The organism is Romboutsia sp., from assembly GCF_035470145.1.
Classification (GTDB): domain Bacteria; phylum Bacillota; class Clostridia; order Peptostreptococcales; family Peptostreptococcaceae; genus Romboutsia_D.
In genome coordinates this window covers 1-45,156 of the sequence record NZ_DATIRC010000311.1, presented here as the reverse complement: position 1 = coordinate 45,156, position 45,156 = coordinate 1, and the positions used below count along the sequence as shown (strand labels likewise).

At 28.2% G+C, this 45,156-nt stretch carries 44 protein-coding genes and 2 other annotated features; of the genes, 2 read left to right on the top strand and 42 right to left on the bottom strand.

The window, feature by feature from the left end; all coding sequences use genetic code 11:
• The 3 genes from VLM92_RS12805 to VLM92_RS12795 all read right to left on the bottom strand — a co-directional run.
• The coding region (locus VLM92_RS12805; RefSeq protein ID WP_325276723.1) for an OB-fold nucleic acid binding domain-containing protein at positions 1–927 on the bottom strand (927 nt) is incomplete at its 3' end.
• Between the two features lie 151 nt (positions 928–1,078).
• On the bottom strand, positions 1,079–2,704 hold the full coding sequence (locus VLM92_RS12800; protein ID WP_325276722.1) for a DAK2 domain-containing protein: 1,626 nt from the start codon (positions 2,702–2,704) through the stop codon (positions 1,079–1,081).
• A gap of 14 nt (positions 2,705–2,718) precedes the next feature.
• Positions 2,719–3,069: an Asp23/Gls24 family envelope stress response protein gene (locus tag VLM92_RS12795; protein ID WP_325276721.1), complete on the bottom strand. Its 351-nt coding sequence runs from the start codon at positions 3,067–3,069 to the stop codon at positions 2,719–2,721.
• Positions 3,070–3,541: 472 nt separating this feature from the next.
• Between VLM92_RS12795 and rpmB the strand changes: the two genes are divergently transcribed.
• Positions 3,542–3,730 (top strand): 50S ribosomal protein L28, encoded by a 189-nt coding sequence (gene rpmB, locus VLM92_RS12790; RefSeq protein WP_026900413.1) that lies wholly within the window; start codon positions 3,542–3,544, stop codon positions 3,728–3,730.
• Between the two features lie 251 nt (positions 3,731–3,981).
• Here the strand turns inward: rpmB and VLM92_RS12785 are convergent, their stop codons facing one another.
• From VLM92_RS12785 to dapF, 19 genes are all read right to left on the bottom strand, one after another.
• The gene (locus VLM92_RS12785) at positions 3,982–4,131 is read right to left on the bottom strand and encodes a 2-oxoglutarate translocator (RefSeq protein ID WP_325276720.1); all 150 of its coding nucleotides are present in this window, start codon (positions 4,129–4,131) and stop codon (positions 3,982–3,984) included.
• 239 nt (positions 4,132–4,370) lie between these two features.
• Positions 4,371–4,898 (bottom strand): flavodoxin domain-containing protein, encoded by a 528-nt coding sequence (locus tag VLM92_RS12780; protein ID WP_325276719.1) that lies wholly within the window; start codon positions 4,896–4,898, stop codon positions 4,371–4,373.
• Positions 4,899–5,057: 159 nt separating this feature from the next.
• Positions 5,058–5,699: a thiamine diphosphokinase gene (locus VLM92_RS12775; RefSeq protein ID WP_325276718.1), complete on the bottom strand. Its 642-nt coding sequence runs from the start codon at positions 5,697–5,699 to the stop codon at positions 5,058–5,060.
• 9 nt (positions 5,700–5,708) lie between these two features.
• Positions 5,709–6,365, bottom strand: a complete 657-nt coding sequence (gene rpe, locus VLM92_RS12770) for a ribulose-phosphate 3-epimerase (protein WP_325276717.1) — start codon at positions 6,363–6,365, stop codon at positions 5,709–5,711.
• A gap of 1 nt (position 6,366) precedes the next feature.
• Positions 6,367–7,248 carry a ribosome small subunit-dependent GTPase A gene (gene rsgA, locus VLM92_RS12765; RefSeq protein WP_325276716.1) on the bottom strand — a complete coding sequence of 294 codons (882 nt, stop codon included), beginning with the start codon at positions 7,246–7,248 and terminating at the stop codon, positions 6,367–6,369.
• A 190-nt stretch (positions 7,249–7,438) separates the two neighbouring features.
• Positions 7,439–9,184 carry a Stk1 family PASTA domain-containing Ser/Thr kinase gene (pknB, locus tag VLM92_RS12760; protein WP_325276715.1) on the bottom strand — a complete coding sequence of 582 codons (1,746 nt, stop codon included), beginning with the start codon at positions 9,182–9,184 and terminating at the stop codon, positions 7,439–7,441.
• Positions 9,185–9,196: 12 nt separating this feature from the next.
• Positions 9,197–9,946 (bottom strand): Stp1/IreP family PP2C-type Ser/Thr phosphatase, encoded by a 750-nt coding sequence (locus tag VLM92_RS12755; RefSeq protein WP_325276714.1) that lies wholly within the window; start codon positions 9,944–9,946, stop codon positions 9,197–9,199.
• A gap of 18 nt (positions 9,947–9,964) precedes the next feature.
• Positions 9,965–10,996: a 23S rRNA (adenine(2503)-C(2))-methyltransferase RlmN gene (gene rlmN, locus VLM92_RS12750; RefSeq protein ID WP_325276713.1), complete on the bottom strand. Its 1,032-nt coding sequence runs from the start codon at positions 10,994–10,996 to the stop codon at positions 9,965–9,967.
• A 7-nt stretch (positions 10,997–11,003) separates the two neighbouring features.
• Entirely contained in the window at positions 11,004–12,329 is a 1,326-nt protein-coding gene (rsmB, locus tag VLM92_RS12745; protein WP_325276712.1) for a 16S rRNA (cytosine(967)-C(5))-methyltransferase RsmB, read from the bottom strand.
• Between the two features lie 58 nt (positions 12,330–12,387).
• A complete protein-coding gene (locus VLM92_RS12740; protein WP_325276724.1) occupies positions 12,388–13,080 on the bottom strand; it encodes a zinc metallopeptidase in 693 nt (230 codons plus the stop codon).
• 135 nt (positions 13,081–13,215) lie between these two features.
• On the bottom strand, positions 13,216–13,968 hold the full coding sequence (locus tag VLM92_RS12735; protein WP_325276711.1) for a DUF116 domain-containing protein: 753 nt from the start codon (positions 13,966–13,968) through the stop codon (positions 13,216–13,218).
• A 9-nt stretch (positions 13,969–13,977) separates the two neighbouring features.
• Complete coding sequence (gene fmt, locus VLM92_RS12730) at positions 13,978–14,907, bottom strand: methionyl-tRNA formyltransferase (RefSeq protein WP_325276710.1); 930 nt, start codon at positions 14,905–14,907, stop codon at positions 13,978–13,980.
• A 14-nt stretch (positions 14,908–14,921) separates the two neighbouring features.
• Entirely contained in the window at positions 14,922–15,362 is a 441-nt protein-coding gene (gene def / locus VLM92_RS12725) for a peptide deformylase (RefSeq protein WP_325276709.1), read from the bottom strand.
• A 19-nt stretch (positions 15,363–15,381) separates the two neighbouring features.
• Positions 15,382–17,871, bottom strand: a complete 2,490-nt coding sequence (gene priA / locus VLM92_RS12720; protein WP_325276708.1) for a primosomal protein N' — start codon at positions 17,869–17,871, stop codon at positions 15,382–15,384.
• A gap of 96 nt (positions 17,872–17,967) precedes the next feature.
• On the bottom strand, positions 17,968–19,167 hold the full coding sequence (coaBC, locus tag VLM92_RS12715; RefSeq protein ID WP_325276707.1) for a bifunctional phosphopantothenoylcysteine decarboxylase/phosphopantothenate--cysteine ligase CoaBC: 1,200 nt from the start codon (positions 19,165–19,167) through the stop codon (positions 17,968–17,970).
• A gap of 6 nt (positions 19,168–19,173) precedes the next feature.
• Entirely contained in the window at positions 19,174–19,440 is a 267-nt protein-coding gene (gene rpoZ / locus VLM92_RS12710) for a DNA-directed RNA polymerase subunit omega (protein WP_325276706.1), read from the bottom strand.
• A gap of 1 nt (position 19,441) precedes the next feature.
• Positions 19,442–20,059, bottom strand: coding sequence for a guanylate kinase (gmk, locus tag VLM92_RS12705; protein WP_325276705.1), 618 nt, complete (start codon positions 20,057–20,059; stop codon positions 19,442–19,444).
• A gap of 66 nt (positions 20,060–20,125) precedes the next feature.
• Positions 20,126–21,007, bottom strand: coding sequence for a YicC/YloC family endoribonuclease (locus VLM92_RS12700; RefSeq protein WP_325276704.1), 882 nt, complete (start codon positions 21,005–21,007; stop codon positions 20,126–20,128).
• 1 nt (position 21,008) lies between these two features.
• Positions 21,009–21,839, bottom strand: coding sequence for a diaminopimelate epimerase (dapF, locus tag VLM92_RS12695; protein WP_325276703.1), 831 nt, complete (start codon positions 21,837–21,839; stop codon positions 21,009–21,011).
• Between the two features lie 381 nt (positions 21,840–22,220).
• Here dapF and VLM92_RS12690 point away from each other — a divergent pair, with 381 nt between their 5' ends.
• Positions 22,221–23,990 (top strand): Rqc2 family fibronectin-binding protein, encoded by a 1,770-nt coding sequence (locus VLM92_RS12690; RefSeq protein WP_325276702.1) that lies wholly within the window; start codon positions 22,221–22,223, stop codon positions 23,988–23,990.
• Positions 23,991–24,074: 84 nt separating this feature from the next.
• On the opposite strand, the gene VLM92_RS12685 is transcribed toward VLM92_RS12690, so the two are convergent.
• From VLM92_RS12685 to VLM92_RS12590, 20 genes are all read right to left on the bottom strand, one after another.
• Positions 24,075–25,628, bottom strand: coding sequence for an AbgT family transporter (locus tag VLM92_RS12685; RefSeq protein WP_325276701.1), 1,554 nt, complete (start codon positions 25,626–25,628; stop codon positions 24,075–24,077).
• A gap of 26 nt (positions 25,629–25,654) precedes the next feature.
• Positions 25,655–26,833 (bottom strand): amidohydrolase, encoded by a 1,179-nt coding sequence (locus tag VLM92_RS12680; protein WP_325276700.1) that lies wholly within the window; start codon positions 26,831–26,833, stop codon positions 25,655–25,657.
• A 370-nt stretch (positions 26,834–27,203) separates the two neighbouring features.
• On the bottom strand, positions 27,204–28,448 hold the full coding sequence (locus VLM92_RS12675) for a uracil-xanthine permease family protein (RefSeq protein WP_325276699.1): 1,245 nt from the start codon (positions 28,446–28,448) through the stop codon (positions 27,204–27,206).
• Positions 28,449–28,550: 102 nt separating this feature from the next.
• On the bottom strand, positions 28,551–29,084 hold the full coding sequence (gene pyrR, locus VLM92_RS12670; RefSeq protein WP_325276698.1) for a bifunctional pyr operon transcriptional regulator/uracil phosphoribosyltransferase PyrR: 534 nt from the start codon (positions 29,082–29,084) through the stop codon (positions 28,551–28,553).
• 247 nt (positions 29,085–29,331) lie between these two features.
• Positions 29,332–30,243 carry an RluA family pseudouridine synthase gene (locus VLM92_RS12665; RefSeq protein WP_325276697.1) on the bottom strand — a complete coding sequence of 304 codons (912 nt, stop codon included), beginning with the start codon at positions 30,241–30,243 and terminating at the stop codon, positions 29,332–29,334.
• Positions 30,244–30,251: 8 nt separating this feature from the next.
• Positions 30,252–30,695, bottom strand: a complete 444-nt coding sequence (gene lspA, locus VLM92_RS12660) for a signal peptidase II (RefSeq protein WP_325276696.1) — start codon at positions 30,693–30,695, stop codon at positions 30,252–30,254.
• Between the two features lie 74 nt (positions 30,696–30,769).
• Entirely contained in the window at positions 30,770–31,540 is a 771-nt protein-coding gene (locus VLM92_RS12655) for a polysaccharide deacetylase family protein (RefSeq protein WP_325276695.1), read from the bottom strand.
• A 23-nt stretch (positions 31,541–31,563) separates the two neighbouring features.
• Complete coding sequence (locus VLM92_RS12650; protein WP_325276694.1) at positions 31,564–32,064, bottom strand: TraR/DksA C4-type zinc finger protein; 501 nt, start codon at positions 32,062–32,064, stop codon at positions 31,564–31,566.
• A 6-nt stretch (positions 32,065–32,070) separates the two neighbouring features.
• Positions 32,071–32,454, bottom strand: coding sequence for a DUF5665 domain-containing protein (locus tag VLM92_RS12645; RefSeq protein ID WP_325276693.1), 384 nt, complete (start codon positions 32,452–32,454; stop codon positions 32,071–32,073).
• 133 nt (positions 32,455–32,587) lie between these two features.
• Positions 32,588–33,598, bottom strand: coding sequence for a tryptophan--tRNA ligase (gene trpS / locus VLM92_RS12640; protein WP_325276692.1), 1,011 nt, complete (start codon positions 33,596–33,598; stop codon positions 32,588–32,590).
• A gap of 11 nt (positions 33,599–33,609) precedes the next feature.
• Entirely contained in the window at positions 33,610–34,308 is a 699-nt protein-coding gene (locus tag VLM92_RS12635; protein WP_325276691.1) for a 5'-methylthioadenosine/adenosylhomocysteine nucleosidase, read from the bottom strand.
• Positions 34,309–34,362: 54 nt separating this feature from the next.
• Positions 34,363–34,590 (bottom strand) — a binding site (T-box leader).
• Between the two features lie 795 nt (positions 34,591–35,385).
• Positions 35,386–38,493 (bottom strand): isoleucine--tRNA ligase, encoded by a 3,108-nt coding sequence (gene ileS, locus VLM92_RS12630; protein ID WP_325276690.1) that lies wholly within the window; start codon positions 38,491–38,493, stop codon positions 35,386–35,388.
• A gap of 118 nt (positions 38,494–38,611) precedes the next feature.
• Positions 38,612–38,914: a binding site (T-box leader), on the bottom strand.
• 79 nt (positions 38,915–38,993) lie between these two features.
• On the bottom strand, positions 38,994–39,521 hold the full coding sequence (locus VLM92_RS12625; protein WP_325276689.1) for a DivIVA domain-containing protein: 528 nt from the start codon (positions 39,519–39,521) through the stop codon (positions 38,994–38,996).
• Positions 39,522–39,531: 10 nt separating this feature from the next.
• On the bottom strand, positions 39,532–40,317 hold the full coding sequence (locus VLM92_RS12620) for an RNA-binding protein (RefSeq protein WP_325276688.1): 786 nt from the start codon (positions 40,315–40,317) through the stop codon (positions 39,532–39,534).
• A 10-nt stretch (positions 40,318–40,327) separates the two neighbouring features.
• Positions 40,328–40,600 carry a YggT family protein gene (locus VLM92_RS12615; protein WP_325276687.1) on the bottom strand — a complete coding sequence of 91 codons (273 nt, stop codon included), beginning with the start codon at positions 40,598–40,600 and terminating at the stop codon, positions 40,328–40,330.
• A gap of 30 nt (positions 40,601–40,630) precedes the next feature.
• A complete protein-coding gene (locus VLM92_RS12610; RefSeq protein ID WP_325276686.1) occupies positions 40,631–41,092 on the bottom strand; it encodes a cell division protein SepF in 462 nt (153 codons plus the stop codon).
• Positions 41,093–41,125: 33 nt separating this feature from the next.
• On the bottom strand, positions 41,126–41,830 hold the full coding sequence (locus VLM92_RS12605; RefSeq protein ID WP_325276685.1) for a YggS family pyridoxal phosphate-dependent enzyme: 705 nt from the start codon (positions 41,828–41,830) through the stop codon (positions 41,126–41,128).
• Between the two features lie 8 nt (positions 41,831–41,838).
• The gene (locus VLM92_RS12600) at positions 41,839–42,933 is read right to left on the bottom strand and encodes an HlyD family efflux transporter periplasmic adaptor subunit (protein WP_325276684.1); all 1,095 of its coding nucleotides are present in this window, start codon (positions 42,931–42,933) and stop codon (positions 41,839–41,841) included.
• A 233-nt stretch (positions 42,934–43,166) separates the two neighbouring features.
• A complete protein-coding gene (locus tag VLM92_RS12595; RefSeq protein ID WP_325276683.1) occupies positions 43,167–44,636 on the bottom strand; it encodes an alanine/glycine:cation symporter family protein in 1,470 nt (489 codons plus the stop codon).
• A gap of 256 nt (positions 44,637–44,892) precedes the next feature.
• A partial coding sequence (locus VLM92_RS12590) for a sporulation stage IV protein A (RefSeq protein ID WP_325276682.1) occupies positions 44,893–45,156 on the bottom strand: 264 nt, incomplete at its 5' end.

Here is a 45,156-nt window from a genome sequence, read left to right as displayed (position 1 = left end):
ACCCTGATAACCATTTAAAACACAATCTGCAAGTGCTAAAAGAGCTACAACAGTTTTACCAGACCCAACGTCTCCCTGTACTAAACGATTCATAGCTTTTTCAGATTCCATATCCTTAATAATTTCATTTAATGCTCTATCTTGAGCTCCTGTTAGTTTGAATGGTAAAGACTTTAATATATCATTTAGTTTCTTATTTTCTTTAAACTTTATACCTTCTACTTCGCTTACTCCATTTTTAAACATAAATAAACCTAATTGTAGTATTAAAAATTCTTCAAATACAATTCTATATAAAGCAATTTTTAAAGCTTCCTTGCTACTTGGAGCATGAATATTTCTTATAGCATAATCAATACTGCATAGTTTATATTTTTCTATAATTCTTTGCGGAAGATACTCTTTTATTTTTAATGTTTTGTCATTAAGCACTGTCTTTATTATACTTATAATTTCTTTATTGGTTACTCCATATGTTAGAGGATATATCGGCATAACTTTACAAGTATTTTTAGGTGCATTGGTAAGGTGTTCAATTTCACAAGAAGTTAGCTCTATATTCTTAGATTCTTTTTTTACCTTACCAAAAACTAGTATCGTCTCGCCACATTTAAATGTATTTTTTACATATGCTTGATTAAAAAACACCAATCTTGCGTATCCCGTTTCATCTCTTACATCTACCTTAGTTATATTCATACCTTTTCTTGGTGTAGATGTGCTTACTCCTACTATTATAACTTTTATAGTAATTTTTTCATCATTTTCTAATTGTATTATTTTTTTTAAGTTATTCCTATCTTCAAATTGTCTGGGAAAATAATATAGCAAATCTTTTAATGTAAATATATCTAACTTATTAAGTTTTTCAGCCCTTTTAGGACCTATACCTTTTATATACTGTATGTCCTTTTTTAAATCTATCATTTTTATCACCTATTAAATAAAAGTCCTGTATAATTACCCCTAAAAAGTAGTAATATTATACAGGACTTTTAAAAATTTGCTTAAGTTTAATACTTAGATCTATAATCTATCCTAAATAAAACTAGGCTATCAACCCTTAATTATAAGTATATTATTCAACTGAAATTAAGTAATAATAAAGAGGCTGACCGCCATAGTATAATTCTACGTCTATATCTTCAAACTTTTCTTCTAGTTGATCACGAAGTTTGTTTGCATCATCTTCACTCACATCTTCTCCATAGAATAAAGTTATTATTGCGCTATCTTCATCTACTAATTTTTCAACAAGGTTTGAAGTTATTTCATCAATACAATCTCCTGCGCCTAATAATTGTCCCTCTGCTATTCCTATTATATTACCTTCATTAACTTCAATGTCATTCATAACTGTATCTCTAACAGCAAAAGTTACTTGACCTGATTTTACTAATCCTAAAGAACTCATCATAGCTTTTTCATTTTCTTCTATAGTTGCATCTCCATTAAAGTTTACTAATGCAGTAAATCCTTGTGGAGTATTCTTTGTAGGTATAACAATTATATTCTTTTCACTTAATTCTTTTGCTTGATTTGCAGCCATTATTATATTACTGTTATTAGGGAATATAAATATATTTTTAGCATTGATAGTTTCTATAGCTTTCATGAAATCTTCTGTACTTGGATTCATAGTTTGACCACCTTCTATTATGTGATCAACTCCAAAATCTTTAAATATTCGTGCAAGCCCATCACCCATAGAAGTTGCTATAAATCCAAATTCTTTTTCCTCAACTGAAGAAGCAGCTTCATCTTTAGCTTCTATTACTAAATTTTCATGTTGAACTTTCATGTTTTCTATCTTTATAGTTGCTAATTGTCCATATTTTAAAGCATCTTGTAATACTAGACCTGGATCATTAGTATGAACATGTACTTTTATTACACCCTCATCTCCTACCACAGCTAAACTATCTCCATACTTCATCATCATATTCCTTATTTGAGTATCATCTATAGTCTTGCTCTCTAATATAAATTCTGTACAGTAACTGAATTTTATATCATCTGTATTTATTTGGTTAGTTAATACGTCTACATTAGATACATCAACTGAGCTAGAGTGCTTTATTTGAATAGGATTACCTTTTAATGCCGCATACATTCCTTCATAAATCAAAACTAGACCTTTTCCTCCTGAATCGACTACTCCCGCTTCTTTTAATGCTTTTAAAAGTTGTGGAGTTCTATTTAAAGATTCGTTAGCTTCTTTTATTACCATTTCTAAGAATTTAACTATGTCATTTTCTTTCTTGTAAGAAAGTGTAGCATATTCTCCACTTTCTCTAACAACTGTAAGTATTGTACCTTCTATTGGCTTTATAACTGCCTTATAAGCTGTATCAGAGCCATTTTTAAGAGCTTTAGCTAAGTCTTCTGTAGATATCTTTTCTTTACCTTCTATAGACTTCGCAAACCCTCTTATTATTTGCGATAATATAACGCCTGAGTTTCCTCTTGCTCCCATTAAAGATCCTTTTGATAATGATTTTCCTATCTCTGTTATACTGTTATCTTGTACTTTAGATAATTCTTTCATCGCATAAGATATAGTAAGCGACATATTTGTGCCTGTATCTCCATCTGGAACTGGGAATACATTTAGCTTATCAACTAAATCTTTATGATTTTGAAGATTATTTGCACCTGATACAAACATCTCCCTTAATTGTTTTCCATCTATATACTGAATCATTTCTTTCCTCCTAATTACTTAACTCTAATGCCTTGTACATTAATATCTATCTTACTTACCTTTATAGTTGTTATATTCTCAACCGTATATTTTACTCTATCAATTATATTATTTGCAACTGTAGATATATTTGTTCCATACTGTAATATAACGTATAACTCTATAGCTATAGTGTTATCTTCAAGTTCTTCTACTAAAACACCTTTAAACGCATTCTCACCTTTTAGTAATTCTACTATACCCTTAGATTTATATGCTAACCCTACTAATCCGTAACTTTCCATAGCAGCTCTATATGCTATTTGTGATATAACTTGTTTATCTATCTCTATACTTCCATATTGATTATTTACTTTCGCACTCATGGTTGACCCCCTCAAGTTCATATTTTTATTATTTTTATTTTGCTCAAAAAAGGTTAAAACTTTCTACTTTTTATAATGCTGATAAATTATAGATTATCCTTTTATAGATAATCTACCTTGAAAATATCATTTCAACAAAATCATCTTTTAAAGTCTTAAAACTAGAATTTATTTTATTATATAAATTTATATATCCTATAATACTATAAATATGGTATAATTTAAACCTACCTAATTTATTTTAGTAAATATTTTGTAAAATTTGGATGGTTTGAAAAAAGAAACTATTATAATTTCTTTTTTTAATATTTACTTTATACAAAATTATATATATAATTTTATATGATAACAAGATATTCTTCAATATGTGTAAAGCAAATATATATTTCTATTGCACGTTTTTAATATTTATGTTAATATAAATATGTTTTTAGTCTTTAAATTAGTTATCATTTTAAGGAGGTGTACGTAAATGGCAAAGATATGTAGCGTATGTGGTAAAGGTAAGGTTTCTGGAAACCAAGTATCACACTCAAATAGACACAGCAGAAGAACGTGGTCAGCGAACTTAAGAAGCGTTAGAGCTATAATAGATGGTACTCCTAAGAGAGTAAAAGTTTGTACTAGATGTTTACGTTCTGGTAAAATAGAAAGAGCTTAATCGCTTTTTTAAAAGCCTACTTTTTAAGTAGGCTTTTGTTTTTATATTTTTTTATTTATCTCTACTACTTTTTCATAAAACGTAAAACTATATTAGAAAGCCATTTTGGTAGTTTTATTGTTATCATCTTCATAATATATTCCCCCTATAACTTTATTTTTAACTTTTATCTTATAATATATTTTTGTATAACTAAAAAAATTCCTTACTTATTAAAATTTAAATCAATCATTTATTTCTACTAAATTTAATTAATATAAGAAAAATAATACCCCACATCCAATAAGAACTAATGCTGTAAGTGCTGTCCATATCCAACTAGGCAGTATCATAGATAAAATCACAGCACTACCTGTTGCTAGGCATAAAATACCTAATAGTCCTTTAGAATTGTTTCTCATTAAAAACACCTCCCTGTGTGCTTTTATTATTCTACTCGTTACTTTCTATACTTTAAATTTATGCAAAATAAGATATATTTAGACCTGTCCTACTCTTTTTATTAAAAATTAGTTTCGTTTATATTAATTAAGTCATTTAACTAATTTCGGTTCAGACGATCTACAAGAAATCAGTTACTAAAACTTATCTATTAAAACTACAAAAAAAAGATGCATTATAGATACATCTTTTTTGTATATTACACATTCTCTACTAATATATCAATAGCTTTTTTATCACATAAATCTATTAATCGTTCGAATCCCTCTACTATTATCTTATCATCTTTAGTTAAATCTCTAATATTTTTTTTAGAAATATTATTTTTTAATCCTTTCATTAATAACTTGTCAATTAAATTTAGTTGTCTATAATCAAATGCTCCTCTAAAATTAAATACTGTTATATTTTTTATTATCTCTTTATCAAAATTTTTATTTACAATTCTATTATTTAAATCATTACTATCAGATTCCATACCTACTGTAAATACTATTATTTTTTTATTTTTAATTCTACCATAATTCTTAGTTAGAAATTTTAGGCCATTTATATTTCCAATATATAAACCTCCTCCATATATTATTATGTCGTAGTCATCTAAGTCTTTTGGTCTTATATCACTCACCTCATACAAATCAGCATCTAATCTAAGTGCTATCCATCCAGCATAACGTTTAGTACTTCCATATTTAGATTTGTATATAACAGCAATTTTTCTACTCATAAAATACCTCCTTAATCAAACTCTCCTTTTATACTTATATGACTAATACTATCATTTTCCTTTTTATATTTTAATGACATTATATATTTCAATATAAATTTTCTTTTCTTTATACAGTTCAGGTATTTTAAAAATAAAAAGATGGCTAATAGCCATCTTTTAAATATTCCTTATTATAAGTAGACTGCCATCATCTACTCTTACTTTACATTCTTTACTTAACATAACATTAGATATACCTAAAGGTAAATAAAATTTCATATCATAATTATTTAAAGGATATTCTAAATTTGTAAGTGTTACCCCTTTTGCATCTCCATTTATAGGTATAATAGAAATTGTATCCCCTTTATTTCCATGTATTATTTTTTCTTCATTTATAGCTATATATATTTGCTCTTTTTCAGATATAATTTTAGGAACTATATCCATTTTTCTTACATAGTAAAGCAAATTAACATTGGCAATAGTATGATCAATTCTACCTCCTAATGATCCTATAAAATGAATTTCTTTAGCATTTAACTTATCTGCTAAGTAAATACACAATTCTGTATCTGTCTCATTTTTCTTACTTGGGAATTCTTCAAATCTTACTCCACAATTTTTATAATAATTAATTATATCAAACTGCACAGAATCTAAATCGCCAATTATGTAATCTGGAACAATATCCATTTTATATGCATGATTCGCTCCTCCATCTGCACATATTATATAATCATATTCTTGTCTTATTAAGGCTTCTCTTATAACTTTATGCTCAGTTATTTGTCCATTTAATATAATACAAACCTTCATGTTTTTTTCCTATAAAGAAGAATTCTTTCTAAATAAATCTACTGCTTCTTGTATGTCATTACTATTAAATATTGCTGATCCTGCAACTATTATATTTGCACCTGCTTTAACAACTTTATCTACATTTTCTGGTTTTATACCACCATCAACTTGTATATCTACATTAAGATTTCGTTTTTCTATAATTCCTTTTAACTCTTCTATTTTAGGTATCATACTTTCTATAAATGATTGACCTCCAAAGCCTGGATTTACAGTCATTATAAGTACCATATCTACATCATGTAATACATTCTTTATACTTTCTATAGGTGTAGCAGGATTTAATGCTACTCCTGCCTTTATTCCATGAGATTTTATATTTTGTATAGTTCTGTGTAAGTGCCTGCAAGCTTCTTGGTGAACTACTATTAAATCACATCCTGCATCTACAAAATCCTTTATATATTGATCTGGATTTTCTATCATAAGATGTGCATCAAATACCATATTTACATTTTTTCTTAAAGACTTTACAATTGCAGGTCCTAGCGTTATATTAGGAACAAAGTGTCCATCCATTACGTCTATGTGTAAATATTCACATCCTGCATTTTCTACTTTCTTTACATCCTCTAATAATCTTGCAAAATCTGCTGATAGTATCGATGGTGCTAATTTAATCATTTTAATATCTCCTTTTCCCTTGTTTTATTTCATTTAATAGCTGTATATAACTTTCATATCTTTGTTTTGATACTTCTCCATTTTCTACAGCTTCCTTCACAGCACAACTAGGTTCGTTTTCATGTACACATCTTGACCCAAATCTGCAATTATCAAACTCATCAAATTCTATAAAGTATTCTTTAAGTTCAGTTTCTCCTATATCATCAAGTGTTAATGAACTAAATCCTGGCGTGTCTGCTACTAAACCTCCGCACTCTAACTTTAAAAGTTCTGCATGGCGAGTAGTGTGTTTACCCCTTTTTATTTTATCACTTACTTCGCCAGTTTGTAGCTTAAAATTTTTATCTATTTCATTTAATAAACTTGATTTTCCTACTCCTGATGGTCCAGCAAATACTACTATATTCCCTCTTAGCTCTTCTTTTATTTTATCTATATTTAATTTTGTTTTATTACTCACTGGAATCACTTTATATCCACTAAGCTCATATATATTTTTCAACTCATCTAATATATTATCAGCATCTAAATCTGCTTTAGTAAGTACTATAACTATTTCTAAATTTTCTTTTTCTGCTAGTACTATAAATCTATCTAATAGAGATAAATTAGGCTTAGGATTCTTTATAGCAAATACTATAAGCGCTTTATCTACATTTGCTATAGGAGGTCTCACAAGCTCTGTATCCCTCTTCTCAATCTCTTCAACAACACCCTTTTTAGTTACTTCATCAACTACACTTATACTAACTCTATCTCCAACTAGAGGTGTTATTTTTTGTTTCCTAAATATTCCTCTAGCTCTACACTCATAAAGTCCATTTTCTGTATCTACGTAGTAAAATCCCCCTATTCCTTTTATAATTTGTCCATTTAACATTTACTGCCTCCTCTAATTTTTAATAATATAAATATTGTATCCTATTTTTATATAATATCATAATAAGTTTATAATTAATCGTAATTTATTTTTATTATAGAAAAAATTAATTTCTCTTTTATTGACAACTATACACTCATATGTAAAAAAGTCCAACTGATTAAATTGGACTTTTATATTATTTTTAAACTTATGGAGTTGTTATTGGGGGTTTAGTAGTATCTTCTCCTGTTGGAGGTTTAGTAGTATCTCCTTCTGTTGGAGGGGTGATAGTACCATCTCCTGAACCTGTATCTACATTTCCTCCAGAACTATCATCTCCTCCAGGATCTGGCGTAGGGTTAGGAACTAGATTTTCATTTTCTTCTTTATCTTCTTCTTGCCGATGAGGTGGTGCAGCTTCTGCACCTTTACTTACCACCACGTTTATCCTATCTCCTTCTTCAATACTTCCTGTACCAGATTTAGGATTTTGTCTTAATACAACATCCTTTTTAAAAGAATCGCTAAATTCATAAGTTATAGTTCCTAATTCTAATTTATTTTCTTTTAATATATTTTCTGCCTCACCTAATGTAATACCAACTATATTAGGTACCTCTGCTTCTTTTGCACCTTTACTTAAAACTAAAGTTATAGTGTCTCCTTCTTTAACTTCAGTTCCTGCTACTGGAGTCTGAGATATTACATAATTTTTTTCTACATTTGAATTAAACTCTTCTCTTATAATTATTTTTAATCCTAGTCTTTCAAGTTCTCTTTGTGCATCATCTAAATAAAGATTTTGAACATTTGGCGTACTCACGGATACTATATCTTCTTTATTCCCACTATTCCCAAACTTAGATACTAAATATACTTCGGCACTAAGTACCATTATTAATATAATTGCCGCTATTATTAATAGTTTCTTTACGATAGGGCTATCTTCTTTTCCTTGTTTTTTCTTATCTTTCTTTCTATAATTTGTTTTTGTTTTAGGGTTTTCATCTTCATCTTCATAATCTTGCTCTATGTTAGTAATAATAGGAGCTTTTTTTATAGATTTATTTAATTGTTTTTCATCTATTTTCTGCGTTGCATAATTGTCATACTCTTTTATAAAATCTAGATCTATATTTTTCTCTATATATTCTATATCTTCTATTAACTCTTCTGCACTTTGATATCTATTAATACTTGATTTTTCAGTTAACTTTTTTATTATAGTCCTTACACTTTGAGGTATACTTACCTTCTCTTCAGGTGTAAATTCTATATCATCATTTATATGTTGAAGTGCTATAGATATAGGACTATCACCTCTAAAAGGTACCTTACCTATTAACATTTCATATAAAACTATTCCTAGAGAATAAAGGTCCGCATTATTTGTTACAAATTTCCCTTTTGCTTGTTCTGGCGAAAAATAATGTACAGAACCTATTATACTCCCTATATTAGTCATAGTTGAATTTGATACAGCTTTAGCTATACCAAAATCTGCAACTTTAACTATTCTTCCTTCATTAGATATAAGTATATTATGTGGTTTTATATCTCTATGTACAATTCCCTTTTTATGGGCTGCACTAAGAGCCATAGCTATCTGCTTTGTTATATCAAGAGCTGTATACTCATCTAAAGTTCCTTCATTTTTTATTATTTCTTTTAAGTTTTGTCCATCTATAAACTCCATAACTATATAGTGAACTTTTCCATCTTCTCCTACATCGTATACATTTACTATGTTAGGATTAGAAAGACTTGCTACCGCTTCTGCTTCTCTCTTGAATTTACCTAAAAATTCTTCATCATCTACAAACTCAGGCCTAAGAACTTTGACTGCTACAGTCCTATTTAATAACCTATCTTTGGCTTCATATACAAAAGCCATTCCTCCATCACCAATTTTTCTGATAATTTCATATCTATTTCCTAAAACAGCATCTCCCACTTTATCACCATCCTATTTATCCTCTATTAGTATAACTGAGATATTATCTTTTCCAGCTATATCATTAGCTATATTTATTAATTCTTGAGTTAACTCTATAATAGGTTCATCCTCAGTTATTATTTCTTTTATAATGCTATCTTCAACAAAACCGGTTAATCCATCACTTGCTAGAAGAATCCTATCCCCTCTATCAATCTTATGCTTAAATATATCTACTATAACTATTTCATCTGTACCCATTGCTCTAGTTATATGATTTCTTCTTGGATGTTTTTTTGCTTCTTCCTCTGTAATAACATTAGCTCTAACAAGTTCTTCCACTACAGAGTGATCTATTGTAAGTCTAGAAAATTTGTTTTTACTTAGTAAATAACACCTACTATCTCCAACATTCGCTACATATAAATTCTCCTTATATAATATAGCTGTTGTCAATGTAGTTCCCATTCCTTCACATTCACTATCATTAATTGATTTTTCATAAATAATACTATTCACATCATTATAAGCTTGCTTAATTATGTCATCCACGTAATCTATTTTTATATTGCTACTTTGCAATAAATTCTCTTTTAAAAAGCATATAATATTTTCCACAGCTAATTTACTTGCAACTTCTCCCTTTTTATGTCCACCCATTCCATCAGCTAAAGCAAATATTCCTATAGATCCAAAATCTGTATCTATAATTTCCCCCTTACAATAGTCTTCATTATTTTTTCTAACTTTTCCTATATCGGAGGCACAACTATAAATCATACGACTTCCCCCTTAAAGCTACTTATGTTTTCTTCTTAATTGTCCACAAGCTCCTCCAATATCAGAACCCATAGATATTCTAACCGTAGCTGGTATATTATTTTTTTCTAATATATCTCTAAACTTGTAAATATGAGATTTATCTGGTCTTTTAAAATCTCTTTCTTCTACATTATTTACAGGAATCAAATTAACATGGCACAATATTCCTTTTAACAATTTAATCAGTTGCTGCGCTTCTTTTTCTGAATCATTAACGCCTTTTATTAAAGAATATTCAAAAGTTACTCTTCTATTAGTTTTTCTGATATAGTATCTACATGCATTTAATATATCTTCTATTGAATATGCATTAGCTATTGGCATAATTTCTTTTCTTTTTTCATCATATGGAGAATGAAGTGATAAAGCTAAATTTATTGGTAATTCTAAATTAGCTAATTCCCTCATTTTAGGTGCTATACCACAAGTAGATAATGTTATATGTCTATACCCTATATTTAATCCATTTTTATCATTTACTATTTTTAAAAACTGCTTAGTATTTTCAAAGTTATCTAATGGTTCTCCACTTCCCATTAAAACTATATTTGATACTCTTTTACCTGTATCTTCTTGAATCTTTAATATTTGATCTAATATCTCCCAGGGTTCTAAGTTTCTTAATAATCCATCTATAGTGGATGCACAAAATTTACATCCCATTCTACAACCAACTTGATTTGATATGCAAACTGTGACTCTATCTTCATAATCCATCATTACAGTTTCTATTATATTTCCATCATTTAGTAAGAATAAATATTTTTTTGTTTTATCAACCTTAGATTCTAACTTTAATTCAGTTTCAATATTACCTATATAACAGACTTTTTCAAGTTTATCTCTTAAACTCTTTGGAATGTTATTCATATCATCAAAGCTTTTTGCTCCTTTGTAAATCCATGAAAAAACTTGACTTCCTCTAAAAGGTTTTTCATCTATGGTTTTCATAAACTCTTTCATTTCTTCTTCTGTAAAGTTTTTTAATGCTACTTTATTCTGATTCATATTATCACTACCTTACTCTTCTTAATTTTGATATAAAGAAACCATCCATACCATGAATATTTGGATATATCTTTAAATATCCTTTGTCTTGATTATCCAAATCTACATTTATTTCATCAATTGGTACTAATTCAAAATTATCATTTTCTTTAAGAAAATCATTTATTACACTAATATTTTCCACGTCTTGGATAGTACAAGTACTGTATACTAATATTCCTCCAACTTTAACGTACTTTGATGCATTATATAATATTTTAGATTGTATTGATGGTAAATCTTTAAGCTCTGCTTTAGCCTTATACTTTATTTCTGGCTTTCTTCTTATTATGCCCAAACCAGAACAAGGAACATCAGCTAATACATAATCAAATTTATCAATACTATTATTATCAATCTCTGATGCATCAAAACTTTCTACTTCTACATTTGTAAGGCCTAATCTGCTTACTGTAGAATTTATAAGTTTTAACTTATGTTCAAAAACATCTCTAGCTACTACTTTTCCTGTGTTATTCATAAGTGTTGCCAAGTGAGTACTTTTTCCTCCTGGAGCACTACATACATCTAGTACTAAAGATTTTTCCTTAGGACTTATTACTTTCCCTACTATCATAGAACTTATATCTTGTATAGTAAATAATCCTTCTTTAAATAAATCGTTGTTTTCTATATTTTTTAAGTTCTCAACTCTTATAGCTTCTTCTACAGTAGGAACCTTAAACGATTTTATACCGCCTTGCTCTAATTTATTAATCAGTTCATCTCTAGTTATTTTTAATGTATTAGTTCTTAAATAAATGCTCGGTTTTTCATTATTCGCTTCTAATAAATCTTCTGTAAACTCTTCTCCAAAGTTCTTAATCCAATCTTTTATCATCCAAGGGCTATAGGAATATTTTGTAGATAAGTACATTATTTTACTATCTATATTTATATCTAATACATCTTCCTTGTTTCTTATTACATTTCTAAGTATCGCATTTACAAACCCCGATGATCTTTTATCATATTTTTTAACTAAATTTACAGTTTCATTAACTGCTGCATATTCTGAAATACTATCTAAAAATGCAATTTGATAAATTCCCATCCTTAGCAATATTTTAACATAAGTTGATAATTTTTGCGTCTTTATCTTTGAAAGTTTATCTATAATATAGTCTAAATAATACTTATTTTCTACTACACCATATATTAATTCTGTAGCAAGACCTCTATCTTGATTAGTTATTTCTAAATTTTTAAAATGTTTGTTTATTGCTATATTAGAATAGTTATTATTATCTTCTATATCACAAAGTACTTTAAATGCTATTTCTCTTGCTTTCATTATTTTTCTCCTTGTCTTTTAAACAGAAAAAGCCCTAGAAATACTAGGACAATCTCCTTTAATCATTATCTCTATTTGCTATTGCTAATAGCCTTAGTAATTGTAGTACTGATGCAAGAGCTGCTGCTACATATGTTAATGCTGCTGCTGTAAGTACTCTTCTACTTTGCTTAGCTTCTTTCCCCTCAACAATTCCTAAGTTAGCAAGTTGAACTACTGCTCTATTTGATGCATTAAATTCTACTGGTAATGTTATTATTTGAAACAATACTGATGCTGAAAATAATAGTATACCAAGTTCTAAAAATGGTCCTCTCGTCATAAACCCTATTGCTATTAAAAACCATGATGCATTTGATGCAATGTTTACTACAGGAACTAAAGAACTTCTTAAATTAAGAGGTACATATCCTTTAGCATGTTGAATTGCATGACCACATTCATGTGCCGCTACTGCAATAGATGTTATAGATGTTCCGTAATAAATATCTTGTGATAATCTAACGACGTTGCTTCTAGGGTCATAATGGTCACTTAAACGACCTCTAACCATTTCTATTGATACATTATATAAACCATTCGAATCTAATATCCTTCTAGCTACTTGTTCTCCACTATATCCTCTACGTGTATTTACTCTTAAGTATCTACTTGTGGTAGATGTAACTTTAAATTGAGCATACATTGTAAATAATATTGCAGGCAGCAGTATTATAAGTGTAGGATCAAATCCATAATAACCAGGATACATCATGTAAAACACACTCCTATCTAAATTAACTTCTTTAACCTTTGACTCTATAGATATTACAAATAATTGAGTAAATATTTATTCTACACTGAACTATATTAACTGATTAATCATCATTTTAGTAAAGTATTTTTATTATCTATAATTTCTATTTTTATTTGACATAAAGAAGTTTATTGCTTCTTCTACTTCAAATACGTCTATACTTGTATCTACACAAGGTCCATTAGGTCTTTTATTAAATACTCCTAAAACTGGTATCTTTTTAACATCTTGAACTCCTGCTGTTAAATCTCTTTCACAAGCAACTGCTATGACCGCCTTAGGTTTATTATCTATTATAATCTTTCTAGCTAAGGTACCTCCTGTAGCTACAAAAATATTTACATTTATTTTTTCTTTTAGCTTAACTAAATCACCTATATTACATAAACCACATTTAGCACATGTTTCTATATTAGTAGTCACTTTTAATTTACAGCTATTCTTTTGAACACAATGTGGTATAAGTATAAGTATTTCTTCTGGTTTAATACTATATTTATTGCTATATATATTTTCATTATTTAACTTTACATATACTTTTCTTATTTCATTTTTTGATATTCCAATTAATTCTGCTACAAAAGTTATTGTAGGAAATAAGATACTAACTATTTTAAAATTTAGTTTCATGCCTAAAGTGTTAACTTCTTTATCCTTAATTACATTATTAGTAATCACTATTGAAAATATTATTGATATCGATATAATAACCACTATAATATCTATGAATATAGCAAATATATGAGTTAAGCTAGATATAAAAATATTAATAGCTGCTCCTCCAACTAAAAGCATTACCAAAAGCATACCTATAGTTTCCATATATTTTTTTGTATCTATCATATATTTCACCTAACCCAGTACTTTGCCAGATTCTATACTGTTTCCTTTTATATATTCTGATACTAACACTCTTTTCTTGCCTGGCATTTGTAATTCTTCTATTAAAAGAACATTGTCTTTAGTACTCACTCTCATACCTTCTTTATCTACTTTAAGTATTGTTCCACAAGTTTTATCACTAGTTTCACTTAATATCTTTGTCTTCCATACTTTCATAGTTTTATCATCATATGTTGTATAAGCACTTGGCCAAGGATTTACTCCTCTTACAAGATTGTGTATTTCTTTTGCGGTTTTATTCCAATCTATGTTTCCTAAAGCTTTATTCATCATTGGTGCATAACTAAATTCATCATGATTTTGTTTTTCTCTAGGTGCGCATCCTTTTTCTATCAAATCTAAAGTTTCCTTTAAAGTTTGAGCTCCTAATACCATCATTTTATCATGAAGCTCTCCAGCTGTTATTTCATCATCAAGATCAAATTCAGTCTTTAATATCATATCTCCAGTATCTAGACCTTCATCCATATACATAGTAGTTACACCAGTTTTACTTTCTCCATTTATTATAACCCAGTTTATTGGAGCTGCTCCTCTATACTTTGGTAATAATGAAACATGAACATTTATACATCCTAATTTAGGTATATCAAGTATTGATTTTGGAAGTATTTGACCAAATGCTACAACTACTATTACATCTGGATTAAGCTCTTTTAATGTTTCAACAAAACTTTCTTCTCTAGCCTTTACTGGTTGATATATTGGTATATTATATTTTAAAGCAAGTTCTTTTACAGGTGGCATTCCTAATTTTTTCCCTCTATTTTGAGGTTTATCAGGCTGAGTTACAACGCCTATTACTTCATATTTTTCATCTATTATTTTTTGTAAACATCCAGTTGCAATTTCTGGAGTTCCCATAAATACTATTTTCATTTGATCAACTCCTACTACTTCTCTATTTTATCTACAAATAATACTCCTTCTAAATGGTCTATTTCATGGCAGAACGCTCTAGCTAAAAGTTCTTCTCCCTCTATTTCAAATAATTGCCCTTTTCTATTATATGCTCTTACTTTTACTCTGTAAGGTCTTTTTACTGCTCCAGCTTCTCCTATAACACTTAAACATCCTTCGTCATCTATTTGTTCTCCAGATGTTTCTATTATTTCAGGGTTTATAAGCTCTATTATTCCATCTCCTATATCTATAACTACAACTCTTTTTAATATTCCAACTTGAGGTGCTGCAAGACCTACACCATCTGCATGATACATTGTATCTGCCATATCATCTAATAATTGTATTATCTTATCATCAATTTTTTCTACTTTCTTTGATTTCTTTCTTAATACTGGTTCTCCTATTTGAACTATTTCTCTTAATGCCATTTTAATTCTCCTCCTAATTTTACAATATGCTATTTGGGTTAATATCAATTGATATGTTAACTTCTTTATTAAACACGACATCTCTTTTTGTTATACATATATATTTTATTATACCCTTTAATAAATTAATTTCAATATCATCATCCTTAAATAATATCTGCCATCTATAATTTTGATTTATTTTAGATATTGAGCAAGGATTTGGACCTAATATAAAGTCAAAATTATTTATACCCCTATTTTGAAGTAAATAAATAATTGAATCATACATATTTTGAGCATTTTGTTTTACTAGTTTTTCATTTTCTCCACTTATAACTACACTTATCATATTATTAAATGGCGAATACCCAAAAGCTCTCCTTATTTTTATTTCATCTTGATAAAAACCTTCATAATCATAATTTATAGCTCTTCTTATTGCATAGTGATCAGTATCATAAGTTTGAAGTATTACCTTTCCTTCCTTATCAGATCTACCTGCACGTCCTGAAACTTGTGTAACCAATTGAAAGGTTGTTTCAAAACTTTTGAAATCTGGAAAGTTTAATATCATATCTGCAGATAAAATACCTACTAAAGTAACATTATCAAAATCTAATCCTTTACTAAGCATTTGAGTTCCTATTAATATATCCGCTTCTTTATTTTTAAATTTATTTAATATTTCTTCTAAAGAACCTTTTTTAGAAGTGGTATCTTTATCCATTCTAAGTACTCTAGCTTGTGTAAATATAGTTTTCAATTCTTCCTCAATTTTTTGTGTTCCAACTCCAAATGGTTTTACATAGTTACTGCTACATTCTGGACATTCTTTTGGAATTTCTTTTTCATATCCACAATAATGGCATCTTCCTATATTCTTTCCTTTATGATACGTTAGTGATATATCACAATTTTCACATTGAAAAACATATCCACATTTCCTACATGATACAAAACTTGCATATCCTCTTCTATTTAAAAATAGTATTACCTGATTTTTATTTTTAATTGCTTCATCTATTTCATTTTGTAATGTAATACTAAATATACTCTTATTTCCATTGTTTAATTCAGATTTCATATCTATAACTTCTATCTTTGGAAGTGGTTTATTATTTGCTCTACACTTTATTTCTATAAGTTCATACTCTCCGTTTTCGGCTTTATAATATTCATCTATAGATGGTGTTGCTGATCCTAGTACTAAGGATATATTATTTTTAACAGCCATATACTTAGCTACTTCTATAGCACTAAATTTAGGGCTTTTTTCTGATTTGTATGAAGTCTCATGGAATTCATCTATTATTACTACTCCTAAACTATTGAATGGTGCAAATAATGCAGATCTTGCTCCTATTAAAATTCTTATCTTACCTGCCTTTATAGCCTTATACACATCATGCTTTTGACCTTCTGATAATTGACTATGAAATACTCCTACTATGTCTCCAAATCTATTTTTAAATCTAGATATAGTCTGTGGTGTAAGTGCAATTTCAGGAACTAAAACTATACTATCTAAACCTTGATTTAAAGCATAGTCAATAACTTCCATATATACTTCTGTTTTTCCACTACCTGTTACTCCATGTAACATATATGGTTTTTTATACTCTTCAAACATCTGTGATGTTATTTTATTTATTGCATATTTCTGCTCCGAATTTAATCTTATATTTTTATATGTTGAACTATAAATATTTTCTGGATTTCTATAGTAATCTTTTAACTCTAATGTAATTAAGTTCTTATCATGCAATGATGTAATACTTTTTTTAGATACATTTAATAAATCCATTACATCATTTATTTCTACATTATGATTATTTTTTAAAAAATTTACTACTTCTCTTTGCTTACTTCCTAAATTTATTTTATTAGTTTTTATATATTCATCAACTTCATCATTATCTATAGTTAAAGCTACATAGCATATTTTCTTTTCATTTTTATGATCTTTATATTCCCAATGCAAACTAACAATATCTTTTTTAGCCATTCTATCTAGCAGACTATTAATATTTTGAATATGTTTTAATTTATCAATTTTAATTTTTCCTTTGTTGTTTATTATAAAGTCTAATATTTTTTGTTGAGGCTCATTTAATGTTGATAAAAATTCTTTAAATTCATATTCACTTAATTTATTTACTCTTTCATGTAATCTTACCACTTTGTAGTTGTTTAACTTATAACCCTTAGGATATATTAAATTTATACAGTCTATATACGTACATAAATATCTATTTTTCATCCAATTTACTAACTCTAAATCTTCAATCTTAAATATAGGATTTTCATCTAGTACATCAACAATTTCTTTTATTTTTATATTTTCATCTATTGTATCTATAATTTCAAATACAAAAGCCTCTGTTGGCTTATTTCCTCTTCCAAATGGAACTAATACCCTATGTCCTATATTTAATTCATTTGTTAAGAAATCTGGAACTTTGTATGTGAATAAGTTATCTGTATTTATAGTATTACTTCTTACCACTACTTTTGCATATTTTTCCATATCATAACCTCTATTTTTATACACGCTGATTAATGCTTTTATTTTGAATTATGTCCCATTTAATTTAAAAATAAAGCATCTATATTTAATAGATGCTTATCTTTTAAGTAGTGTTTTAACTTTATCTAAAATAACGTTAGCCACTTCTTCTTTTTTCATTTTAGGATACTCTGTTATATTACCTTCTTTATCTATAATCTTAACTATATTAGTGTCAACTCCAAAGCCTGCACCTTCTTTAGTTAAGTCATTTGCTACTATAAAGTCTAAATTTTTCTTTTTAACTTTACCTCTCGCATTTTCTATAAGGTCATTGGTTTCAGCTGCAAATCCAACTAATATTTTATTATTTTTAATTTTGCCTATTTCATATGCAATATCTTTATTTCTATCTAATTGTATCGATAAATCATCATCAGACTTCTTAATTTTTTTATCAGAATAATCTTTAGGCTTATAATCCGCTACTGCTGCACTTTTTATAACAACTTGATTTTCATCTAAGTTTTCTACAACTGCATCATACATGTCTTTAGCACTTTCTATTCTGATAAGTTTTTTAAGATTTTGTGGCGGTGTTAAGTTTGTAGGCCCAGATATTAAAGTTACATCAGCACCTCTATTTATAGCTTGCATAGCTATTGCATAGCCCATTTTCCCACTGGATCTATTGCTTATAAATCTTACTGGATCTATACTTTCCATTGTAGGACCAGCAGTAACTATTATACTTTTTCCTTTTAAATCTTGTTCTGTACTAAGTAGCTTAACAACTTCATCAACTATAGTTTCTGGAGTCGCTAATTTTCCTTTTCCTGTGTCTCCACAAGCAAGTCTACCACTTTCAGGATCAACAAAATTATATCCTAATTCCTTTAATATGCTTATATTTCTTTGAACTAGGGGATTTTCGTACATATTAGTATTCATAGCTGGAGCTATTAATACTTTACCTTTAGTAGCCATGACTGTTGTTGTAAGCATATCATCAGCTATACCATTAGCCATCTTACCTATAACATTAGCAGTTGCAGGTGCTATTAAAAACACATCCGCTCTTTTTGCTAAAGATATATGTTCTACATCCCATGTCTTAGGGTCTTCAAACATATCACAAACTACATAGTTTTGACTTAAAGATTGAAATGATAATGGCGTAACAAATTCAGTTGCTGATTTTGTCATTATAACATTAACATTTACCCCTAATTTTCTTAATCTACTTATAACATCTAAAGTTTTATATACAGCTATACCACCGCTTACACCAATTACAACAGTTCTATCTTTAAACATAGAAAATTACTCCTCTTCTATAGTTTTTTGTTGTTCTGCATGATGCTTAGCTTCTTCTATATCTATCTCCTCTTGAGTTAATAATCTATAAGTTATTTCTCCGTCAGCGACTTCTTGAGTGGCTAAACTAACTGGCTTAGTTTCTTTGTTTCTATTTGCAACATAGATTTCAGCACCGTCTATTATTTCTCTCGCTCTCTTTGCAACAGTTCCAACTAAGTAGTATCTGTTGTCTATCTTGTCTAGTACTTCATTGATTGATGGCTTTAACATATTATAATTCCTCCTTGAATTTCTCTATTATATTATTTTTATATCTAGTAACTTTATTTTTTTCAGATAATATTATGCTTTCTACTTCTTTAACAGATTTATTAATATTACTATTAACTACAAAGTAATCATAGTTTACTATCTGATTTATTTCTTCAAATGCACAACTAAATCTCTTTTCTATTTCTTCTTTAGTTTCAGTTCCTCTTCCAACTATTCTATTTTTAAGTTCCTCAAGAGATGGAGGTAATACAAATATAAATACGCCTTCAGGATATACTTCTTTTATTTGTCTTGCTCCTTGCATTTCTATCTCTAGTATAACATCTTGCCCATTTTCTAAGCACTCTATTATAGCTGCCTTAGGAGTTCCATAGAAATTATCATAGATTTGAGCATATTCTAAAAACTCACCCTTTTCTATCATATCTTGGAATTTTTCTTTTTCTAAAAAGAAATAATTAACTCCATCAACTTCACCATTTCTAGGTTTTCTAGTTGTAGCTGATACAGATAATTTTATTTGGTTATTTTGTTTTAATAGTTCTTTGCATATTGTACCTTTTCCAGCACCAGAGGGACCTGATACAACTAATAATAGCCCTTTTCTCTTAAGCATTATTATCTTCCTTTCTAATTTATACAAATGTTTGTCATTTTATTGAAATCTATGTGATATTTTTTACTATTCTATATTTTGGATTTGTTCTCTTATTTTTTCTAATTCAGATTTAACTTCAACTACTAAGTTAGTTATATTTAAATCTGATGATTTGGAACCTATAGTATTAGTTTCTCTATTCATTTCTTGAATTAAGAAGTCTATTTTTCTTCCTATTGATTCATTTTTTACAACTGTCTTTTTAAGTTGCTCTATATGACTTCTAAATCTAACTATTTCTTCTGTTATACTGCTCTTATCAGCATATATTGCTACCTCTTGAGCTAATCTATTTTCATCTACTAAACTTGGATTTTCTAATATTTCAGTTATTCTATTATTTAACTTTTCTTTATAGTCAATAACAACATTATATGAGTACTTTTCAATTTCTTCAATATAATTTTTAAGAAGGTCACATCTCATTATAACATCTTCTGCCAATTTTTTACCTTCTTCACTTCTCATTTCTCTTAACTTAATTAACGCTTCTTCTAAAGCTTTTTTTAACATTGACCATAATAAATCTTCATCTTCTTCTTTTTCTTCACTTTTTACTATATCAGGAAACTTAGCCACATTCATAACACTTATATCGTCTACTAAATCAAATTTGTCTCTTATTTGCTTTAATATACCTACATATTGACTAGCTAAAGCTTCATCAAACTTTAAGTTTACATCCTCATTGCCTAGCAAGTCAAGTTTTATGTATAAATCTACTCTTCCTCTTTTTACATAATCCTTTATTAAATTTCTTGCCTTGTCTTCTAAAAATGATATTTTTCTTGGTAGACGAACGTTTATATCTGCATACTTATGATTTATAGTTTTGCACTCTATTAAAAAATAATAGTTATCGTCTTTATATTCTCCTCTTCCAAAGCCAGTCATACTTATAGCCATATTATACCTCCAAATTTCCTTCACATATTTTTATAGCTGGTCCTGTCATATAAACAAAATCTTCTATATCTATTTTTACACATCCACCTTGCGATGTTACGTTTACACTTTTTTCTACTTTATTTAAATAATTAGATATTACTGCAGATGCAGTCATTCCCGTTCCACATCCTAGTGTATATCCACAGCCTCTTTCCCAAGTATGAACAGAAATATTATTATTATCTTCAACTTTCACAAAATTCACATTGGTCCCTTGTGAAAACATTTTGTTCTTTTCTATTTCTTTTCCATATTTATATACTTCATCTAAGTTTAACTCATCCACAAAAATCACAGCATGAGGAACACCCATTAGCATTGCGCTCATTTTAAATTCTTTATCTAATACATTTATCGATTTATTTATAAATATTTTGTCATTACATGCTACTGGAATGTCTTTACATGAGAAACTTCCTTTTCCCATGTTTACTTTTATAGAATCTATTTTGTCTTCAATAGTATTGACGTTTATCTTTTTTATACCATCTAAAGTATCTACATCAAATTCTTTTTTGTTAACTATATTATTGTCATAAACAAACTTAACAAAACATCTTAATCCATTTCCACACATTGCAGCCCTAGATCCATCAGAATTATAGTATACCATTTGTACATCTGCTATTTTTGAATTTTTAACTACTAAAAGTCCATCTGCACCTACAGAAAATCTTCTATGACATACATTTTGAGCTAATTGTGAGTATTCAGTTTCTATTTTACCATCAAATCTTCCATCTATAGCAATAAAGTCATTTCCTATACCATGCAATTTCCAAAATTTCATAATATCGCTCCTTTTAATTTTAAATTCCTAACTTAATATTATACAATATATTAGTTAGAAAAGGAAATCATATAACTAATATTTTTATAAATTTATATAAAAATATTTAATTTACTTAATTTGTATCATCACTTTCTTAAATAATCTATTTTATATGTTTGCCTAAAATAAGATTCTTTTCTAATCTTTAAGGATATAATATATCTACAAATTTATTATATTTTATATCTTTATTATATAAAATATAGCCTATTGAATAAATTCATTGGTAATTTTTTTTTGTAAATGCTTACTTAGATAAACCTACCTATTCACAATATATATATTATGTGTAATAATTAATTTATCGACATTTTTATGTCTAAGAAAGGAGCGATTATTGTGGCTTTAGATGGTTTAGTTATACACTCTATAGTAGATGAATTACATTCAAAACTTTTAGGTGGTAAAGTCGATAAAGTTTACCAGCCAGAAAATGATGAAGTCGTTTTACATATACGTAATAATAAAGAAAATTTCAAATTAATTTTAAGTGCTAGTGCTTCAAATCCAAGAGTTTACTTAGCAAATAATTATAAAAAAGAAAATCCTATTAATGCACCAATGTTTTGTATGTTATTTAGAAAACATATCCAAGGAGGAAATATAGTTAATATTTGTCAGGTTGGCTTTGAGAGAATGATAAAAATAAGTGTCGAATCTTTTGATGAATTAAAGGAAAAAACTACAAAGGATATTATTATAGAAATTATGGGAAGGCATAGTAATATAATTCTTACTCATTCATCTGATAATAAAATAATAGATTCTGCTAAGAGAATTCCCCCTAGTATAAGTAGAGTTCGTCAAATACTTCCAGGTCTTACTTATACTTTACCTCCTGAACAAGATAAAATAAATCCACTTGAAGATATATCTCTTCATAAATTTATAAGCACTTTAAATAATTTTGAGGGAAATGTATTTAAATCTATTTACGCTAAATTTTTAGGCATAAGTCCAATTATTGCCAAGGAAATTTGTTTTAGAGCTAATATTGATGAAAAAAGTAATATAAAAGATTGTACATCAAATGATTTAGAAATATTATATAATGCATTTTGTGATTTATTTAAAGATATTAAGACTAATAACTATTCACCATGTATAGTTATTGATGAAAATATAGACAAAGTTGTAGATTTTAGTTGTGTTAATTTAAGTCTATTTAATAATTTATCATTTATAAATGATGATAGTATGTCTAAAATACTAGAAGATTATTATAGAACTAAAGATATAAAAAATAGAATCCATCAGCGTTCTTCTGATCTTAGAAAAAGTATATCTATTAAGCTAGATAGACTTTATAATAAATTAAAAAAGCAGCAAAAAGAGCTTATTGAGTCTGAAAATGCAGATATATATAAAATTAAAGGTGAGTTACTTACATCATATATATATATGATTGAAAAAGGAATGGAAAGTATTGAAGTTGGCAACTTCTATGATCCTGATTATAAAAATGTAGCTATACCTTTAAATAAAAATCTTACTCCTTCTGAAAATGCTCAAAAATACTTCAAAAAGTATTCTAAGATGAAAACTGCGAAAATAGAATTAACTCATCAAATAGAAATAAGCAAAGAAGAAATAGATTACTTAGAAAATATTATTTTAAGTATAGAAAACTGCGAAAATCTTGCTGAACTTCTTGATATAAGGGAAGAATTAGGTAAAGTTGGATATTTAAAAGTTCAAAATAAAGGTAAAAAAGAAACTAAGCTTACCACAAAACCACATGAATTTATAAGTTCTGATGGATTTAAAATTCTTGTTGGCAAAAATAATAAACAAAATGATCATCTTACATTAAAAGTTGCAGATAATAACGATATATGGATGCATACTAAGAATATTCCTGGTTCTCATGTTATTATAAAATGTGAAGACAAAGATGCTTCTGATCAAGCATTATTTGAAGGGGCTATGCTTGCTGCTTACTTTAGCAAATCTAAAATGTCGGCTCAGGTTCCTGTTGATTATACTAAAAAGAAAAATATAAAAAAACCTAATGGTGCAAAACCTGGTATGGTAATTTATGACACTAACAATACTATTTATGTAACCCCATCAGAAGAATTAGTTGCTAAATTAAAAATAAAAGAATAATACTTTTATTAATTTTTTTATCAATAATAAAAATCGCTTAGTATGTAATCATACTAAGCGATTTTATTTTAAGATTTTTTTAAATTATATGGAGTATAATATTCCTCCACCTGGCCCTAGTGGTAATCCTAACGTCATAAATATTACTAATATTATTACCCAAACAATACAAAATGCAACTGAATAAGGTATCATATTTGCCATTATAGTACCCATTCCAATATTCTTATCATATCTCTTAGCAAAAGCTAAAAGTATCGGGAAGTAAGGGAATAATGGACTTATTGGATTTGTTATGGAATCTCCTATACGATAAGCAATTTGAGTAAGCGCTGGATCATATCCTAATAACATAAACATCGGTACAAATATAGGAGCCATAATAGCCCATTTTGCTGATGAACTCCCAACAAATAAATTTATAAATGCCGCTAAGAATACAAACCCTACTATTAACCCTTTCCCTGTTATGCCTGCATTTGCTAGTGTTTCTGCACCCTTTATAGATAATATAGTTCCTAAGTTACTTGAATTAAATAAATACAAGAACTGTGCTGCTGCAAATGCTAAAACTATATATGAACCCATATCACTCATTGAGCTACTCATAAGAGCTACTACATCTTTATCACCTTTTATTTTCTTAGTTACCTTACCATAAACAAATCCTGGAACTAAGAAAGCTATAAGTATAAGAGGAACTATTCCTTTCATTAAAGGTGCATTGCTTGCTAACAACGATCCATTCTCTGGATCTTTCATAAATGCATTATCTCCTACACATAAAGTTATAATTATAATTACTACTAAAACTAATGAATATAATGCATATTTTAGACCTTTTGATTCTAAATCACTTAAATTCACATCAGTACTATCATCTTTTAAACCTTTATATTTTCCAAATCTAGGTGCCACATACTTTTCTGTTATAAATGCACCTACAAGAGTTAAAACCACTGCAGACACCATTAAAAAATATAAGTTAACTGCTGGATTCCCAACATAATTAGGATCTATCATTTGAGCTGAAGGTATAGTAAATCCTGATAACAGCACATCTATCATACTTACCATAATATTCGCTGCAAATCCTCCTGCAACCCCTGCATATCCTGCAAACATACCTATAAGAGGATGTCTTCCTATTCCTAAAAATACTATAGCTGCTAATGGTGGTAATACTACAAACCCTGCATCTGCTGCTGCATTTGCAACTATACCCGAAAATATTATAGTTATTGTTACTAATTTTTTAGGTACTTTATTTATACTCTTTTTCATTAAAGCTTCCATAAATCCAGACTTTTCAGCTACCCCTGCACCAAGCATAGTAACTAATACTAATCCAAGAGGTGCAAAACCTTGGAAGTTTGTAACTATATTTCCAACAAATATTTGAATTTGAGATTTTTCTAATAAATTTATAGCATTTATTGTTTCATTAGTTGATGGATGTACAACTGATACTTCACTCTTTGCAATCACTGTAGATAATACAAATACAACTATACATAAAATCATAAATATAGTTACAGGGTCTGGTAATTTATTACCAACTCTTTCTATACCATTCAATACTTTATTTAATAAACCATTTTCATTATCATTTTTTTGTTTTATAGCTTGTTTCCCCAAAAACACCCCTCCTTAAACTTCTATACTTAATTATTTAAAAAGTCTATTGCTATTTGTGATAAGCCTTCACTTAGTACTTTTATATTTTTATCATTCCACTTAAAATATGGATTATGATGAAGAACTGGTTTACTTTCATCTTCTGCTATACCTACAAAGAAAAATGATGATGGTACTTCATTTGCAAAAAATGCAAAGTCTTCTCCTCCCATAGTGGCTTCTTTTAATTCCTTAACATTTTTATTTCCAACTATTTTTTGTAATGATACTTTAGCTAAATCTGTCATCTCATCATCATTAATAAGAGTAGGATATTTTTCTTCAAAGGTAAATTCATATGTTGCCCCTTGGCATGTTGTCATACCTTTTATAATATCTTCCATAACTTTAGGTACCCATTTTCTAGTTCCTTCATCAAAAGTACGTATAGTACCTTCTACTTCAACTTCATTAGGTATTACATTATGGCAATCTCCTCCTTGAATTTTGCCACATGTTACTACTACAGGATTTAAAGGACTTGTTTTTCTACTTACTATAGTTTGTATTGTATTTATTATTTGGCATGTTATAACTATAGGGTCTATAGACTCATGAGGAATAGCCCCATGACCACCTTTACCTATAACTTTAAATTTAAATATATCTGGCGCTGCCATCATAGCACCATGTTTTACATGTACTTCTCCTTCTTTTAATGACCCCCACAAATGACCCCCAAATACAGCATCAACTTTAGGATTTTGAAGAACACCTTCTTCTATCATAGGTTTTGCTCCACCATCTCTTTCTTCTGCTGGTTGAAACACAAATTTTACATTTCCATATAATTCATCTTTTAACTCACTTAATATCATCGCTGCACCTAAAAGCCCTGCTACATGACCATCATGACCACATGCATGCATCATCCCCACAACCTTTGATTTGTATTCTACATCGACTTTTTCTTCTAACTTAAGAGCATCCATATCTGCTCTTAGCATAACTGTTTTTCCTGGATGATTTCCTTTTAATAAACCCACTACACCTGTTTTAGCTACATTACTTTGAACCTCTATTCCTAACTTTTCTAACTCTTCGATTATTATCTTAGATGTCTTAAGCTCTGCAAAACCATCCTCTGGGTACATGTGTATTAAGTGTCTTATATACTTTGTTCTTTCATAATATTTATCAGATAATACACTTATCTTTTCTATCATTAAAAACCTCCCCCTTCTTTTATAAATATAATTAATAATTTTATTTTCAACATCAAATTAAAAATCCCCTTAGTTTATTAATTCGTTGAAAATCCCTATTTTTTGTATACTGTATATAAATTATATTTTAGGATAATTTTATATATATTTCTAAATAAAATCTACATAAAATTTAAATTTTTCATAAAATTAAAATATCATAGACTAATTAAATAAAACAAATCATCTATAGCATTTTATTTACTTCATTAACTTATATACACTATATTTATATAAGATTGTATAAGTTTATTTTATTTCAATATAAAACCCCTTTTTTAGATTTATTTTTATTATCTAAAAAAGGGGTTAATTTAATGTTTATATTTAATTATACAGTAGTAGTTTGTGCTGATATTACTTTTTTATCGTTATCAACTTTAAAGTCTTGATTATTTAAAATTCTGTTTAATATAATTCCTACTATTGCCGCTAAACTTAATCCTGTTATTGTTACACTTTGAGTTACAGGTATTCCTATTACTATTCCTTTATTGTTTAAGTATGTTGTTCCTAATCCTATTATCATTATAGTAGCTATTATAATTATGTTATTTTTATTTTGTATACATTCACTATCTTTTACAGTTTTAAATCCTACCAAAGTTATCATAGAGAATAATAATATACTTATTCCTCCCATTACAGCTACTGGTATACTTTGTAAGAAACCTCCAAACTTACCTATACATGCAAGACCTATCGCAAATACCGCTGTACGTCTTAATAATGACGGATCATAATTTTTAGTTATTGCAAGTACTGCTGTATTTTCTCCATAAGTAGTATTTGCTGGCCCTCCTAAAAATCCTGCTACTATAGTAGCTAATCCATCTCCAAGTAAAGTTTTATTTAATCCTGGGTTTTCTATGAAATTTTTGCCTACAACTGCTCCATTAGTAGTCATATCACCTATATGTTCCATAAACACAGCTATAACTACTGGTGCTATTATAACTATTGCTTCTAGACTGAACTTTGGTAGTGTGAACTTTGGTATTTCAAGTAAACTAGCTTGTGTTATTGTACTAACATCTACTAATCCCATTACTAAACATATTGTGTATCCTGAAAATACTGCTATTAATATACCTAATTGCTTTATAAATCCTTTACCAAATTTGTTTATATAAAGTGATATTGCTAAAGTTATCATTGCTATTAGCATATTTGATGATGCCATATTAAATGCTACTGGTAATAAGTTTAACCCTATAACCCCGATCATAGCTCCAGTTACTTGTGCAGGAAAATATATTTTTATTTTATCTACTCCTACTGCTTTAACTATAAATGACATGATTACATATAACAAACCTGCTACCATAATACCACCTTGGGCATAAGCCAAGTCACCATTAAAAGCTTCTTTAGTCATTAATATTACTGGGATAAATGCGAAACTTGATCCTAAGAATACTGGTACTTTTCCTTCTGTACAGAAGTGGAATATTAAAGTTCCAAGTCCAGCACAAAATATTGCAACTGATGGGTTAAATCCTGTTAGTATTGGAACTAATACTGTAGCTCCGAACATTGCTAGTAAGTGTTGTATTGACATTATTGTTTTCTTCATAAAAAAACCTCCCAAATTTTATTTAGGGAGAAATAATTCTCCCTTTTTCAGTATCTCTGTACTGAATTAAAAGGCACTATAAACTCTATATAGTATATGTTGCTATTCCTTTATTGTTACTGAATCTTCTTTGTCTGTTTCTGATAGTTTTACTGATATAATTTCGTGTTTTGATGTTGGAACATTTTTTCCTACATAATCTGCTCTTATCGGCAATTCTCTATGACCTCTATCAACTAAAACTGCAAGTTGTATTGCCTTTGGCCTTCCTATATCTATTATAGCATCTAATGCACTTCTTACTGTTCTTCCTGTATACAATACATCATCTACTAAAATAACTACCTTGTCATTTATATCAAAATCTATATTAGAACCATTAAGTACTGGATCTACATCTATTTCTTTTAAATCATCTCTGTATAAAGTTATATCAACTTCACCTGTATTAACTTTGCTACCTTCTATTTGTTCTATCTTCTTAGATATTCTATTTGCAATAGGTACTCCTCTAGTTTTTATACCTACTAAAACTATATCTTCTATACCTTTATTTTTTTCAATTATTTCATGACTTACCCTTGTTATAGCTCTTGCTATTGCTTTTTCATCCATTAACTGGGCCTTTTCTCTCATGTTTGACCTCCTAGTATATACTATTTAATATAAAAAGCTTCTTATCATAAGACAAGAAGCTTGTATGTACTAAACTTTAGATTAACTAATATTTAAATCATCTGTTTAAAATTTATTGTATTTTTTGATGATTTAAATTTAAGTCTCTATACTGCTTTCGCCTTATGATATCTCTGTATCACTTAAAGGTATTTTAATTTTTATTTGTTTATATCATTATATATCTTTACAACAAATTTTGCAAGACTTATTTAAGTTTATTAATTATATCTTTAAAATATTCAGGTAACTCCGAATCAAACTCTATGTATTCTTTTGTTGTAGGATGTATAAATCCTAATTTTTTAGCATGTAATGTTTGTCCATTTGTTTTAAATTTATTATTCTTAGGACCATAAACTGGATCTCCTAAAAGCGGGTGATTTATAGATAGTGCATGCACTCTTATTTGATGAGTTCTACCAGTTTCAAGTCTAGCCCTCATATGTGTAAAGTTTTCGTATCTTTTTACAACTTCAAAATGAGTAACCGCATTTCTTCCATCTTTTACTATTGCCATTTTCAATCTATCCTTAGGATTTCTTCCTATTGGCTTATCTACTGTTATTTTGTCTTCTTTCACCACACCATAACATATAAACTCATACTCTCGAGTTATAGAGTGATCTTTTAACTGCTTAGCTAAGCTGTTATGAGCATTGTTGTTTTTAGCTATCATTAACAATCCTGACGTATCTTTATCTATTCTGTGAACTATTCCCGGTCTTATAACACCATTTATAGAAGACAAATTATCTTTACAATGATATAATATTGCATTTACTAAAGTATTCTCATAATTCCCAGGTGCAGGATGTACTACCATATCCTGTTGTTTATTTACTATAAGTAGATCACTGTCTTCATAAACAATGTCTATCGGTATATCTTGAGGTATAACTTCTAATAATTTGGGGGCTGGTATTTCTATTACTATTTTATCGTCTTCTTTTACTAAATACTTTGCTTTTTCTTCTTTATTATTAACCTTTACTTTCTTATCTTTTATTATCTTTTGAATATAGCTTCTTGACATATCTCCAAGTTGAGATGATAAATATACATCTAATCTATCTCCTTCATCTTCTTCAAGAGCTAAAAATTCTCTTACTTCATCCATTATTTCACCTACTTTTCCTCTTCAAAAAATATTATATATATACATAGCATTATAGTTCCTACAACTACAAAAATATCTGCTACATTGAATACATATTGCCAAATAAATCTAAAATCAAAATAATCTACTACAAATCCAAGTTTTATTCTATCTATCAGATTTCCTATAGCACCAGATATTATAAGTATTATACCTGCTTTACCTAATAAATTTACCTTCTTTGTATGTAAATAGTATAAACCAAGTGTTGATGCTATCAATGCAACTATTATAAATATAATTTGGTTATTTTGCAACATTCCAAATGCTGCACCTCTATTTTCTACATATGTAAGATGAAATACATTTTCAATTATAGGTATGCTACCAATTTCTTTTAGAGAATTTAGTGCCCATAACTTAGAAATTTGATCTATTCCTATTAATAACGCTATTATTAATTCATATAACAATATATTTTCCTCCCAACTTATTATATATTACTATTATACAAAAAAAAGCTTCCTAATTGGAAGCCTGTTATTTCTTATTTTTGTGTGGGATGGTCTTTGTCTAAATGATCTATAAGTTGAGATACCGTTACAAAGTTATATCCCATTTCTTTTAGCTTAGGTATTACAACATCTAGAGCTTGTATAGTTTGTGACTTTGAATTTCTTAAATTATTATAATCATGTAGCAGTATTATATTTCCGTTTTGTACTTTTGAAGTTATAGTATTAACTATATAATAAACTCCTGGATTAGACCAATCTCTTGCATCTAAGTTTGACCATAAAACTATATTCATGTTTTTTTCTTTTATAATACTACACATGTCTTTACTTATTGCTCTATATGGAGGTCTAAATAATATAGGTTCTTCACCTATTACTTTTTTAATGGATTTTTGAGTTTTAGTTATTTCTTTATCTATTTCTTCATATCCTCTTTTAGATACATTTATATGCGTAAATGTGTGATTCCCTATTTCGTGACCTTCGTCATATTCTCTCTTTAATAGTTTAGGATTCCATCCTATTTTTTCTCCCACTACAAAAAATGTAGCTTTAACATTATATTTTTTTAATATATCCAAAACTTGTGGTGTAAAATCTTCATCTGGTCCATCATCAAATGTCAATGCTATTACTTTTTCATTATCATTTCCTTTTTTTATTATTATATCTTCATAGTCATTCATTATGTCTTTTTTAAAATTTATAGTTTCTTTGATATTTAAGTTTTCTTGTTTATATGAATATATTCCTATTAATAAAAGTAATGCCACAGCTATTGTATATATTACTTTTTTCATTATGGATACCTCTTTTCATATTATCAATCTAGATTTGATTCATCATTAGGCATTTTATTCATTTCATAAAGTTTTAATAATGTCTCATCATAAAAATTCTCACTTTCATTTATAAGGTTTTGGTTAAACTTTCTACTTGTTACAGGAACATCTGGTTGATGTTTTGCACAATAACTACATAAACTAGTTTCTGGAAGTATGTCCAATCTTTCTTCGTCTATTTGCTTATGACACTCTACACATATTCCATAAGTTCCATTTTCTATTTTATATAAAGCATTTTCTATATTTCTTAATCTTCCTTGTTCATGAATGGTTAAACTATTTTGCATATCTTGCATATATACTTCAGTTCCAATGTCTGCCAAATGATTATCATAGCTTGATAATTCACCTGATGTATATTTTTCACTAGTATGATCTGTTGTATTTCCAAACACAGTATTATCTTGCATCTCACCTATTAAGTCTATTAATTTTTTCTTTTCATTTAAAAGTTCTTGTTTATATTTATTTATATTCATATGCATCTACCTCTTTCTATAATTATCTACTATATCCATTAATCTTGCTATATGTTCTCCTATTACAGGCAAATCTACCCAACTACTTAATAAATAAAATAGTAATCCTGCTAAAACAGAAAGTCCTATAGCTTGACCAAACCCCTTACCAAGTCCTGCAACGAAATTTATTAAAAATAACCTTCTTTTACTGTCGGCTAACATCATATAGTCTCTAATTCTACTTCTTTCTATTATTAAAGTTAGTCTTTCTAAATATCTTCTTATTAGTCCTAAATCTTCTGTTGTTTTTTCACATAAATTCAGCTCATTCATAGCCTTATCAAGATCTCTCATATTTATAGGATTTTGTTCATGAAGGTTATTATCTTCTCTATACTTAATATACATCACATCCTTTTATAAAACACTTTTCATATAAATAGTATGTGAAGTTTTTCGTCTAAAAATACAAAAGGATTATATACAAATTTATTTACTAAATTTATATATAATCCTTTTCATTTTTCTTTAACTTTATACACTATCTTGGTAAAAACTTTCTTTCTATTAATCCTACTTTTTTGTATACTTTTCTTAAAGTTTTTCTAGCATGCCTTTCAGCTTTATCTGCACCCATAGCATATACATTTTCTAAATAATCTTTATTATTTAGAAGGTCATTGTATTTTTCTCTTATTGGTCTTAAAGTTTCTGCAACTACTTCTGCTACATCTTCTTTAAACACTCCATATCCTTTTCCTTCATACATAGCAACTAACTCTTCTATAGACTTATTGCTTAGTTGAGAATATATGTCTAATAAATTCTTTATTCCTGCTTGTTCATCATTGTAACTTACAACACCTAAAGAATCTGTTACACTTCTTTTTATTTTTCTTCTTATTGTATCTGCATCATCAGCTAGAAGAATAAATGCATTTTCATTAGAGTCAGACTTACTCATCTTTTTGGTAGGTTCTTGTAAGCTCATTACTCTTCCTACTTCTTTTGGTATATATGGTTCTGGTATCTTAAATGTTTCAGAATATCTATTATTAAATCTAGATGCTAAATCACGAGCTAACTCTAGATGCTGCTTTTGATCTTCTCCTACTGGTACTAAATCTGTTTGATATAAAAGTATATCAGCAGCCATTAATACTGGGTATGTGAATAATCCTGCATTTAAATTAGCTTCACTTTTTTGTGACTTATCTTTAAATTGAGTCATTCTACTTAATTCACCCATGTAAGTCATTGTATTTAATATCCACATAAGTTCTGTATGAGCACTTACATGAGATTGTATAAATATAGTATTTTTTTCTGGGTCTAACCCACAAGCTAAATATTGAGCAAGCAATTGCATAGTATTGGCTCTTAAATCCTTCGCTTCTTGAGGTATTGTTATAGCATGTAAATCAACTACACTATAAAAGCAATTATACTCATCTTGAAGCTTAGTCCAGTTTTGTATAGCTCCTAAGTAATTTCCTAAAGTCATTTTTCCAGATGGCTGAGCACCACTAAATATTATTTTTTTTTCACTCATTCATCTCACCCCTATATTGATTTCAACATATTAAGTACTATGTCTTTAGAGTTATGAGCTGCATCTTGTACAAACTCTTCATACACTACATCTGCAGTTCCATCAGCTTTATCAGACATGGCTCTTATTATTACAAACGGTACTTTATTTAAAGAACATACATGAGCAATAGCTGCTCCTTCCATTTCTCCACAGTACGCACCAAAATCATTTACTAATTCATCTTTTAATTCTTTAGAACTTATGAACATATCACCTGTAACTACTCTTCCTTTAACCACTTTGTGTGTTTTAGTTTCTTCCACAGAAGACTCGAATGCTGCTTTTACAAGCCTTTCATCTGCTATGAAAGTTGAATTATCCATTCTTGGTATTACACCTTTTTTGTGTCCAAATACAGTTGTATCAAAGTCGTATTGTATTGCATCTGTTGATATTACTATATCATATACATCTAAATCAGAATGTAGCGCTCCTGCAACACCTGTATTTACCACTGCATCTACATCAAATTCACTTATTAATATTTGTGCGCATAATGCTGAATTTACTTTTCCTATTCCGCATCTCACTAATACTATATCTTTTCCTTCTAATGTTCCTTTGTAGAATTTTAAGCTTGCTTTTTCTATAGTTTCTTTAACATCCATTAATTCAACTAATATATCTACTTCTTCGTCCATTGCACCTATTATACCTATTCTATTCATGAGTGCCTCCTATATTTTATATTTTTTGTATTAAAAAATCCGCCCTATATTAAACTATAGGACGGATATATTTTCCGCGGTACCACCTAATTTATATGTATTTTAAATACATATCCCTCAACATCTGCTATAACGTGCAGTCACGATATCGGCTAGTTTACAATTGTATTTCACCTTACTCCTCCAAGGTCCATTCACTAAATTCTTTATGTTAAGTTCTCAGCACCCTTAACTCTCTGTACTAAAGTTATTTTAGCTACTAATCCTTTTCTTAGGATTTTATTATTAATTTCTTATTTTATAATATGCTCTACACTAAAATTTGTCAACTATATAGTTATATAAATATTATAAACATATTAGTTTAAAAATACTCCTATATTTAAAATTATTAATTTACATATTCAAGTTCATGTATATATTCAGTACTATATCTCGTATTATTAACGTTAGCATAGATGTTGATAAATGTGTAAATACAATTACTGTTCATTTTACTAATTATAAATAATATTATACAAATCCACTCAAAAAAACCATGAAGTTATACAAAGGAATACTAAGTACACCCCTATAATTTAAATCTTCATGGCTTTTGATTTAATTTTCTAACTAAAGTTACTTAATTTTTGTTAATGAGCATATCCACGCTCATTAATGTGACTACCGCAACAATTTTTCCCCCACTTTTACAACATAACTTTATATAGATTATGTTGAAACCTTACATTACTTATTCCTAACATATAACATACCCCTATTTATGTATATATGCACTTTACTATCCCTATTTCATTATATATTTTAAAATGTAATATGTAAAGGTTTTCTTAACTTTGCAGAAAATTCAAATTTAATCTATTTCCATCTATCTTTTCTCAAAATTTAAATACATGATTCTAAATAAGTTTTAAATTATACATAGTTACTATTTTTAGCTTTTCTATTGATTTAGTATATAAAAAATCCACTTTAACTATATTAACAAAAACATTACTATTGATAAATTTAGAGATATGAATTTATAATATGTAAAAATCCCTATAATATTTTTGAGCATTATAGGGATTTTTTTAATTATTTTCTTATAACTTTTATTCCTGTCATATGGTCATTTAAGTTATGTTTTTCTAAACTTTCATCTTCAACTCTAGTTACTTTTAAAGCTAAAGTTTCCGTTTTTATATAATCTTTATAATTTTCTATAGCTTGTGCTATTTCATCATCTGAGCAGAAATCTATATCTATATTATCTAATACATCAAAGTTACTTGATTTTCTTATTTGTTGTATTTTAGATATAAATTCTCTTGCATATCCTTCTTCTATTAAACTATTAGTTAATGTAGTATCTAGTATAACGAATAAGTTATTTTCCATAGATACATTGAATCCTTCTTTCGCAGCTATATTAACTAATACATGTCCTTTATTAAATTCAAAGTTTTCTCCATCTATATCAATAGTTAAACTTTCTCCATTTTCTAATTGAGGTACAACTTCACTTGGATTTAATTTATTTAATGCTCCTGCAAAGAACTTCATCTTAGCCCCTAATACTGGTCCTAATTCTTTAAAGTTTGGCTTTAAGCTAAAGTTCATATATTCTCCTAGGTCTTTAGCAAATACTACTTCTTTAACGTTAAGCTCTTCTTTGATTAAGTCAACTACATCACTTATGTTATCTTCAAATTTACCATCTACTAATACTTTTTGTATTGGTTGACGTACTTTTATTCTAGTAGCTTCTCTTGATGCTCTACCTAAAGTAACTAAGTTTTTAACTAAGTCCATTTTTTCTTCTAACTCATTATCTATTACCTCTAAGTTAGCTTTTGGATAAGTACTTAAATGCACTGACATTTCTTCAGTTAAGTTTCTGTATATTTCCTCAGATATATATGGAGCAAATGGTGCTATTAATTGACATAACTGAGTTAATATTTCATAAGTTGTATTGTAAACTGATTTCTTATCTCCTGTTAATTCAGTTGCCCAGAATCTTCTTCTTGAACGTCTTATATACCAGTTAGATAAATCCTCATTTATAAAGTCTTGTATCATTCTTACCGTTTTATTTAATTCAAATATTGCTAAGTTTTCTTCAACTTCTTTCTTTAAGTTATTAAACTTAGATAATATCCATCTATCTAATTCTGGTCTATCTTTATAATCTACAAAGAATTGTGTTGGGTTTACTTTGTCCATATTTGCATATAATGTGAAGAAATTATATACGTTCTTCATAGTTCCTAGGAACTTACTTTGAACTTCTTTTAATCCATCTACGTCAAATCTAGTTGGAGTCCATGGCGGAGATACATATAGTAAGTACCATCTTAAAGCATCTGCTCCATATTGATCAAATAACTCAAATGGATTTACTGTATTCCCTCTTGATTTACTCATTTTCTTTCCTTCTTTATCTAATACAAGATCGTTAACTAAAACCTTTTTGTATGGAGCTTTACCCATAACAAATGTAGATATAGCAAGTAATGAGTAGAACCATCCTCTAGTTTGATCTATACCTTCACAGATATAATCTGCTGGGAATAATTCTTCAAAGTTTTCTTTATTTTCAAATGGGTAGTGATGTTGCGCAAATGGCATAGCTCCACTATCAAACCAACAGTCTATAACATCTGTTACTCTTGTCATTGACTCACCACAACATTCACACTTTAAATGTATATCATCAACATACGGTCTATGTAATTCTACAGTTTCTGGGTTTACATCTTCTATAGCTTTTTCAGCTAGTTCCGCTCTTGAACCTACAGAATCTTTGTGTCCACATTCACATTTCCATATGTTAAGTGGTGTTCCCCAATACCTACTTCTTGATACTGCCCAATCATTTAAGTTTTCTAGCCAGTTACCAAATCTACCTTCTCCTACGAAAGCTGGATACCATTCAACTGTTTTATTATTTGCTATTAATTGGTCTTTTAACTTAGTCATTTCTATATACCAACTTGGCTTAGCATAGTATACAAGTGGAGTTTGACATCTCCAGCAGTGTGGATAATTATGAGCTACTTTTTCTTTACTATATAATTTATTTTCAGCATGTAGCCATTTTATTATTTCAACATCTACGCCCTCTTCCATAACGAATTTACCTTCCCATGGAGTTGATGTAAATTTACCCGATTCGTCAACTGGTTGCAGTACTGGTAAACCATACTTTCTACCTAGGTTATAGTCATCTTCACCAAATGCTGGTGCAGTATGTACTATGCCTGTACCATCTTCAGTTGTTACATAATCTCCTAAAGTTATGAAGAATGCTTTTTCATCAGTTTCAACGAATGGCATTAGTTGTTCATACTGTATATGCTCTAAATCTTTACCCTTCATTTCTTCTAATACTTCATAATTTTCACCTAATACTTTATTAGCTAAAGGCTTAGATACATAGTAAACTTCATCATTTTGCTTAACTTTTAGGTAGTCTATTTCTGAACCTACCGTTAATGCAACATTTGAAGGTAATGTCCAAGGAGTAGTTGTCCATGCTAAGAAATATTCATCAGCATCTTTTCTTTTAAATTTAGCTATTACTGTATTGTTTTTTATTTCCTTATATCCTTGAGCAACTTCGTGTGAAGCAAGACCTGTTCCACATCTTGGGCAGTATGGAAGTATCTTGTGTCCTTCATATATATATCCTTCTTTATTAAACTTATTTAATATCCACCATACTGACTCTATATAATTATTATCTAAAGTTATGTACGGGTTATCTAGGTCTATTTCATAAGCCATTCTTTCAGTCATTTCTCTCCATTGCTTTTCAAAAGAGAAAACTGATTCTCTACATTTCTGATTAAATTTATCTATTCCATAAGCTTCTATTTGTTGCTTATCAGACAATCCTAATTCTTTTTCTACTTGTATTTCAACTGGCAATCCATGAGTATCCCATCCAGCTTTTCTTTTTACTTGATGTCCATTCATAGTTTGGTATCTACAGACAGAGTCCTTTAATGTTCTTGCTATAACATGGTGTATTCCAGGATTTCCATTTGCTGTTGGAGGACCTTCAAAGAATACAAAACTTGGATCATTTTCACCTTTTTCTAAAGTTTTCTTAAGTATATCTATATCATTCCAATACTTAGAAACTTCTGCTTCTGCTTGCTTAACAGAACTATCTACTAATGGCTTAAACTTTGCCATAATATCACCCTTTCATATAATTATATATTATAATTGTTATCTAACTTAACTTAGGCTATAACTAGATGTCTAAATAATGGATACTTAATTTTTTAAATTAAAAAACTCGCCCCCTAATAAAAGGGACGAGTATTAATCGCGTTACCACCCTAATTCTACATACAAAGATTTACTTGGTTATTTCGCCAACGAACATATTTCGCATGCTCTCAATATATTACGTTGCTCAAATTCTTATAAGTAAATGTATATAGCACTCTATAGTATAGTTTAACGGCACTAACCGGCTCAGCTTAATTGATTTTTATCTTTCAGCCTGCAGCTTAGGAGTGATTTTCCACTTTATAAATTTATTGGTTCTCAGCATACCCAACTCTCTGTGAAATTCTTTAAAGCTTACTGTCTCCATCATTGCTTTTGATTTTTTAGTTATAATATGAAATTTTATAACAAGTTGTTAGAATAGTCAATATTTTTTTGCACAATCTTTTTGTACAATCTTAATCTATTGTAACTGCAACTTCTTCTTTTTCTAAATTATACATTGTTGTAGTTTCAAATCCACTTATATTACTATCATCTACATTATAAAATATTTCATCTATACTTCTTATTTCATCTTCTAGTAATGATTTAAATTTATTTCTAAATATTTTAAACTCTTTAACCATTGTGTCATATTCTTTTCTTATTTCTATAACACGATTATTAGCTTGCTCTATAACTTGCCTTGACTTTAAATCAGCTTCTTCTACTATTATTTTAGCTTTTCTATTAGCTGCACTACATGTATCTTCAGCTGCACTTTGAGCTGTTATTAATGTAGCTTTTAAAGTTTCTTCTATATTTTCATACTTATTTATTTGGTCTTGGTATAATCTTACTTTTTCTTTAAGTTCTAGATTTTCTCTATATATTTGTTCAAAATCTTCTTTAACTATATCTAAAAATTCATCTACTTCTTCTTCTTTATATCCTCTTATAACTTTTTTAAATTCTTTATTTTCTATTTCAATTGGAGTTAGCATATATTTCCTCCTATACCATTAACTTAGCTTGAACTTTTATTCTGCCTTTTTTTGTAATATCTCCTACTTGAACTACCTTTGCTCTTCCTTTACCTCTAACAGAAATTAAAGATTCACTTTTTACTTCTTTAGATGGTGAAGTTATCTTTTCATAATTTACTTGTACTCTCTCTCCATTTATATATTTCATACTATCTTGTCTAGATATATTATATAAACCACTTATTATACAATCTAGTCTACCTGAAGATACAGTGAATGATATCTCTTTATAATTTGGAGGATTGTATTTAATTTCATTTTTACAAATTTCAAATAAATTCACATTATTTCTTGATACTTTATTTAAGTTCATTATTATAAAATCGCAAATATCATTGCTAACTATAATTTGGCAAAAATTATCATGTATAATAATATCTCCAATTTTTTCTCGTTTTATTCCTAGGTTCATAATCGCACCTAAATAATCCTTATGAGAAATACTCTTGAATTTAAAGTTACCTTCTATTTGTATAAATTTAAGGTTGTTTTCTATTTCTTCATACTCCATATAGTATGGGTATATAAATATAGTACTTCTTTCTGCATTGTCATAGCCACCATCAACAGTGTATTTTATATCACTATTTGAATTCAATATATCAATGGCATTCTTTATTTCAAAAGGATTTAAAAAATCAGTTTGCCTCACATCATAGTTTTTTATAGTGCTATTAGCTTTATCTATAACTCTAAACATTTTATTTTTTAAATCTATATCTTTTATATGATTAGTTAATCTTAGTTTGTCCATTTAACTCTCCTTAGTAGAACATCATTAATGCTACTCTCTTTAAAAACATTAATAATAATATCGCTATCATTGGAGAAAAATCTACTGGTCCACTACTATATTTATACATTATAGATCTTATTGGAGCTTCTATTGGATCAGTTACATTACATAAAAAATTATATACACGTCTTCCCATATCACTTTCCATTACATTCGGAATCCACGTCATAAAACTCCTTATAACTATGACCCATGTTAATATATCAAATAGGTAATACAAACCAAATCCTATTGTACGCATCTCAAAACCCCTTTACTAATTTATATTTTACTACTTACTATTTTGCCAAGGGAAAAGTGCCTTACTATTTTCTAGTTCCTTTTTTATACTTGCATCTATATCTACATTGTTTGGTGCTAATATAAATATAGCTTTAGATACTTTTTGTATAGTCCCATCTAATACATATACGGCTCCATTCATAAAGTCAAATATTGATTTACGAGCTATAGCATCATTTAGGTTTTCTAAGTTAACGATGACTGCTCTTTTATTTTTTAAATGGTCTGCTATAGTTGTAACTTCATCATATTTCTTAGGCTCTACTATTACAACCTTCATTTGAGTTGTAGTATGCAATTTAACAATGTTAGTATTTCTAATTGTAGTGCCTATTTCTTCACCTATTTCTGATTCTTCAGTAAAAACAGCTTCTTCTTCCTCTTCAATGTAATCTTCTTCTTCTTCTTCAACTATCCAGTTTTTAAATTTAGATAATATTCCATCTCCCATTATTAACGACCTCCTTAATATTTATTCATTAGTTTATTGTTTATTATAGTTTCTTTCTCCAAATATTGATGTTCCAATTCTAACAATATTAGAACCTTCTTCTATAGCTATTTCATAGTCATTACTCATTCCCATAGATAAGAACTCCATCGAAACATTATGTATATTCATTTTATCTATTGCTATAGATAATTGCTTAAGACCTTTGAATACTTTTCTTACTTCTTCTTCATCTTCACTAAAAGGTGCCATAGTCATAAGACCTTTAATTTTTATATTTTTGTAGTTAGAAGATACATGTTTTATAAAATCTAGCACATCTTTTTCTTCTAAGCCATGCTTACTTTCTTCTTTAGATATGTTAACTTGAACTAAACAGTTTATTGTTTTATTTATTTTCTCTGCTCGCTTTTGTATTTCTTCACCTAAAGCTTGTCTATCTAAAGAGTGTATCATATAAACTTTATCTATTATGTACTTTACTTTATTTGTTTGTAAACTTCCTATCAAGTGCCAATTCACTTTATCCCCTATTATTTCGTATTTCCTAGCTAATTCTTGTGGTTTATTTTCCCCTACATCTGTTACTCCACTCTCTATAGCTTCTAGTACAGCATCTACATCTACATTTTTTGTAACTGCTAATAGCTTAATTTTTTCACTATTCCTGTTAACTTTTGTTGAACAATTTTTTATATTGCTTCTTATACTACTTAAATTTTCTTTAATATTAACCATTTTTTCACCTACTTCATTATAATATTTTTATTTATATTATTAGGTCTTAAAATGATTTCATCGTATAAACTAACAGTTTTTATTCCATCTATATTGCTGTTATAATAGTCTATAAATACGAATTCATCATTTTCATACTCTATACCTTTTAATTCAACAAACTCTATATCTTGTGTTTGATCATTTACTACATATACACCTTTTTTATTGTCTACTATTTTTATAGAACTTTTAGGTATTTTAAATCCTTCTATTTGCTTATATATTATATCAAATTCTTCTACTCTTGTATCGTAAATTCCTACATTTTGATTATCTATTTTGAATATAATTACAATATCTGATTTATTTTGATATATTTTATATACTTTTCCGTCTATTTCTTTATCATTGAAGCTTATTTTAATATTATTACCTATACTAAAATGGTTAGATTCTTTTTCACTTACACATATAGCCAAATATGTTACATAGTTATTTATAATTCTAGCAACAGGGGTACCTTCCTTTACAATATTATTATTTTTAACCGTATCATTATAATCATTAATTGTGTTTTCTATATCTTCTTTAGTTATTTTACCTAAATTTTCGAAATTATATTTTTTTTCATTTCCATCAAATTTATATGAAATTATTCCTGATATATCTGTTTTTAAGTATGATGTAGTTTTTTCTTTTTGAGTTTTTAATATCTTCTTTTGTTCTTGTTTTGTTTTAAGTTGAATTTTAGCTACTTCTTCACTCAATTTATTAGAATTATTTTGTAACTCTATCTTCAAATCGTTTATTTCTTTATTTAAGTTTTGTATTTCTAAATTTATTTTATTAATCTTGTTATCTTTGTATATATATGCTATTTTCTGAGATTTTTTTATTTTTTGACCTTCATCATATAGTTTCTCTATAATTCCTTTTTCATTTGACTTTATAAGATACTCTTCTCTTATAAAAAGACCTTTGGTAGTTATTTTAGCGTTTAATTTTTCTGATTCTAATGCTATTGTTTCTGTGGTTCTACTTATAAATACTAATCCAATCTGAAATATAAGATATATAAATACTCCTAATATTAACACCTTAGAGCGTTTAATCTTTTTCAAGGTTATATCTCCTTTCTATAAATATTCCTTTATATTATTTCTTCAAATTGTATTGTATTCCCTTTTATTATAATTCATAAAAGCATTACACTATTTTTATATTTTCTACTAAAACCATTTTGTATTTGCATTTTTTATCATAAACTAATCATATTCATCAAATTATAAAGGAGCTACTTTAAAAAGTAGCTCCCTTATAATTTTTAAATTAAATATGATTATTATTTATTTTATTATTTGTTTTTTGATTTCTCTACCCAGAAATCTGCATTTTCTATTCCTAATTCAATAGGATTAAAAGTAATTTCTTCACTTGGAACTCCTGCTTTTAATTGTCGTTCATAATCTTTAAAGCATTTTATTGCAGTATTAGATAATATAAGTATAGCTATTATATTAAGCCATGCCATTGATCCAACTCCGATATCACCCATTGTCCATGCAAGAGTTGCTGTTTTTACGCAACCAAATCCTACTGCTCCTAATAACACTATTCTTAATAGATTTATTCCTAATTTACTACTTTTACCTGCTATTTTTTTAGATATGTATGTTACGTTAACTTCTGCTATATAATAATATGCCATCAATGTAGTTAATACAAAGAAGAACAATGCTATTGAAACGAATGATCCTCCAAATCCTGGTATTAAACTGTCTACTGCAATTTGAGTAAACATTGGCCCAAATTCTACACCTGGTAAATTTTCAACTATCATTGCTCCACCGTTACCTATTACATTGTAACTTCCTGTCATTAATATCATAAATCCTGTAGCTGAACAAACAAATAATGTATCTACATATACTGAAAATGCTTGAACAAATCCCTGTTTTGCTGGATGTGTAACTTCAGCCGCTGCTGCTGCTTGCGGTCCTGTACCTTGACCAGCTTCATTTGAATAAATTCCACGTTTTACTCCCCAAGCTATCGTTGAACCCATTATACCTGCAAATGCCTGCTCTGCTCCAAATGCTGACTTAAATATTAATGCTATTACACCTGGTAATTGCCCTATATTAACAATTATTATCGCTACAGCCATTAGTATATATATTCCACCCATAAATGGAACTATTACCTCTGCTGCTGAACCAATTCTTTTTATTCCTCCAAATATTATAAGTGCTAATAATGCCATTAAAAATACTGCCACTATGTTAGGACTTATTCCAAATGAATTATTTACTGCTACTGCTATAGAATTAGATTGAACACCTGGTAAAAATAATCCAGTTCCTAGTACTGTTGCTACTGCAAATATTATTCCATACCACTTAGAAAAAGTTGTATTTCCAAGACCTTTTTCAATATAATATGCCGGACCTCCACGATATTGGCCATTATCTTCTTCTTTATAAATTTGAGCTAATGCAGATTCTGCAAATGCTGATCCTGCTCCTAGAAATGCTATTGTCCACATCCAAAATAGTGCTCCAGGTCCACCCATAGCTATTGCAGTTGCAACCCCTGCTATATTTCCTGTTCCTATACGACCTGCAAGAGACGTACATAAAGCTTGAAATGAAGATATTCCTTCTGATGACTTTTCACCTGTAAATAGCAATTTTACCATTTCTTTAATATGCCTAACTTGAGAAAATCCAGTTCTAAAAGAAAAATAAACACCCGTTCCTAAACATAAATATACGAGCCAATTACTCCAAATTACATTATTAATTGCATTAATGACACCTTCCATAAGATACCTCCCTAGAAAAATTAAAATAATAAAAAATAATTAAACATAAGTTAAATCTTATTGGCTATTCAATTTTATAAATGTAAGTTATTAATAGATTTAATCTCTGTTAAATACTAATTCAATAAAATATGTAATTTCCCTTTTATTTTTTTTGAAATTTTCTGAATATTAAATCCGTATTTTTTATTTTTATTTAATATTAGTAAGAAAGATTAATTTTATATATATAAAATTAATCTTTTTCACTTAATTCCTATAACAAAATAGTTATTATATTCATACTACCTTCATTTATAATTTTTTGTAAAGTTTTCTGTATCTTTACTCTTATTTCTTCTGGCATTGTATATAATTTACTTTGTAATTGTTCTTTGACTAAATCATGTAAAGACTTCCCAAACATATTTGAAGCCCATATCTCACTAGGATTTTGTTCAAATTCTTCTTGAAGATATTTTACCATTTCTTCACCTTGATTTTGACTTCCTACTATTGGAGATATTTCAGTTGATATATC

Excerpts from the sequence above, each read along its gene's own strand:
- VLM92_RS12800 (WP_325276722.1), bottom strand. The coding sequence starts at position 2,704 with ATGATTCAGTATATAGATGGAAAACAATTAAGGGAGATGTTTGTATCA.
- VLM92_RS12795 (WP_325276721.1), bottom strand. The coding sequence starts at position 3,069 with ATGAGTGCGAAAGTAAATAATCAATATGGAAGTATAGAGATAGATAAA.
- rpmB (WP_026900413.1), top strand. The coding sequence starts at position 3,542 with ATGGCAAAGATATGTAGCGTATGTGGTAAAGGTAAGGTTTCTGGAAAC.
- VLM92_RS12785 (WP_325276720.1), bottom strand. The coding sequence starts at position 4,131 with ATGAGAAACAATTCTAAAGGACTATTAGGTATTTTATGCCTAGCAACA.
- VLM92_RS12780 (WP_325276719.1), bottom strand. The coding sequence starts at position 4,898 with ATGAGTAGAAAAATTGCTGTTATATACAAATCTAAATATGGAAGTACT.
- VLM92_RS12775 (WP_325276718.1), bottom strand. The coding sequence starts at position 5,699 with ATGAAGGTTTGTATTATATTAAATGGACAAATAACTGAGCATAAAGTT.
- rpe (WP_325276717.1), bottom strand. The coding sequence starts at position 6,365 with ATGATTAAATTAGCACCATCGATACTATCAGCAGATTTTGCAAGATTA.
- rsgA (WP_325276716.1), bottom strand. The coding sequence starts at position 7,248 with ATGTTAAATGGACAAATTATAAAAGGAATAGGGGGATTTTACTACGTA.
- VLM92_RS12755 (WP_325276714.1), bottom strand. The coding sequence starts at position 9,946 with ATGATTTATAGTTGTGCCTCCGATATAGGAAAAGTTAGAAAAAATAAT.
- rlmN (WP_325276713.1), bottom strand. The coding sequence starts at position 10,996 with ATGAATCAGAATAAAGTAGCATTAAAAAACTTTACAGAAGAAGAAATG.
- rsmB (WP_325276712.1), bottom strand. The coding sequence starts at position 12,329 with ATGAAAGCAAGAGAAATAGCATTTAAAGTACTTTGTGATATAGAAGAT.
- VLM92_RS12740 (WP_325276724.1), bottom strand. The coding sequence starts at position 13,080 with ATGTATCCTGGTTATTATGGATTTGATCCTACACTTATAATACTGCTG.
- VLM92_RS12735 (WP_325276711.1), bottom strand. The coding sequence starts at position 13,968 with ATGATAGATACAAAAAAATATATGGAAACTATAGGTATGCTTTTGGTA.
- fmt (WP_325276710.1), bottom strand. The coding sequence starts at position 14,907 with ATGAAAATAGTATTTATGGGAACTCCAGAAATTGCAACTGGATGTTTA.
- def (WP_325276709.1), bottom strand. The coding sequence starts at position 15,362 with ATGGCATTAAGAGAAATAGTTCAAATAGGAGAACCAGTATTAAGAAAG.
- priA (WP_325276708.1), bottom strand. The coding sequence starts at position 17,871 with ATGGAAAAATATGCAAAAGTAGTGGTAAGAAGTAATACTATAAATACA.
- coaBC (WP_325276707.1), bottom strand. The coding sequence starts at position 19,167 with ATGTTTAAAGATAGAACTGTTGTAATTGGTGTAAGCGGTGGTATAGCT.
- rpoZ (WP_325276706.1), bottom strand. The coding sequence starts at position 19,440 with ATGTTAAAGCCATCAATCAATGAAGTACTAGACAAGATAGACAACAGA.
- gmk (WP_325276705.1), bottom strand. The coding sequence starts at position 20,059 with ATGCTTAAGAGAAAAGGGCTATTATTAGTTGTATCAGGTCCCTCTGGT.
- VLM92_RS12700 (WP_325276704.1), bottom strand. The coding sequence starts at position 21,007 with ATGGCTATAAGTATGACTGGCTTTGGAAGAGGAGAATATAAAGACGAT.
- dapF (WP_325276703.1), bottom strand. The coding sequence starts at position 21,839 with ATGAAATTTTGGAAATTGCATGGTATAGGAAATGACTTTATTGCTATA.
- VLM92_RS12680 (WP_325276700.1), bottom strand. The coding sequence starts at position 26,833 with ATGATAGAAAAGATAAGTGTATTATCTGATAAATATTATGAAAGAACA.
- VLM92_RS12675 (WP_325276699.1), bottom strand. The coding sequence starts at position 28,448 with ATGAAGAAAACAATAATGTCAATACAACACTTACTAGCAATGTTCGGA.
- pyrR (WP_325276698.1), bottom strand. The coding sequence starts at position 29,084 with ATGAGAGAAAAGGCCCAGTTAATGGATGAAAAAGCAATAGCAAGAGCT.
- VLM92_RS12665 (WP_325276697.1), bottom strand. The coding sequence starts at position 30,243 with ATGGATGAAGTAAGAGAATTTTTAGCTCTTGAAGAAGATGAAGGAGAT.
- VLM92_RS12655 (WP_325276695.1), bottom strand. The coding sequence starts at position 31,540 with ATGAAAAAAGTAATATATACAATAGCTGTGGCATTACTTTTATTAATA.
- VLM92_RS12650 (WP_325276694.1), bottom strand. The coding sequence starts at position 32,064 with ATGAATATAAATAAATATAAACAAGAACTTTTAAATGAAAAGAAAAAA.
- VLM92_RS12645 (WP_325276693.1), bottom strand. The coding sequence starts at position 32,454 with ATGTATATTAAGTATAGAGAAGATAATAACCTTCATGAACAAAATCCT.
- trpS (WP_325276692.1), bottom strand. The coding sequence starts at position 33,598 with ATGAGTGAAAAAAAAATAATATTTAGTGGTGCTCAGCCATCTGGAAAA.
- VLM92_RS12635 (WP_325276691.1), bottom strand. The coding sequence starts at position 34,308 with ATGAATAGAATAGGTATAATAGGTGCAATGGACGAAGAAGTAGATATA.
- ileS (WP_325276690.1), bottom strand. The coding sequence starts at position 38,493 with ATGGCAAAGTTTAAGCCATTAGTAGATAGTTCTGTTAAGCAAGCAGAA.
- VLM92_RS12625 (WP_325276689.1), bottom strand. The coding sequence starts at position 39,521 with ATGCTAACTCCAATTGAAATAGAAAATAAAGAATTTAAAAAAGTTATA.
- VLM92_RS12620 (WP_325276688.1), bottom strand. The coding sequence starts at position 40,317 with ATGGACAAACTAAGATTAACTAATCATATAAAAGATATAGATTTAAAA.
- VLM92_RS12615 (WP_325276687.1), bottom strand. The coding sequence starts at position 40,600 with ATGCGTACAATAGGATTTGGTTTGTATTACCTATTTGATATATTAACA.
- VLM92_RS12610 (WP_325276686.1), bottom strand. The coding sequence starts at position 41,092 with ATGGGAGATGGAATATTATCTAAATTTAAAAACTGGATAGTTGAAGAA.
- VLM92_RS12605 (WP_325276685.1), bottom strand. The coding sequence starts at position 41,830 with ATGGTTAATATTAAAGAAAATTTAAGTAGTATAAGAAGCAATATAAAA.
- VLM92_RS12595 (WP_325276683.1), bottom strand. The coding sequence starts at position 44,636 with ATGGAAGGTGTCATTAATGCAATTAATAATGTAATTTGGAGTAATTGG.